The sequence below is a fragment of the Pantoea sp. ACRSB genome, assembly GCF_022346905.1.
Classification (GTDB): Bacteria; Pseudomonadota; Gammaproteobacteria; order Enterobacterales; family Enterobacteriaceae; genus Pantoea; species Pantoea piersonii.
In genome coordinates this window covers 111,449-168,141 of record NZ_JAKRNL010000004.1, presented here as the reverse complement: position 1 = coordinate 168,141, position 56,693 = coordinate 111,449, and the positions used below count along the sequence as shown (strand labels likewise).

Genomic DNA, 56,693 nt, shown 5'->3' with positions numbered 1-56,693 from the left:
CGCCGTGGCAGGACTCTCTTCGCCTGGCTTCAGAATCACACTGCAGCCGGCTGCCAGCGCGGCCGAAAGTTTGCGGGCTGGCGTAATGGCCGGGAAGTTCCAGGGCGTGAACGCGGCCACCGGGCCAATTGCCTGCCTTTTTACCAGCTGCTGTACGCCGGGACGGTTAGCAGGAACAACGCGACCATCTATGCGACGCGCCTCTTCAGCGAACCATTCAAAGTAATCCGCTGCACGCTGTACTTCATCACGGCTTTCGGCGAGCGGTTTGCCCTCTTCCAGCGTCATCAGCGTGGCAATATGCTCAGCCCGATCGCGCATCAGGCCAGCCGCCTTTTTCATGATGCGGGCACGCTCATCAGGCACCGTGTGACGCCAGACGTCAAAGCTGTCATGCGCGATAATCAGCGCCTGGTTCAAATCTTCGTTTGTCGCTAAAGGCAGGCGACCCAGGGTAGCGCCGCTGGCCGGATTGATAACGGCTGAGGTATCGCGGTCTTCCGCTGTCAGCCACTGGCCGTTGATGAAAAGATAAAGCGGATCATACTGTTGAGTTTGCATCGGGTTCTTCCTCTCAGGAGTTGTTGTTATTGCTTAACTGGTGAGGAGAAGCTTAAGGGGGAACCGGATTGCTGATAAGATAGCCGCCACCCACAACAGCTATGCAAAGAATGCACAGATGCAGTCAGAAAAGTTTGCTGAGTTTTTGGGCGTGTTTGTTGATGTCGCGCGGGAGAACAGCTTCTCCGGCGCAGCCCGCCGGCGCGGGCGAACGCCCTCGTCAGTGGGGCGACAGATTGATGCGCTGGAAGCCTACCTTGAAACGCCGCTGTTCCTGCGTTCTACCCGCCACCTGACCCTGACCGATGCCGGGGAGGCGCTGCTGGTTCGTGCGCGCCAGATCCTGGATTCACTGGACGATGCCCGCCAGGAACTGGCCTCTATGAAAGGGGACGTCACGGGTATCCTGCGCGTGGCCTGTTATCCGACCTTCGGCAAGCGTTACGTCTTGCCGGTAATGGGGCAGCTTGCCCGCCAGTATCCGGATCTGAACGTCGAGTTGGATCTGACCGAGCGGATAGCCGATCCGGTGGCGGAGCGCCTTGACGTTGTTATACGCATCGGTGAGATGCCAGACAGTACGCTTATTGGCACGCGCATAGCGGTACAGACGCGCGTGCTGTGCGCCAGCCCGGCCTATCTCGCCCGGGCCGGAACGCCGCAGGTACCTGCGGAGATCGCGGCTCACCGGCTGATCGACAAACTGCATGGTGCCGATCTGCTGTGCTGGCGAGACGTGTTAGGACATCCGGCGCGCTGCAGTCATGCCCAGCCGGTGTTCGGGTGCGATGACTTTGAAGCCATGCGGCAGGCGGCTGTTGAGGGGCTGGGTATTGCCTATCTTCCCGACTGGGTGGCCGGGCCCGACATACAGGGCGGCCTGCTGACTCAGGTCTGTCCCGAATGGTCAGATGAGCCGGTAGCCTGTACGGGGATTTATGCGCTTCGTGCCTTACGAAACCCACCTGCGCGAGTAAGCATTTTTATGGATTCATTGCGGGCGTATATCGGACAGCCATTTATCTGGTCAACACGATAAAAGGAAGCCATTACGCTTGTGCTGGTGATGGCTCAAACCAGAGTAGCGACACTTTTTAGGCTGCTGATACTCCTTATGCCTTTATCATTAATTACTGACATGACGCTATTGAACAGGTTGTAAAACACGCCTATCGGTGTGATAGTTAGCACGATCACAATACCAGCATTTATTGTTAACTTGTAAATAGTCACCTTGGTTATCATTATCACATCGGAAGCAAACATGCTTTCACCCATACAAACCAAGGATTAAGACCATGAAAACTATCAAAGCAATGTCTATCGCAGCCGTCGCAGCCCTTTCACTTATGTCAGCAGCCAGCTTCGCGCAGAGTATCTCTGCTACTTCCAGTACGCTGGATGGCGCAGAAGCTAAAATCGCCGCTCAGGCTCAGCAAGAGGGTGCTCAGTACAAAATCACTGAGGCCAACACCAATAACCGTGTGCACATGACTGCTGAACTGTACAAATAAGAGACGGTCGCAACAAAAGAACCAGAAGAGGTCGCCCAGTGGGCGGCCTTTTTTTATATCAGGAAGAGAAAAGCTGTAAAGAGAGTGTTAGCTATGAGCGAACATAGCTATATCTTGTCTAAAAACTAATTGAGCCTATAGAGCAACTGGGTGAACTCAGATGTAATAGAGTCAGAAACTTCTATGTTCAATCCGCTCATGGTGACACGCCGTTTGCCGGTAAAATCATGTCATACCTTACGGAACATCAATCCCACTCGCCATATGTTTCATTGTGCAACGATAAGACAAATGACTTTTGATTGAATGAACCTGAATGCCGGTAGTATTCATATCAAAGCATAAGGCTCTGAACGTCACTTCTGGCACAAAGCGGACGCTAAAATCCAGCATGATTTCTGCTGCATTTTTCACGTTGAGCTAAGAACCCGCCTCGACTGTCATATCAGATAAGCCTGCTTCCTGATGCCATTTAGTCAGCATTGTCATGCTGTGCTCACGGGTGATAGCTTTCAACATCGTCAGACGCGCGTCATCAAACTGAGCCCATTTAAGCTGCGTCAGCATGGTGTTTTGCATGGCGTATGTCATTGCGACCTGGCCGATAAGGGAAACTGTCCGCAGGCGGGTGATTTCTGCGCTGGCAGGCTGTTGGGTAATGCGTCCGATAAGTTGAAAACCGGCCTGGAAGATTTTGTTCCCGATTACCTCCTCCATTAATGTGAAAGCCTGTTCTGGCCCATCGCCCATCTGTAAGCGGGCATGAAATAGCTGCTTAGCGGGCGTGTTTTCGCTGCCGGTAATGCGGTCAAACATGGTGTCGATGAAGGTGCAAAAAAGCATCTTACACTCATCGACATTGAGATTTTCGGCGGTGTTTTCTATGCGCTCAAGAAGCGGCTGGAAGAAGACATAATTTTCATTAGCCAGTGAATCGGCACAGGCGAGGTAGAGTCCTTCTTTGTTATCAAAGTAATAGCGTAACGCAGGTGTGTTCACCCCTGCTGCCGTCGCAATTATCCGGGTTGTTGCCGTCTTAAATCCCAGTTCGCCAAAAATTTCGATTGCGGCATCAATTATACGCTGGCGCGTCTCTTCTCCACGGTGGTATCCGTTTTCTGTTGAATGCCTTAAGGGCTTTACTTTTTTTTCCGACACGCCGCGCCTCCTGTTAATTGAAAGCACATTATAAGCATGTTGATTAGTACGTAACAATGGACTTCACTTTTCAGGTAACCGTGACGGATACAGTGAAGATTGCATTTAAATCTTTCCAGATAGATCTACAGATAAATCTCATTTTCATTTTAATCTAACTGTCAATTCTGATTCAGATGCCGCTTTTTTGCATAACGTGCGCTACATAGCTCTTAATCATTCATTCGGAATAAAAAGAAACTATGATTAATAAGTCGATGCCAAAACAACTTTTGCTTAAAAAAAGGATAGCCTTATGAAGAAAACCAAGCTGGGGGTATTTATTCTAGTCACAGCCATTGCATCTGCCATGGTTGGCTGCTCATCAAATCAAGCTATCAGAACAACTGACGGGCGCACCATTGTGACAAACGGGAAACCGCAGATTGATAGCGATACTGGCCTTGTATCTTACAAAGATGCCCAGACAGGCCGGACAGAACAGATTAATCGCGACAAAATTACAAACATGAGTGAGCTGGATAATTAATAAGGGGCTATTTATGAAAAAAATGATTTTTTCTGCAGTTGCAACAGTGATTGTTCTTTCAGCTCTGACGGGTTGCACACGGACAAGTTATGCTATCCATACTCTTGATGGTCGCACTATTATTAGTGACGGTAAGCCTGAAGAATCCAATACAGGAATGCTGGGCTACACCGATGCCAATGGTGTCAAACAGCAAATCAATAAGCAAGAAGTTAAGGTCGTATCTGAAATCCCACACTAAATATCAAAAGCCGCTAATGCGGCTTTTAATTTTTCAGGTGATCCAGTACAAGATTAAGTCATTCTAACTTAAGCAGAATAAAACCCTGATTCCTGTAACCAGTAGTAATTACAGGAAAGCCTGTCTGGCGCGCCAGACGTTGCAGGATAGACCCTAACATCAGCGTGCCGCCAGCGCCGGAAAATTTATGGGTGAAGTAGTTAAACTATAGAGGCAAAGAGGCGTTAAAAAAAGAACGATCGGCGTAGACAGATAAATATGTTACGTCTGGCTTCTCACTCCCCTTCAATAATATCAAAATTCAGGATAATTTAATCACCCTTTCATTCATCATTTTAAATCCTGACACAACAAGAACAATATTTAGCCTATAGCATCCTGCATTTCTTTGTTAACCATCAGAGGAAACAGAGGTGATAGAATAAAAACTTCAAGCTTAGAACTGGCGTAATTCAACTTATTTATCCGGCATAATACTTACAGCAAGAAGCACGAGCGCAATTTTAATTAAAGCGGTTATGTTTGATGACTGCATGACCACCCATTAATACTGGATTAATCTTTACAACAAACGTTAACATTTTCATGAAATTGATTTATTAGTTCTTTAAGTAAGCTAATTTTATAATCACCTTTAAATGGCGGCGTAAATCAGCATTCTGAAGAAGAAATAAGGTGCTCCAGATTAAATAAATTTACTGCTTCATGATTGCTTTTAACATACAAAGGGAACTGCATATTTGACATGTTCCACTCCCTGGCATTCCGCCACTGAACCGGGGGTTTGCCAAAATACTTTTTAAACGTTCGTGTAAAAGTCTGCTGTGAATCCCACCTGTAGGAAATGGCTATCTCAACGGGTGACTGCACAGTAGTTTTCAAGGCAATGGCGGCCATGGTAAGCCTGCGTCTACGGATGTAAGTCCCTAAAGTCATCCCGCTATAAAGACGGAACTGACGCTGCAAATACCACATACTGTAACCCGATTTATCGGCAACAGCTTTTAAACTCAGGTCTTTGTCCAGATTATTTTCGATCCAGCGGATAAGATCGTAAAAAAATAACCAGTTTCTGTTTACCTGCATGTGGTCCTCTTTCTCATCAGGCTGGTTTAATTTCATTAAATAATGGCGAGGTGTGCAAACCGTATAAATTTCAAGTAGGCAACACTGCTTCATACTGCGCTTACTTAAAAGTATACCAAGTGGGATAAAACGCAAACTTTTTTAACCTACACTCTGATTTTTTGTTGTTTAATAATTTTAAAACAACAAGTTATGCAATAACGAAACACAGACAATGTAAGTGCGAGCAGCCCTTAGATCATTTCTATCCGGTCTGTTAATAACCAAATAAATAGCAGGACGCACCTGTAAAATAATGCATTTAAAAGCGATTTATATGGAACTGAGAGGCTCATACGACTGAAGCCAAAAAGAACGATTTACAGACCAGTAATAATATCTGACCTGAAAGCGCCATTCCGCATTTATGGCTATGTCATAACACAGGTTTAAACCGGGAGGGCAACACCCGGACATCGAGCATAGCCGCAGTGTTATCCTTCAAAGAGCGGCGACCCCTAAGCATTAGGCTTCCGATGATTAGGCTGTATCTAAAAGAGAGACTCAAAGAATCACTGGCCCTGAAGGCATATTCGGGGGAATTTCTGGTTATTTAAGCAGCAGGCATCATATTCTAAAGGGACTAAAGCATAGCAGAGGGGAAATTATTAACCCATTGATTTATAATCAATAATAATTTCTCTTTATGCCCTCTTCTTTATTCTCTGCGCAGAAAACCTTTGCCGCATTTGTTATTACCTCTTTCACCAGAGAAAACTTAGTCTGATTTCTTTTTCACCGGGAAATCAGAGATGAAAATGCTAGCGTTAACGCTGTGCCTGGCCGCTTTTGCCAGCCAGGCGGCGGATACCGAACTGATAGTTGGCGATCAAAAGGGCAATGCGCGCGCCGTTATGGAAGCGGCGGGTGAACTCAGTAATCTGCCCTATAAAGTGAAATGGTATGAATTTCCTAACGCCGCGCCGCTGCTGGAGTCGCTCAATGCCAGCCATCTGGATGCCGGTCTGGTGGGCGACGGCCCGCTGTCGTTTGCCGTGGCGTCGGGCGCAACACTTAAAGCCATACAGGCATCGCAATATCTGGGCAATGCCATCATCGTAAAAAAAGGCAGCACCATTAAAAGTGCTGCCGATCTGAAAGGTAAAAAGATCGCCACGGTGAAAGGCTCCTCTGGACAAAACCTGGTTTTTAACGCCCTGAACAATGCGCACTTGCCTGCCGACAGCGTGCAGTTTGTCTTTACCACGCCTGCCGAAGCGACGCTGGCGCTGGATAGCGGCGCGGTAGACGCGGTCGCCACATGGGAGCCGTATGTCTCCTTTGCTGTCGCCCAGTCCGGGGCGGTCATTGCGGTAGATGGCGATGCCTTCCCGGTGTCCAATTACCTCGTAGCAACCGATCGTGCCATCGCGGATAAACGTACAGCGCTACAGGATTTTCGGCAACGGCTGATCCGCGCGCGCGAATGGGGCGTAGCCCATCCGCAGGCCTATGCAGAGGGCATCGCGAAGCTGCTGCGCCTGCCAGATACGGTAGCGCTGAACAAGGTGAAGCGCGAAAACAACGCGCCGCTAAGCGATGTGGCGACGGTGCAGCAGCGCCAGCAGGCCGCTATCGATACCTTTGCCCAAAGTGGCCTGATCAAGCCCGGACTAAGAGCCGATGCGATGATCGACGCCAGCTTTTTTCGCCAGCCTTAAGGAGTGAAAATAATGATGAACATCGCGCTCTATCTTGACGCAGGCATCCATCAGGGCGGCTGGCGTCACCCGGAGGCCGTCTCCAGCGGCGGCACGAACTGGCCGCTGTTTCGCCGCATCGCCCAGCAGGCTGAAGCGGCAAAGCTCGATATGATTTTTGTCGCCGACAAGCTGGCAATTGATGATATCTACGGCGGCGACCTCAGCGCCACGGTGCGCAGCCGCCCGCAGGGCTGGTCGGAACCGCTGACGCTGCTTGCCGCGCTCGCGGCGGTGACTGATCGCATCGGCCTGGGCGGCACCGTTTCGTCTTCCTATTCGCTGCCCTACACTACCGCGCGACAGCTGGCGAATATCGACCACCTCAGCGGCGGACGTGCGGCATGGAACCTGGTCACTTCGGTCAGCGACGCCGAAGCGCGCAATTTTGGCCGTGACAGTCACTATTCCCACGCCGAGCGCTACGCGCGCGCCGCTGAGTTTATTACGCTGATGAAAAAGCTGTGGGACAGCTTTGACGATGACGCCATCGTGATCGACAAAGCCAACGCGCTATTCGCCCGGCCCGATGGCTTTCGCTATCTCAACCACCATGAAACCTTCTTTGATGTGCGCGGGCCGCTCAATATTCCGCGTCCGCCTCAGGGCTATCCGGTCGTGATCCAGGCTGGCGTATCCGAAGCGTTTATCGATCTGGCGGCGCAGCACGCCGAGGTTCTTTTCGTGGTGCAGCCGGATCGGCAGCGCGCGCAACGTTTTTACCAGACGCTGAAAAGCAAAGCGCAGCAGCATGGCCGTACGCCGGATCGACTGCGCATTCTGCCTGGCATCGTGCCGGTGCTGGCGGAAACGCGCGCCGCTGCGCAGGAAAAAGATCGCTATCTTAAGTCGCTGATTACCGCCGAATCGGCGCTGAGCTTTATGTCCGCCAGCATGAATCACGATCTGGCGCAGTATCCGCTGGATAAGCCAGCGCCCGATTTGCGCGACATTATTACCGGCAGCAAGGGACGCTTTCAGTATGTGATTGCGCAGGCGCTTGAGGAGAAGCTGACGCTGGGCGAGATGGCGGTTCGCTATGCAGAAAGCCTCTCTTTTCCTTCACCGGTCGGCACGCCGGATGATGTGGCGGCGATGATGATCGAGTGGTATCACAGCGGCGCGTGCGACGGTTTTGTCGTACTGCCGACCTATCTGGAAGCGAGCGGCAATCTGTTTCTTGAGGAAGTGGTGCCGCGTTTACAGCGCGCCGGGGTGTTCCGCACCACCTATCCAGAAGGCACGCTGCGCGATACCCTTGGGCTGGCGCGTCCGGAAAATGGGCTGAGGTGAGTTTTTAACAGAAGTGTAAATCGGCTACCGCCGCTGCTGCTGGCATGTTAAATAAGGCTTTTTTATCGGGAGTCAGGCATGACAGCATACTTACTGGTTTCACTGATGGCGCTGTGCGTCGCGCTGGGTTTCTTAATCGCAGGGGTTAAGCGCCAGCAGAAAAATCTGCTGACGCGCGCGGGCGTCTATGCCGTTGTGGCCGTGGCGGTGCTTATTTATGGCGTGGCGATGGGCTAGTTAAGCAGGCCGGCATAAATCTCAAAATTTTCTTCATCGAAGCAGACAATTTTTACCTCTTCCAGCATCGGGTTATCCATCAGCGCGTCGCGAATCGCCTCAAGGGCGATTTCGGCCGCTCTTTTCTTCGGAAAACGGTAGATGCCGGTGCTAATGCTGGGAAAGGCAATCGTCTTGATACCCTGCTGCTGCGCCAGCCTGAAACAGCTCTGGTAGGCGCGCTTCAGCAGTTCAGCCTCGTTCTGACTGCCTCCATTCCATACCGGACCAACAGTGTGAATGACGTAGCGCGCAGGCAGTTTTCCTGCGGTGGTGATCACCGCGTCGCCGGTATGGCAGCCGCCCTGACGGTTACGGATAACTTTACACTCCTCTACGATTTCCGGCCCGCCGGCGCGATGAATCGCGCCATCCACACCCCCGCCGCCGAGCAGCGAACTGTTCGCTGCGTTAACGATGGCGTCCGCGTTAATTTTGGTGATATCGCCAGCCACCAGCGTGATCTTCTCTTGCATCTTTCGCTCCTTGTTCTTTTCCTTAAGTCTAGTCGCGTCAGATAAAAGAAGATGTGAACAAACGCCAGCGTTACTGCGTCGGCAACGAGTAGCGCGACAGGGGCGCGACTTGATCGATAAGTTTGTTGTCCAACATATAGTGGGCAAAAGCCTGATAGCGCGCCTCATCGAACCTGCCGGCGTCGCTGGCGAAAAGCGGCAGCGTCGCCTGCCAGGCCTGGTGATTAAGCGGCGTATTCAGCTCTGGATAAGCCTTAATAAAAGCCTGCCAGACCGCTTCAGGATGCGCGCGCAAATAAGCTACGCCCTCGTTCAGCCCATGCAGAAACTTGCCGATACGCGGGTCGGTCGCCGCCGTACCGGCGTTCGCCAGTACGATCAGTTCGTCATAGGCGGGAACGCCATGCTCTTCCGGTTTAAACGTCAGGGTCTCTGCGCCCTGCTGCCTGAGTTCCAGCAGCTCATAATTGCGATAGATGGTCATCGCGCCGTCGATTTTATGGCTGAGCAGCGCCGAGGCGGCATCCATATTCAGGTTAATCAGCTTAACCTTGTCGATATCTAGGCCTGCCGATTTGAGCATGGTCTGTATAGCGACATCTTCAAATCCCGGAATGGCGTAACCAAGCGTTTTCCCCTCAAAATCCCTGAGCGTCTTGATATTGCTGCTTTTGAGAGTGGTAAGCGTATTAAGCGGCTGGCCGATTAGCGTGCCGACGCGGATCACCGGTACCCCTTTATCCACCAGCGTATAGAGCTGCGGCTGGTAGCTTACGGCGAGATCGGCTTTGCCTGCCGCCAGCAGCAGCGGCACTGAGGCGGAGTCCGCTGGCGCGATCATCTCCACATCCAGTCCCTGACGCGCAAAGGCGCCGCTCTCTTTGGCGGCGAAGATCGCCGCATGATTAGGATTAACGAACCAGTCGAGCAGCAGGCGTACCTTCTGCGCCGCCTGTGCGGGCGCGGCCGCAGCCATCAGCAGCGCAACCAGCATCAGCATTACTTTTTTCACAATTATTCCTTATGCAGAGTAAAGAAAACGACGGCGCAGCAGCGCGACGCCGCCCGATAACAGCAGCGCCAGCAGCATTAACAGCGCCAGCGCGGCAAAACTGAGCGGCGTATCCAGACGCGCGCTGGCATGCATCATCAGGTAGCCGAGCCCTTCGCTCGCGCCGACCCATTCGCCAATCACCACGCCGACCGGCGCGAGAATGGCTGCCATTTGCAGACCGGAAAAAAAGTGCGGCAGCGCCGCGGGCCAGCGCACATGCAGAAACTGTCGCAGCCGCGAGCGGTTCATCGTCTGCGCCAGCTCCAGCCAGCCGGGCGGCGTGCGGCAAAGGCCGTCAAACAGCGACAGGCAGAGCGGGAAAAAGATAATCAGCGCGGCGACCACCACTTTCGACGCGACGCCAAAGCCAAGCCACAGCACCAGCAACGGCGCCAGCGCGAAGACGGGAATGGTCTGGCTGGCGGCGACCAGCGGAAACAGCAGACGGCGCAGCAGCGGACTGGCGGACATCAGAATTGCCAGCGCCACGCCAGCGCCGCCGCCCAGCAGCAGCGCCAGCGCGATCTCTCCGAGCGTATAGAGCGCGTGATGCATTAGCAGCGCATGCTGCTGAAGCAGCGCCTGCCCCACCGACTGAGGCGAAGGCAGAAGAAAAGCGGGTACGCCGCTGTGGCGTGCCAGTTGCCATACGCCGCCGATCACCGCCAGCAGGTAGGCCAGGCTTAAAATACGATGTTTAATCATGACTGAGCTGTTGTAAAAGCTGGCTCTGCGCCTGCAATACCGCGCCATCCTGCGCAGCGCGCGGTACATCACCGTCGGGCGCGGGAAAGGCGCGACAGCGCAGCGGCGCGTCATCCAGCAGGTAGATATCATGCGCAAGGCGGCACGCCTCAAGCGGATCGTGCGTGACTAACAGCAGCGTTTTGTCGCGTAACACGCGGGCGGTCAGGCTTTGCAGCCGCAGCTTGGTCATGACGTCGAGCGTGGCGAACGGCTCATCCATCAGCACCACCGGGCGATCCTGATAGAGCGTGCGCGCCAGCGCGACGCGCTGCCGCATCCCGCCGGAGAGCGAGTCAGGCCGCGCGTCGCCCAGACCGGCCAGCTCAACCTGCGCCAGCAGCGCCTCAGCGCGCTTGCGGTCGGGACGCTGGCCATTGAGCCGCGCGGAGAGCGTCACGTTGTCGCGTACCGACAGCCAGGGATAAAGCTCGTCGCGCTGCCCCATCCAGGCGATGTGCTGCGACAGATCGCCCGCCAGCGAGCTGCTTATCTGTCCTTGCTGGGGCGTTAAAAGCCCTGCCGCCAGCCGCAGCAGGGTACTTTTGCCTGCGCCGCTGCGCCCCAGCAGCGCGCTGGTTTTTCCGCCGCGCAGCGCCAGGCTAAAACGTTCGCAGATCGGCTTGCTGTTCCAGCCAAACGTCACCTCTTCAAAAGCAATGTCGGGGCCATACAGCATCAGGCTCATCCCTGATTCGCCGCGATAATCGCCAGCGGCATGACGCCGCGCTGCGCCAGCAACGACGCCGCTTTCGCCGCGCGAATGCCGCTGGCGCACACCAGCACCACGCGCCGACCGGCGGGCGGCTGCCACGCATCGATCGCCTCCGGCAGCACTCGCTCAACCTGCGCCGCCACGCTGTGCGGCGCTTCCTCCCGGCTGCGCAGCTCGACGATACAGTCGTCCGCCTGCAACAGGTCGCGGTCGATAAAAGGAATGGCGGGCTGCGTCGGCTCCTCCGCGTCGTCAAAGCGAAAGGCGCGGAAATGCCACTGGCTAAAGTCGCAGTTCACCAGGCTGCCGAGCGGCGACGGCGTTAATCCCAGCAGCACGCTGAGCGCCATCTGCGCCTGCATCGCGCCCAGCGTCGCCACCGCAGGCCCCATTACGCCAGCGGTGTTGCAGTTAGCGGCAGACGAGGGCAGCTGTGGAAACAGAGCGCGATAGCCAGGCGCGCTGCCGCAAAAACCGCCGACATAACCCTGCCGACCCAGCACCGAGGCGCTGATCAGCGGGATATGTCGCGGCTGACAGGCGTCGGACAGGGTGTAGGTTACGGCGAAGCTGTCCGCCGCGTCGATCGCCAGGTCGATCCCCTCCAGCGCCTTGTCGACCGTACTGGCGCGCAGCGCCTGCTGTCGCGCCTCCGTTACGCAGTCGCGGTTGCGCTCGTTCAGCGCGCGCGCGGCGCACAGCGCTTTTGGCTGGCCGAGGTCGGCGGTGGTAAAGAGCGTCTGACGATGCAAATTGTGCAGTTCTACTGTGTCGTCGTCCCAGATGCGCAGATAGCCGACGCCCGCGCCCGCCAGCAGCGGCAGCAGCGTCGATCCCAGCCCGCCTGCGCCCACCACCAGCACGCGCGCGGCGCGGAGCCGCTGCTGCCCCGCTTCGCCGATTTCCGGCAGCATCTGCTGCCGCTGATAACGATTCATTCTCTTGCCCCGTTAGCTAAACTGCGCCAGGCCAAACACCGGCGTTGAGGCAGCGGCCATCTCGCGCCGCTCCATCAGTCCTGCCTGGTGCGCCGCATGTCCCGCGCGGATAGCGCCCGCAAAGGCGCCCGCCATCGCCACCGGATCCTGTGCTTTCGCGACGGCGGTGTTGAGCAGGATGGCGTCAAATCCCAGCTCCATCGCCTGTGCCGCCTGGCTCGGTGCGCCAATACCCGCGTCGATCACCAGCGGCACGTCTTTAAACCAGGCGCGGAAGCTGCGTAACCCCTCGATATTGCGCAGGCCCTGACCGGAACCGATAGGCGCCCCCCAGGGCATCAGCACCTCGCATCCCGCTTCCAGCAGCTTTTCGCCGACGATGAGATCTTCAGTGGTATAGGGAAAGACCTGAAAACCGTCCGCGCAGAGAATGCGCGCCGCCTCTACCAGCGCAAAGGGATCGGGTTGCAGCGTGTCGGCGTTGCCGATCACCTCCAGCTTTATCCAGGGTGTGTCGAAGAGTTCACGCGCCATATAAGCGGTTGTCACCGCCTCTTTGACGCTGTGGCAGCCAGCGGTGTTGGGCAGCACGCGGCGGTTGAGCTGGCTGAGCAGATCGCGAAACGCGCCGCCCTGACTCCCTTCTCGCCGCAGGCTGACGGTAATAATTTCGGCATCAGCGGCGCAGATCGCCTGCTGCAGAATATCGGGCGACGGATAGCCAGCGGTGCCGAGCAGAAAGCGCGAGCGGGGAACAAATCCGTAGAACATGGTTCAGCCTCCCTGCATCGGCGATAGCACTTCCAGCCGACATCCCGCTTCCAGCCGCTGGCTCTCATACTGCGAGCGCGGTAAAAACTGACCGTTAAAGGCGCTGGCAACGCAGGCGGCGTCAATTTTTCGCTCCTGAAGCAGCGCTGCGACATTCGCCGCCTCGGTTTCTACTAGCTGACCGTTGAGTTCAATTTGCATGATTCGACTCCTGACTAAGCAGTTGCATTAGCTGCTGCGCCATGGCGGGCGCAAGCAAAAAACCGTGGCGGTACATACCGTTAAGCGAGAAAACGCCGTCGCGGTAGCGCACTTCTGGCACATTATGGCGGTAGGCGGGACGTCGGCCCGTACCGCTCTCGACAATGCGCGCCTCCGCCAGCGCCGGGTGAATCGCCCAGGCGGCGCCGAGCAGCTCCATCATGGCGCGGACGCTGATCGGGCTGGCGTCGTCGCTCTCAACCATGGTCGCGCCGAGCATAAAATGCCCGTCGGCGCGCGGCACCAGATAGCAGGGAAAGCGCGGATGCAGCAGCCGGATCGGCCGGGAAAAATGGAGTTCTTCACATTGCAGGATCAGCATCTCGCCGCGCACCGCGCGCAGTTCCGGCTGGCGATCGGCGGCGTGAATGCCGCGACAGTCGATAAGGGTTCCGGCTGGTTTGCCGGCGTGAAAGGCGACGCCGCGCGCCTCAAGGCTGGCGCGCAGCTGGCGCAGCGCGTCGCGCGGATTAAGATGCGCTTCATCAGGGAAAAACAGGCCGCGCGCAAAGCGTCCCGCCAGCTCAGGCTCAAGCTGCGCGGGATCGGCCCACTGGTGCTGACGCGTCATGCGGGCGAAGCGCGTCAGCTCCGCCGTATCGCGCGGCGAGGCCACCACCAGCGTGCCCTGATGCGCAACACCATCGACCCGTTGCGACCACCACTCCGCGGCGCGCTGTCCCAGTTCGACAACCTGTTCAGGGGCGCTCTCCCCTTCGCAAAAAGGTGCCAGCATCCCGCCCGCCCAGTGCGACGCGGGCGTCTCGTCGCTGACGATCACCTCAACCGTTTCGCCCTGCTCAGTCAGCAGCGTGGCGACGCATAATCCGGCGACGCCGCTGCCGATCACAGACCAGCGGCTCATGGCGCACACCTGACAAAGAAAGCTGTTTGAAAAAGATAACGATTCACGCAGGCCTCGATGTTGACGACCCGTGATACGTGAAGGGAAAAAGCGTGAGCAAAGGGGTAAGCTCGCGCGGCAGGCATCTCAAAGGGGAAAGCATCAGTGAGATACGAGTCTTCCTACGCCAGTATCAACTGGGTCAGGTTCAAAGGGTCGCTAAACCGCGCGCTGCGCTATTAGCCTCTCAGTCTCTCTGGCGAGACTCCCCCGACGGCCATTAGTTGTAGGGCAACTGACTGTCCGGCGTCAAGTGCGATGTGTCAGTCAGTCGTTAAATCGGCGGTTTCACTGCGGGTAGTTAAGGCCAGCGAAGCGGCCCGACGCCGATGGCGTCGTTCACTCAGGACAGAGTAGATGCCGGCGAGCGCCACCATACTGGCACCGATCAGAGTGATATTTTCGGGCAAGGTATGCAGAAAGATCACGCCAATGATTACCGACCAGAGCAGCGAGCTGTAATCGAAAGGCGCCAGCAGCGAGGCGTCGGCGTAGCGCATGCTCAGCGTCAGCAAAATTTGCGTCAGGCCGCCGAAAAAGCCGCAGCCCAGCAGCAGAAGGAGCTGTTCGCCCTGTGGTAAACGCCAGCCGAACGGCAGCGTCAGCAGTGAGGTTGCGCCTGTCATTGCGGTAAACCAGAAGGCGATCGCGCCCGGCTTCTCCTTACCGCTCAGGTAGCGGATTTGAATCAGCGCGCCGGCCGTACAGATAGCCGAGAGCAGTGCCAGCAATGCGCCGACGGATGAGGCCAGGCTGGCTACGGTGAGAGGTGACGGGCCGCTTAACGAGAGGTGCCCAGAAAGCATGATCAGGATGCCGACAAAACCGGCCAGTACTGACAGCCAGCGGTTAAGACGCACTTTTTCGCGCAGCACCACGGCCGCGAGCAGTACGGTGAACAGCGGCGCAGCATAGTTAATGGCCGTGGCGTCGGTCAGCGTAATATACATCAGCGACAGATAGCTGAAGTACATGCTGCATGTACCCGCCAGGCCGCGGCCAATATGCCCTTTAACATTGCGGGTTTTAATCCCCTCCAGGATGCCGCCCTGATATTGCAGCCAGACCAGCAGCGGCATTATGCCCACCAGCGAGCGAAAAAAGATCACCTCGCCGACCGGCAACGCGCCCTCCAGACCTTTTACGCAGGCTAGCATCAGCGTGGAGCTGAGCGTCGCCATAATTTTAAGTGAAATTCCCGTCGACGCGCTCACGCCGCGCTCCTTATTCCGCCGTTTCAGAATGTGAGCGCTCAGGTTAACGCAGACGCGCTGCGCAGGCGGCGGGAAACCGCAGTAAATACAGCGTATTCTGCCTTTATGGGTCAGGTGTACAGCATAATTACGCGCCCCGCCTCTCTCTGTATCGATTGAGAATGAGCTGAAAGTTTATGTTCCATTTTGTTAACACAGAAAAATTTATTTCCCACTCCTGCCGCTTTACCTGACGTGCCATATAGCACACGGACCCCACACTAAAAACAGGTCAATGCTTACCTTTATTAAGACGCAGAGACAAAAAATGAAATATACTTAACACATTGTTTGGGATAGAGTTATTTTGGACGCATCGTTTTAAGCCGATGAAAAACTCAAGTAAAAAAAGGTTATATAAAAGTTTTATCATGTCGCCTGATAAATAGGCGGTTCGAAAAAATCTCTCCGCTCGAAGTTAAACATCAAAAGCCGTCTTATTATTAATAACCATCCCGCAAATGGTGGGTTTAATAACCGTCTGGTTAATTTGAATGTGACAAACTTCACATATGTGCCAGGCTTATTATCATCCGAAAACGATGTGCAAGGAGCTAAGCATGACTACCCAAAACGACAAAACACTCGTCCCGGTTGAATTTCCAAAACCGTCATTTCCGGAACAGAAACAACCTGTGCCCGGTCTCGCCAGCAAGATGGATCCGGTTCCGGATCATGGGGAAACCACCTATCGCGGCACCGGCCGTCTGACCGGACGCAAAGCGCTGATTACCGGCGGCGATTCCGGTATCGGCCGCGCTGTTGCTATCGCCTATGCCCGTGAAGGCGCAGACGTTGCGATTAACTATCTGCCAGAAGAAGAGTCGGACGCAGCTGAAGTTATCGAGCTGATTAAAGCCGAAGGCCGTAAAGCCATCGCTATTCCTGGCGATATCCGTGATGAAGCCTTTTGCCAGTCGCTGGTGAAGCAGGCTGTCGAGCAGCTGGGCGGACTCGATATCCTGGTAAATAACGCTGGCCGTCAGCAGTTCAACGAATCGATCCGTACCCTCTCTACCGAAGACTTCGACGCGACTTTTAAAACCAACGTCTACGCCATGTTCTGGATCACCAAAGCGGCGGTTGACCACCTGCCCCGCGGCGCATCCATTATCAATACCTCGTCGGTACAGGCCTATAAGCCAAGCGATATCTTGCTGGATTACGCGCAGACTAAAGCGGCCATCGTCGCCTTTACCAAAGCGCTGGCTCAGCAGCTGGGCGAGGAAGGCATTCGCGTAAATGCGGTCGCGCCGGGCCCTTACTGGACTCCGCTGCAGGTATGCGGCGGCCAGCCGCAGGAAAAAGTTAAAGAGTTCGGTGCCAGCGCGCCGCTGGGCCGTCCGGGCCAGCCGGTTGAAATCGCGCCGCTTTATGTCACGCTCGCCTCGGCCGAAAGCAGCTACACCTCTGGTCAGGTCTGGTGCTCGGACGGCGGTACCGGCACGCTGTAACACCCTCTGTTCCTCCCAACTGGTCGCCCTGTGCGGCCAGTTTTTCGTCTGTAGATAACGCGTTTCAGACAAGGATGCTTCTGATGAAAAACGGTGATTACGCCTCGCCTGTACGCGAGGAAGGATTTGCAGGTCTTGGCGACTACGCAGCAATTGGCGAAGGACGCTCTGTCGCGCTGATTGCCCCTGACGGTGCTATCGACTGGTGGTGCGCGCCGAATCTTGATTCGCCGCCGCTGTTCGATCGCCTGCTCGATCCAGAGATTGGTGGCTTTTTTGCGCTGACGCCTGTTCAGCCCTATCGCATGCAGCGACGCTACCGCGATGAAAGTAATGTGCTGGAAACCTGCTTTACCACTGATGAAGGCGAAGTCCGACTGACGGAATCCCTGAACAGCACCCTGGCGGGCCGTTTGCCCTGGAGCGAACTGGCGCGCCGCATAGAAGGCGTACGCGGCAGCATGACGCTCAGGCTGCATTTGCGCTTCGGCACCGTTGCCGAGACGCGTTCGCCGTGGATGGGCAATACCACCCAGGGCAATGTATTTCATATCGGCGACATCATGGCGATGCTGCGCACCAGCGACGACGTCAAGATTACCCATATGGATGACGAACAGGTGATTGCTGAGATTACCACGCAGCAGGATTCTCGCTCGCTGGTGGCGCTGCTGATTACCCAGCGCGAGCCGCTCGCGGTGCCAGACCTTGAGGCTATTGATACCCGTATCGAAACCAGCCATATCGCCTGGCAGGACTGGTGTAAGAGCCTGAGCTATGAGGGTGAATACAAGGTCCATGTTAAACGCTCGGCCCTGTCGCTGAAATTTCTCTGGTACTCCCCTACCGGCGCGCTGGCTGCGGCGGCCACCACTTCGCTGCCCGAAGGCATCGGCGGCGAGAAAAATTACGACTACCGTTATGCCTGGGTGCGGGACGCCTGCCTGATTATTAAATCTTTCGTCTATCTCGGCGCGCTGGAAGATTGTAAAGCGGCTTTCTCCTGGCTGTCGCAGACCATTATGCGCCACGGCGTCGAGATACGTACCTGCTATACGCTGGAGGGCGATATCGTGCCGCCGGAGCGCTATCCGGCGCTGCGTGGCTATAAAGATTCACTGCCGGTGCGCGTCGGTAATAACGCGCGCGACCAGCGTCAGCTGAGCATGTATGGCGATATGCTCGCCACGGCGCAGCTGTTTATCGAAGCGGGCCACGTACTGGACTTAGGCACGTCACGCCTGCTGGGCCAGTTAGCCAATCACTGCGCCGATCGCTGGCGGCTAAAAGATTCCGGTATCTGGGAGCTGCCTGAAGAACAGCACTATACCCATTCGAAAATGGCGTGCTGGCTGGCGCTGGATCGCGCGGTTGCCATGGCGAAAGAGCGCCATATCGAACCGACCTGGATGGAGCGCTGGGAGCGCGAGCGTGACCGCATCAGCGACTGGGTTGAGAAGCACTGCTGGTCGGAGAGCAAGCAGGCTTATCTGTTCTACGTTGGCAGCGAAGAGAGGCTGGACGCCTCGCTGGCGCTGGTGCATCACTACGGTAACGCGGTAAATCCGGCGCGTATGCGTTCGACCTATGCGGCGATTCAGCGCGAGCTGGGCCAGGGTCGCGCCATGCTCTATCGCTACAGCGGCGTGGAGAAGGAGGAAAGCACCTTTATCGCCTGCTCGTTCTGGCTGGCGGAAGCCTGGGCCTCTCTTGGCGAGATTACCAAAGCGCGCGCCTGCATGGATGAGATCCTGGAGACGCTGTGCGACAGCGGCAACGTAGAGATCTTTAACGAAATGTTTGACGTTCGCAGCAACGAATGGCGCGGGAATCTGCCGCAGGGTCTCAGTCACCTTGCTTTGATTTGCGCCGCGCAGGCACTGACCTGTCATCAACATAATCAAAAAACTCAAGGAGAACTATGATGGCGACAAGAGGCATTGAGCATATCGGTATCACCGTCAGCAATATTGAGCAGGCGGAAAACTTTTTTATTAAGGCGCTCGATGCGTCGATACTCTACCGCGTCGTCCCCTGGCAGAAGAGCGAACAGCGTATCGGCGGCGATAAAATGCGTCCGGTGAACGGCTTCCCGCCGCAGTTGAGCGTGGTTGGCCTGTCGATGCTGCGTCTGGGAAATGGCTGTAACGTAGAGCTGTTCCAGCTGGAGCCTGGCATCGCCGACGATCTGGCGAATATTGGCCAGCCGGGCGTGAATCACTTCTCCATCTATGTTGATGATATCAACGAGACGGCGGAAAAGCTGAAGGCGCATGGCGCGCGCTTTTATGACGGCCCGAATGACTGTTTCGCTCAGGAAGAAGGCCCAGGGAATCAGACATGGTTTTGCCTGACGCCGTTTGGCGTGCTGATTGAGCTTATTACCCTGCCCTCGGCGCTACAGTATGATAGCGAAGCGACTCAGCCGCGCTGGTTGCCTGCTGAATAAGCGTTTTGTCAGACCGCGCTTCGGCGCGGCTGTTTTATTGCCAGGAATAATCTCAATCACTCGCAGTGGCAATAAGTCCTCTTTTTATTTTTCTGCGACAACCTGTACAAAGTTATTATTCCGATACAGCTTTAACAATATTCTCTTTTATTTCCAGCGGTTTCTGCTCGCCTGAATAATTGATTTTCCTTTATCCGCCACAGCCAGCCCATTTACCGCATCGCTTGCGGAATATAACAAGGGTTCTAATCTTTAAAGTGTAAGACGCACGCAGCCTTCAGATCGGCTGTGTTATATTCAACTGATGAAGAGGACCCATTATGGCTCAACATCGAGGCGGATCAGGTAACTTTGCTGAAGATCGTGAAAGAGCGTCAGAAGCTGGCCGTAAAGGCGGACAGCACAGCGGCGGTAACTTCAAAAATGACCGTGAGAAAGCGTCCGAAGCGGGCAAAAAAGGCGGACAGAACAGCCGCCGTGGCTCATAACCCTCTTACCTTACTACAGGTTCCCTGAGGGAGAGTCATTGCATAGCGTTAATAAAACCGCTATCGACTGCGCCGGGTTGTAAAGCCTGGCGCATATTTTTTGTCTTTCTGTTTTCTGTTAATTCTGCCTGTTCGATACAGATTACGCGTCTCAGACGATTACTCTTCCGCTATAAAAACAATTCCCAGCTATATCAATATTTAAATACTTAACGTCCTCTGGCATTTGCCGCCTGCTAAATCTGCAAATGATAATGCTGTCGCTGGTTTATATCAGGGCCAGCACTATGGCTGGCCCTGCGCAAGTTAAAAGGTCGCGTTCACCCCGATATTCCAGCTGACTTGATGTGCGTCGCGGTTACCACCGATGGCCGACACGCCAGCAAAAGCATTTACCGTTTCGCCCAGCGGCACGTTGGCGCCTACGGCGGCGTCCAGCCAGTTACTGTCGCGCGCGCCAGTGGTGCGACTGAAAGCGGTGCGGGTCGATTTCAGGCCTGCGGTGACCGTCGAGTCGGTGTCGCCAAACTGATGGTTGTAGCTCACCTGCGCCCAGGGATTGACCGGCCACTGTTGCGTATCAACACGCCAGCCGATAGCGCCGATTTGCGAATGGCTGGTCTGGTCGCTGTAACGCATTGAAGTACTGGTGTTACCCTGCTCGCGGTAGCCGCCGACGCGACCATAATCGAGCGCGTAGCTGGCAACCGGGCCGGTAGTGATATGCGCGCTGAGCGGCAGATCCCATCCGGTTTGTACCCGCATGCCGAGCAGCTTGCCGCCGGTGTTGCCCTGCTCGGTACGGGTTGCCGGGCCAATCTTCACGTCGCGCTGAATGTCGTCAAAATCGAGATCGGCATAGTGAAGATCCGCATTGATCCACGCCTGATCGCCCAGCTCAAGCTGGCTGTAAAGCGCCACAATATTGCCGCGCAGCCGGTAATCGTAGCGTGAGGAAGGCTCCTGCCGCTGGTTGGTATTGGAGAAAAGCACGCCGGTCTGCCAGTTATCCGTCAGCTGATACCCCAGACCCAGCGTAAAGCTGGCGGTAGTAGCATCGCCGTTGTAGTAAGCGTCGCCCTTATAATCCACGTGCTGACCGGCATAGCCGCCAAATACGGCAAACTGACCTGCGCTGCTGTTCTGGTGCCGCTGCTGTTGCAGATGGCCGTCGAGCGTGTTTTGCATATCGCGCGCCATCATCTGCGGCGCCTGCGACAGGGCGGCAACCTGGAGGGGCGCATCCAGAATCGACTGGATGTAGTCCGCTATCATGACGTGTACCGCGGGGCTGGGATGGAGTCGGTCGGCAAACAAATAAGCCTGTTCGCTGGAGAAGCCAGCCGCAGTAGAAACACAGTCATCCGCAGCTGTGCCAACCGGACAGGCCATGCCGATAGTATTGGTCAGTCCATAACGGGTCGGATCGGCAATCACCTCATTAAATAGGCCGGCGATATCGACGCGCACGATATTGCCGTTGAGCGCCGCCAGCCCCTCCTCTTCCTGCTGATTGTAGCCAGCCGTCAGCGAAGAAACTTCCGTACTCAGTGCCTGCCAGGCGCGATAAAGCTGCTCTGCAAGGGCGTCGCGTATGGCGGGGACTGATGAAACCTGCGCCGCTGCCTGAGTGAACGCGTTTCGCACCGCCTGCTGGCGTGATGCAGCATCGGGCGTCGCGGCGCTGTCGAGCGACTGAAAGGCGGCGGCCGTTGCCGCGCTGGAGGCTGACCCGAGCACTCTCAGCACCGTTAAAATCATATAGGGCGTTTCGCCCAGCTGCGGCGTGGTCGGCACGATTACCGCGCCTGCGCCCGCGTCCAGCAGCGTTTTGACCTGCGCCGTCGATGCCGCCGCGCTGGTAGCCAGCGTATCGGCTGCGGTGAACGGGTTGGTGACGGCAACGGCGACATCGTTCGCACCCACCCAGTGAATATAAAGCCCATTGCTGTCGGCGCGTCCGCCGGTCGAATTCAGATAGCCCGTGAGCTGATCTTCAGTGTTTAGAGTGGGAGCGAGACGGTGCTGTGATGTCGCGCCGCCCTGCGCATAATTGCTGCCGCCCAGCGTCGAACGCTGTAAATCCAGACCCAGTTGCGAAGCCAGAATCTCGTCGTAGAGCTGATGCTGCCCGCCATCCCAGGTAAAGCGGCCAATATTGCCGCTGTCGCTGAGGCTGTCGCCAAACACGGTAAGACTGTCCCACGCCAGCGCTGGCAGCGGCGCCAGTAATGCGCCGAGGGCAGTGAGGGCAGCGAGAGAACGCGCGTCTTTAGGGATTTTCATTATCGACTCCGGAAATCGCCAGGCTTTACTCGCCCGGCCGCAGTGTTTAACGACAGATGCGCTCACTAAAAGGCGCGCAGCTAAAAAGCGCCGCACCAGTGATGCGAACGTAAATAAAGTGTTAACAGAACGATTAAAAAATTAGTCAGAGAAAGAAGCTATTGCCACTATTTCGTAAATATTTTGTCAGGCGGGAGTTTAGGCGGAGCGGTAGATAAGTTGCTGTTGTGCCAGCAATCCCCGCTGGCACCTTTTTCTCAGGCGGGCTGAATCTGGTAAATCCAGGCAGTAACCCACTCGCCATTGTCAGTGTTCACTGTAACAGGCACGCGGTCGTAACCTGCTTCAAATTCATCCAGCATTGGCCAGTGCTGCGACAGGTCAGCAGACTGAAAGAGATAGCCACGTACAGGCGATCCCTGCGCATCCAGCTGGATCGCCGGGAATCCCTGCGCCGCGCCCCACCCCGATTCATGCAGAACGCCCTTCACCGTTCCCGCCAGCCATTCGCCGCCTATGTTTTCCAGAATATGCGCGTTTGAACGGCCCGGACATAAAGTGCCATAAACAAACAGCTTTTCCATTTGCTCCTCCCTTTAAAAATCAAAAGCCTGACTTTACCGATGCCGCCAGGCGATGTCATTCTCTGCTGTCCGTATGCACCTGCATTATTTAATGCAGGGTTCGATACCTCTCTGTTGAGACTGCTGCGGGGCAAAGCGGAAAACAAAATCCAGCGCGCTCTGACTGGCCTGCTGACTACAGTGAACGTTTCTCTCTTTAGTGGGCATTGCTGATTACAGTGAATGTTTGCGGGTTTCTCTTTTACGACGCCGTACAGGCTTGCTGATTACAGTCAATCTTGCTCTCGCCTCTGTGATATGCGCTTTGTGAGCCTGATTGTTTATGCGTCGAACGATTCCCGTATGAAATATGATCAAATCAGCCAGAGGTGAAACATTCACTGTAATCAGCCAGAATGTATCAGTGCAGAGGGGTAAGAAAGGGATTAGCGCCAGGCTTACCTGGCGATTTCAGGCTGAAATGCTTGAAAATCAAGGGGCTTATCATTAAGCCCCTTTTTGCTGTTACCAGTGCGTTTTTTTCACGTCGATAACGAAGCGATACTTCACATCGCCTTTTAACATCCGGGCGAAAGCCGTTTCAATCTCTTCGCCTGCAATCATTTCAACATCGGCAGTGATATTGTGCTGACCGCAGAAATCGAGCATTTCCTGCGTTTCGCGGATACTGCCGATGGAAGTACCGCTAATGCTCAGGCGACGAAATACCATCGGCGTAACGTTTGGCGCGGGATGCGGCTGGTCGGGAATGCCCACCAGCACCAGCTGGCCATTGGTTTTCAGCGTCGCCAGGTAAGGATCGAGATCGTGCGGCGCGGCAACACAGTCGAGGATAATATCCAGCGAGGTCTGGCAGGCCGCCATCTGTTGCGCATCGCGAGAGACGACTACCCGGCTGGCACCCAGACGACGCGCGTCTTCGCCTTTTTCTGGTGAAGTGGTAAACAGCGTCACCTCCGCCCCCAGCGCGCTGGCCAGCTTAACCGCCATATGCCCCAGCCCGCCCAGACCAATAACGCCCACTTTATCGCCCGGCTTTACGTTGTAGTGACGCAGCGGCGACCAGACGGTTACGCCCGCGCACAGCAATGGCGCAACGGCTTTCAGATCGAGGTTCTGCGGGACAGAAACCACAAAATGCTGATCGGTAATCACATGCTGAGCGTAGCCGCCAAAGGTCGTGCCGCCGGTATATTTATCTGTTCCGTTATAGGTTGGCGTGAAGCCCGCCTCACAGTACTGCTCTTCCTGCTGCTGGCAAAAATGGCAGTGACCGCAGGAGTCCACCATTACGCCAACGCCGACAATATCGCCCGTATTAAACTTCGTTACCTTCGCGCCGGTGGCTTCAACGCGCCCGACAATTTCATGGCCCGGCACCAGTGGGTAACGACTGACGCCCCACTCATTGCGCGCCATATGCAGATCGGAATGGCAGACGCCGCAGTAAATGATGGCGATCTTAACGTCGTCCGGTTGCAGCTCGCGCAGCTCAACCTGGCTCGCCGCCAGCGGTTGCGTCGCCTGTTGTGCGACCAGTGCGTTAATTTTCATATGTTCCTCCTGATGGCTGCCTGAAGCGGCAAAGAAAGCGGCCCACTATAGACAGCAGAGAACCTTATTGGTAGTAGTTACCTTTTGGTTACCATCGGGATAAGTCGCTATGCCAGCCTGGATTGACGGAAAGCTGATGTTCTTTGCGGATTCGCCGCCGCGTCGGCTACTGGATCTGTTTGCCGTAAAGTGGAGCACCATGGTGCTTCATGCCCTCTATCACTGGCCAGCGCATCGCGCACGCACCGGTGAGCTGCAGCGTAGCCTGCAAGGCATTTCAAAAAAAATGCTGGTGCAGACGCTGCGAGAGCTGGAACAGCGCGGACTGGTGTCGCGCCACGTATTTGAGGTCGTGCCGCCTAAGGTTGAATATGCGCTGACGCCGCTGGGTAAAATCTTTGCCGAGCCGATCGAGCAGATGTATCAGTGGGGGCTGGAGAATCAGGCCGCGCTGGATGAGATGGAACAGCGTCTTCAACTGGCGAAACAGCAGGAGAGTTAACAGATGACCCCGGATGGCTACATCCGGGGCGGCAGTGGTTTAGCCGAACGGGAATTCACGCGCCAGTACGCGGGCGATAACGTTTAACGCGCCGTCGTCGTTGTTGCTCTCCGTTTTATAGCGCGCTACGGCGCGTACCGGCTCTACGGCGTTCGCCATGGCAAAGCTGAAGCAGGCCTGGCGCAGCATTTCAAGATCATTGGCGCTGTCGCCAATAGCGACCACTTCGCAATCGCTGATGCCCCATTTTTCCTGAAGCAAGGCGATGCCGTGTGCTTTATGACAGCCAGGGATAATCAGATCGATAAAGCCATAGCCGCTCGAGACCGGATGCATAATGTTTTCGATTTCGCCCAGCTGATTATGCAGTCGTTCCAGCAGCGCATCGACGCCTTCGTGTGCCAGGTTCAGAGAGAACTTAAAGATGGTGTCATCGATAGTGTAGAGATCGTCGCGTTTTTCCAGGCGGGCGTAGTGGTTAGACAACAGGCTGACAACCTCATCGGGGGCAGAAGAGTGGATATAAGCGCCATTACGTCCGCAGACGACAGTGCTGATATCGGGTTCTTTGGCAAGAATATCCAGCACCTGATGCACGCGAGACTGCGCCAGCTCTCCACAGAAAATCTCTTCATTGCTGTCCGAAACCCAGGCGCCGTTTTCCGCTACAAAAGCGATTTCGTCCTTGATTTCAGGAAAATAACGCTGCAGCTGGTAATACTGATTGCCGCTGGCGACCACGAAACGAATGCCTCTCTCTTTTAACAGCGCGTACTGCCGCAAAAATCGCTGAGCATTGTACTCCTTGTTATCGTCGAGAAAGGTGCCATCCATATCCACCGCGATCATCTTTACCGCCATTGTCATCTCCTTGCTGAGGCTGTTGTTTCAGTGATGCCCACTTAATAGCTAAAGCTTACCCCCAGTGTGGATTAATGAAAATTCGAATAACAAGAATGTTCAGGGCTTTCGGAGCTTTCCTGACAAAGTGTGTTCGCGATCACGCACCAGGGCGTTGCTTAAAGGCCACTGCTACGCCTAAACTTACGAACGAAGCACATTATATTTACAAATGAAAAACACTTACCCGCTCGCGGAGGCCATAATGACCCTACATACACAGGCTACGCCGTTGCCCAAAGATATCAGCGCAGCCATTCGCACCTTTAAACAGCAGGTTCGTCAGCAAATCGGCGATGTTGAAGGGCTTTTCGACCGGATTAGCCAGCGTATCGCCAGCGCAATTGCGGAAGCCAAAGCTGAGGAGCAGCGTTACGGCACCGCATGGCCGGTTATTACGCAGGAGGCTATCGCAAAAGGCGAAGTTTCAAATGAAACCCTGGCGCGGATAAAGCGACGCGGCTGCGTAGTCGTTAAGCAGCAATTTCCGCGCGAGCAGGCGCTGGCATGGGACAGATCGCTGCTGGACTACCTCGATCTAAATGATTTCGACGCGCAGTATCGCGGCCCAGGCGATAATTTCTTTGGCAGCCTGGAGGCGTCGCGCCCGGAGATTTTCCCGATCTACTGGTCGCAGGCGCAAATGCAGGCGCGTCAAAGCGACGCCACCGCGCAGGTTCAGTCTTTTCTCAACCGCCTGTGGCGTTTCTCCTCACAGGGTAACCAGTGGTTCGATCCTGACGTCAGCATTATCTATCCCGATCGTATCCGCCGTCGCCCGCCGGGCACAACCTCTAAAGGACTGGGCGCGCATACCGACTCCGGCGCGCTGGAGCGCTGGCTGCTGCCCGCTTATCAGCAGGTATTTGCCGCCATTTTTCATGGTGATATAGATGCCTACGATCCCTGGGATGCGGCGTGGCGCACTGAAGTGAACGAGTATGACGTGCCGGATATCACCAAATGCTCGGCGTTTCGCACGTTTCAGGGCTGGACAGCGCTGTCAGATATGCTTGCCGGACAGGGGCTGCTGCATGTAGTGCCGGTACCGGAAGCGATGGCTTATATTCTGCTGCGCCCGCTGCTCGACGACGTGCCCGACGACGAGCTGTGCGGCGTTGCGCCAGGTAAAGTCCTGCCCGTCAGTGAGAAATGGCATCCGCACCTGATCGACGGTCTCTGCTCAATCCCGCCGCTGGAGGCGGGCGACTCGGTGTGGTGGCACTGCGATGTGATCCACTCCGTCGCGCCGGTGGAAAATCAGCAAGGCTGGGGAAATGTCATGTACATTCCCGCCGCGCCAATGTGCGCGAAAAATCGCGCCTGCGCGCAGCAGGTGGCAGAGGCGCTGTCGCTGGGACGTTCGCCCGCCGATTTTCCGCCAGAGGATTATGAAACAGGCTGGCGCGATCGCTTTACCTTTGACGATCTGAACGACAACGGCCGCCGCGCACTCGGTTTAGCCTGAACATTGCCGCGCAGCGTCCCCTGCGCGGCCCCTCTCTGCTACACTGGCGCCACACTTTTCTGATAAACGGCACGCATGAACGCTCGTCATCAACAGATTATTCAGCTCGTTAATACGCGCGGCAGCGTTACGGTCAGCGAACTGGCCCAGCTGACCGGCGTCTCCGAAGTCACCATCCGGCAGGATCTAAACCTGCTGGAACGCGACTTTTTTCTGCGTCGCGTCCACGGTTCCGCAATGGCGCTGGACAGCGATAACGTAGGCATGCGTATGCATACGCATTATGAACTCAAACAGGCGCTCGCCAGCCATGCTGCAGGTCTGATTGAAAGCGGCGAGGCGGTTTTTATCGAGGGCGGCAGCAGTAACGCGCTGCTGGCGCGTCTGCTGGCCGATCGTGGCGACCTCACGGTGATTACCGTCAGCCATTTTATCGCTCATCTGCTGAAAGACGCGGCGTGCGAAGTCATTGTGCCAGGCGGGCTATTGCAGAAAAGCAGTCAGTCGATGGTTGGTCCGCTGACGCGCTACTTCATTCAGCAAATCCATTTCCATAAGGCCTTTATCGGCGTTGATGGCTGGCAGGCAGAAACCGGCTTTACCGGCCGCAACATGTTGCGCTGCGATGTAGTGGACGCGGTGCTGGCGAAGCGCGTGCCCACCTGGGCGCTGACCGACTCGTCGAAATTCGGCCAGATCCATCCTTATCCCCTCTCGTCGGGGTATCAGGTAGCGCAGGTCATTACCGATAGCGGGCTGAGCGCGGAATCGCTGACGCAGTTAGAGGAACAGGGCGTCGCGGTGACGCGTGTTGCCCTGCCCTGAGACTCAAATCTTCATATGATCGATCAGCGCCCGTAGCTTGGGCGCCAGATTTTTCCGGCTAGGGAAATAGAGATAGAATCCGGCGAACTCCGGCAGATACTCTGTCAGCAGCGGTATCAGTTCGCCGCGCGTGATATAGGGCCGGTATGTCTCTTCCAGACCGAAGGCGATGCCGCCGCCCGCGCAGGCAGTACGGATCATAATGCCCATATCATTGGTATTCAGCCGCGCATTGACCGCGACATCAAATTCTCTGCCCTCTTCCGCAAACTCCCAGCGATAAGGCGCGACGCCCGGCTCGCGTCGCCAGCCGATACAGCAGTGCTGCAACAGTTCGTGAGGATGGCGCGGCGTACCATAACGCGCCAGATAAGCGGGCGAGGCTACGGCTATCTGTCGCTGACGCAGAGAGACCGGCACCGCAATCATATCCTGGGCGATAATTTCTCCCAGCCTGACGCCAGCATCATAGCCCTGCGCCACGATATCGAACTCTTCATCGGTAACCGAAATATCCAGCTCAATATGCGGATAGCGGATGAGAAACGCCGCCAGCAGCTCGCCGTTAATAAAACGTTCGGCAATAGAAGAGACCGCCAGACGCAGCAGCCCGCGTGGCTCGCCCGCCAGCGCGCTGATATCTACCACCGCCTGATTAAGCTGCGATATGGCTGGCGCCGCCTCGGCATAGAGCCTTTCACCCGCTTCGGTGAGGCTAAGGCTGCGCGTGGTGCGGTGAATCAGCGAAATCTGTAGCCGATCTTCCAGGCGTCTTAAGGACTGGCTAATTGCCGGTCGGGTCACACCCAGCTTTTCTGCCGCCACGCGGAAGTTACGCGTTTGCGCCAGCGTGACGAAAACCTCCAGCGCGTTTTTATCCAGCATCATTGGTTAGCCTCTGTTACCAGCTACGTAAGGAATGGGTGGATTCTCTTTATAAAGCAGCAGGCATAAGATCGCCAGAGACTTAACGACAGGAGCGAAACCATGAGTAAGAAAGTGATTTTAATCACCGGCGCATCCAGTGGTATTGGCGCGGGTATCGCACGCGAGCTGGCGACGAGCGGCGCGATTTTGCTGCTGGGCGCGCGCCGCGTCGATCGTTTACAGGCGCTGGCGGCTGAACTTGAGCAGCAAGGCGCTGAAGTGGCGGTTGCCGCGCTTGATGTGACTTCGCGCGTCTCTGTGCAGCAATTTGCCGAGGTCGCGCTGCAAAAATGGGGGCAGATAGACGTGATGATCAATAACGCAGGCGTCATGCCGCTGTCGCCGCTGGCGTCCCTGAAGGTGGACGAGTGGGATCAGATGATTGACGTCAATATTAAAGGCGTACTGTATGGCATCGCCGCGGTGCTGCCACCGATGCTGGCGCGTGAAGCGGGCCATATCATTAATATCGCCTCTATTGGCGCGCTGAGCGTCTCCCCTACCGCAGCGGTTTACTGCGCCACCAAGTTTGCCGTACGGGCGATCTCAGACGGTTTGCGGCAGGAGAATACCCAACTGCGCGTGACCTGTATCCATCCTGGCGTGGTGGAAAGCGAGCTGGCCACGACCATTACTGACCCAGCCGCCGCAGCGCTGATGAACGATTACCGCGCTATCGCTTTACAGCCGGCCGCCATTGGTCGCGCAGTACGCTTCGCCATAGAGCAGCCTGATGATGTCGATGTCAGCGAAATTGTGATGCGCCCTACCCGCTCACCCTATTAACCCTGACGCAACCGCTAAATGGAGATAACAAAAAAGGCTGCCTTGCGGCAGCCTTTTCTGGCACATCCCTGTACGACCATCCATTATTTATAGAGTTCTGCGGTCATATAAACGCCGTCTTCGGCGCGCGCACTGGTAATTTTGTAGCCTGATGCGCCTTCAGCCTGCGCTTTCGCCGCGATATGAGCTTCTGCGCTGTCCAGCGTGCTGCCGTGTGCAGAAATGCTTTCTGCGGCGAAGCTGCCAAACGAAATCATAGAGAGTGCGGCGACGGTAGCAAGAGCGAGAGTTTTTACGTTTTTCATGGTCAAAATCCTTCTTTTGTTAGTGCGAGGCAACATGCCTTCGATGAAAGTTATAATAACCATTGTTACTATTATCATCCTAACAAAAAGTGCGATCTGGATCACATCCCACTTTCCCTGAGGGCATGTTGAACAGCACTCTGCGCATGAATTAGCGTGGTATCAAACAGCGGCACGCTGGCATCCTCGGCTGTAACCAGCATGGTTATTTCTGTGCAGCCAAGGATGATGCCTTCGGCACCCTTTGCAGCGAGGCCAGTCATTATCTCGCGAAAGCGCATCCGGGATTCAGGATTGATAATACCCAGACATAGCTCCTGATAAATTACCCGATGAATAAAGGCGCGATCTTCGCTGTCGGGCGTTATGACCTCCAGACCGTATGCATCTGTCAGCCGCCCCTGATAAAACGCCTCTTCCATGGTAAAGCGAGTGGCAATCAGACCGACCTTTTTTAGATGATGCTCCTGAATGCGCTCCGCCGTCGCGTCGGCAATATGCAGTAAAGGAACAGCGACCGCCTGCTGAATATGCGGCGCGACTTTATGCATGGTGTTAGTTGCCAGCACCAGTAATTCTGCGCCTGCACGCGCCAGAGCCTGTGCAGCCTGTGCCAGTTGATGTCCCGCTTCGTCCCAGCGCCCGGAGCTTTGCAGCTTCTCTATTTCATCGAAATCTACGCTGTAAAGCACAACGCGCGCCGAATGCAGACCGCCAAGCGCGCGTTTAACTTCTTCATTTAAAATCCGGTAGTAGAGGGCGGTCGATTCCCAGGACATGCCCCCGATTAAGCCTATCGTCTTCATGATTGCCTCCTTTGTCACTGTTCACAGTATGCCTGTTATCAGACCAGCTCAGCCTTTTTTATGTCAGGCCACAGCTTTAACGCAAAAAAAACAGCCACCGGAGTGACTGTTTTGAATGAGCTAAAGCGCTTGTTACGCCTGCTGCGGCCAGCGGGCCTGTGGAAACAGCGAGAGCCGCACGTTGAACAGGTACAGCAGGGGCGCGAAAAAGCTACTGTCGCGCTGCGCCAGCGCTTCCAGCGCCACCAGCAGGCTGTTCAACTCCTCAAGCAGCGCATGATGCGGCTGAGCCTGTAATAGTCTGATGCGGTTTTTAAGGAACAGGCGCAGCTCACCAAAAAACCTGTCGCTGCTGATGCCTTGTTCTGCCAGTAGCTGCTGATGGCGCACATAAAAGTCATAGCAGTTAGCGCCCAGCCAGGCTTCGGTAATCAAATTGCCGCCTGCCGCAAGCTCGGCATCATTATCGATACGCTTACGCGGCAGGATAATATTGACCTTATCCAGCGTCCGCGCCACAAACTGCTGGCGCATCAGCAGCGAGGCACTGTTGAGTTCAACGGCGGTGATGAACTGCAGCAACTCCTTTAACCCTTTGCGCAGCGCACGTTTGGCCGTCCAGGCGGGACGTTTATTGCGGATCACTGCTGTCACAATAACAGCTGCGGTGATCCCGGCGAGCGTCGAGAGTGAAGCATTCACTATAAGCAGCAGGTTAGGCTTAAAATGGTGGCTCATGCCAATCAGGCCTGGGATCTGCGTTGCCACGATTAAGCCAATCAAATTGGTTGAAGGGTTAGCAATCACCAGTCCAAGTGCCATTAGCCCAGGCGCCAGACAGAGTACCAGCGCTTCGAAAGAGGTCGCTTCCGGTATCAGTAACGTGGTGTAAAGCATGCTGGCACCAATCGCTACCACTACCCCCTTGAGAAAAATCTTCATTGGCGCAAGCGGACTGTCCATCGCGGCGAAGAAGGAGCAGAGAACGGCCGCCATCATCGGAGCGGTTGCCCCGTCTACCCAGCCGCTGCCAATCCAGAAAAGGCAGGTCAGAAAGGTGGCAAGAAAGGCCGTCAGACAGGAGAGCAGCAGCATGCCTTTATCGACGTGTTTATGGCTGCGCGCCATTTTGCCGGGTTTAGCGCTGGGGGTCAGATCGCTAACGCGCTCGCCTACCGTCTGGTAAGCCTCCGAGATGCGGACAAAATTCAGCAGCCGCTCCAGCAGACCGGTGAGCAGAATGCTCTCTTCAACAGGTAGCTCGCATTTTTCCCAGTCCGCTTTCAATTGCTGCTGCGCGGCAATCAATGATGCGTTAATCGCCAGCGTCTCACCGCTATGGTCTGTGCTGTTCAGCCATTGCAAAAAGTGCTGAAACGACTGCGCGACATATTCAGGAAAGCGGATATGCTGTTCCGCCAGCAAGCTGAGCCGGGCTTCGATAGCCGTAAGCGTAGGAATAAGGTAGGAGAGATGCTGATACTGAACGCTGACAAGCCTGATAAGGCGTCGCGCCGCTTCCCCTTCATAGACGCAGTGGGTAATCATCGTTTCAACGTTCAGCGGATAATTCGCCATCTGGATCAGGATATCTTCACGCTCCAGCGATTTCTCTCTGGGCATCACTGTAATCAGCTCGGCACAAAGTTTCCTGGCGTTCTGATACCAGATGCTAACGCTTTGCTCCAGCATGCTGCTCATCGAAACCGGCATAATCAGCCGATGCACCAGACTGCTACAGAGGATAGCAACACTGATTTCTTCAATACGCGATATAACCGTATAGGTGATCTCAGCCGGTGCCGTCACGTCAGGGAAACCCATAATCGCTGCGCTGTATCCCGCCAGCATGAATATGTAGCTTTTGGGCGTCCGATCGTGCAGTGACAGATAAAGACAGAGCGCGACCCACAGCGAGATGCAGAGGCTAAACAGCATTGGATCCTGTACCGTGGCCGGGTAGATGAGCAAGACAAAAAGCCCGCCCAGCAGCGTCCCCAGGAAACGAAAAATAGATTTGGAGATAGTCGCAGCGGAATAGAGCTGTGATGCGACATAGACCGTAGTCAGCGACCAGGCTGGCTTATCAAGGTTGAGTTCTAAAGCGATATAGAGCGCTAAAAACGCGGCCAGACAAGTTTTGCCAGAAAACAGGAGCGCGCTTTTTGAAAACCACTTCATACAGTGAATGAACCTCAGACAGGCATTTTTGGGCGGTATCCTGACAGAAGGCAATGAGGAATGCTCTTTGATTATTACTACAAATTATTAACGTGCTAACTAATCTTGAATCCGCTTTTCTCGCTTTACGAGGCCGCGATATTCACTTGCTGTCACTCCCTTATTTCTGTCTTTCCGACCTGTCTGACTACTATGCCCCTTAAGAATAAGCCAAAGTAATTCGTTATTTATTGGTTATATAAGCTCTTTGTTAAGGTGGGCTAAAAAGGAGACAGAGAAATGAAAATAAACAGATTAACGTCAGGCATACTATTTTTTGCGCTCGGCTCGCTGGCCGCCACGAGTCAGGCAGCACCTCAACAGGTGACTATCGGTTATCAGAAAGCGAATATTTTTGCACTGCTTAAATATCGCGGCACGCTGGAAACAGCGTTTAAAAAAGAGGGTATTAGCCTTCGCTGGGTTGAGTTTCCTGCCGGGCCTCAGATGCTGGAAGGGCTGAATGTTGGCAGTATTGATCTGGCCGCTACTGGCGATGCGCCGCCCGCCTTTGCTCAGGCGGCAAAAGCCGATCTCGTTTATCTGGGCCATTCACCCGCCAACCCCAAAACTGAAGCCATTGTGGTGCCTTCTGCTTCCACTATTCATAGCGTTAAAGATCTTAAGGGTAAACGCGTAGCCCTGAACAAAGGCTCGGACGTTAACTATCTGCTGATTGCCGCCCTCAAAGAAGCGGGGCTGACTTATAAAGATATTACGCCGGTTTACCTACCGCCTGCCGATGCACGCGCCGCTTTTCAAAAAGGCGCGGTAGATGCCTGGGTTATCTGGGATCCCTATCTGGCAGAGGTGGAAGCCAGCACCGGCGCTCGCCAGGTGCGTAATGCAGAGGGACTCGTTCCTCATTACACTTTTTATCTCGCCAGCCGCAAGTTTGCAGACAGCGAACCTGAAACGGCAAAAAAAGTGCTGGACGAACTTAGTACGCTGAGCGACTGGGCGAACCAGCATCAGGATGAAGCGGCGGCGATACTGGCGCAGTCTACTGGCCTGGACAAGGCCATCTGGCGAACTACGCTGACGCGTCTGCCCTACGGAGCGGAACGCATGACAGACAACGTTTTTTCAGAGCAGCAAAAGCTGGCAGACGCGTTTACACAAGCGAAGCTCTTGCCCGTTAAAGTTGAAGTACGCTCTGCAACATGGTCTGCCGATAAAAAATAATCCTTTGCCCTGTAACAAGGGCAATCTTTCATTCTAAACCAGCACTCCCTGGCGATTTCACCCTGAAATTCTTTTCAATTTCCTTTTAAATTCAATTAAATACATATGAAATCTCACTGGAGAGCCATATCAGGGTACGCAAGAAAATATCATGGAATGAGAGGGAACCAGACAGGGTACGCTTAAATCGATTTACTTTTTAGAGGTGAAATAGCTGGCGATTTCAGCCTGAAATTTTGGCAGAAAAAGCTTTAAAACAGGCAGTTAGCGCCGAAAAACTGATGGCGAAGAAACGAGGAAGGGAAAGGGGAGAGAGGAAATCCGGGCAGGGGCTTACCCGGATCGCAGGCTTACTGATCGCCAAGATATTTGCGCAAGGTATCAGCGATTACTTTGTCGAGCTCTTCCTGAAGTTCTTTAGACTGACGGTTAAATTCGTAGCTAAACATACGGCCCCGAATTTTTTTGCGGGCAAAACGGTCTTTATCCGCAAAGGTCCAGAGATTTTCCGAAACAGGTTTCTCTTTTGCAGGCGACGCAATAAGCGTCTGACTGCCATTGCGAACCAGTCGAAGGATATGGTTTTTGACCTCATCCGCCGCCAGTCCGTCACGCGCACAAATGCTATCCACATCCATTGAAACGGTTTCGATTAAACGCTCAATCGGCTGACCTGTCTCAGAGAGTTTATCAGCGGCCATAAGCAGCGCCTTATAATCGGGATAGGTCAGTTCCGAATGGTTGGGAAAAAGTGAAATCAGCTCTGCGGGCACGCTGGCCGCCTGCAAAGCTCGCGTCACTTTCGCCTGCGACAGGCCCTGACTTTCCGCAATCTCTTTTTGTGACAGGCCGCCATTTTTCAGCGACAGCAAACGCAGGCCAACCTCACGCAGGTTATGTTCGCGTGCGGTTTGAATATCCTGCGCCAGCTTACGCGCTTCTTCAGTGGTAATCGCCGTTTCAGAAACCAGAATATCCAGTCCGGTCTTACAGTAGAGCGCGGCAGCGCGGCGGCGTGAACCGTCCAGGATTTCAATACGTTCACCCCGCTTTACGCCGATAGCGGGAAAAAACTGCTGGAGTTTGATGGTGCGAATAATATCGCGCAACGAATCCGGCGTCAGGCCAGCCTGGTCGCGTCCGTTGGTTTCCAGCACTACAAAAGTTTTATCTTCAATGTCGCGGGCTTCAATCCGCTCAAGACGAAACACGGCGCGTTTGCCGGTAGAGAGAACGAAAGTTTGCGTCGGCGCGTCTGATGACACGTCAGTCTGGACAGGCGTCTGGCTAAAGGTTCTGCCGATAGTAATTCTTTTTGCACTCATAGCGACCTCAGTTCAGGCGAATAAATTCAATACGGTCAAAAACCGCTTTCGCAAAATCTTCAGCAGCGGAACGCGCATTCTTTAACGCTTCGCTACTGCCGACGTAGGTGGAAGGGTTTGCCGAGATAACGGTGTCAAAAGATTCGCCACAGCGCTCGAAACCATCAAGACGCGGCAGAGCGGCGTCCAGCATATCGCCGCCAAATATCTCTTTCGCCAGGCTATGGCAGAGCTTGTGGTCTGCTTTATTAGACAGCTTGGACATAAAGCCGATATTGCCCTGCAAACGACAGGGGGCGCCGGACTGCTCGATAATGTCGATCAGTTCAGGAAGACGCGTCAGATATTTAAGCGTGGAGTGGAAGTCAACCTGCGCCGGCGGAACGGGCGTCATGAGCAGATCGGATGCCGCAATAGCGTTTTTCAAAAAAGCATCCAGATGTGGGCCGCTGTCGATAAAGATAAAGTCATAATCTTTTTTCAGTTTAGCAATGACATTTTCATACAGCACCGCATGCACATTCTGACCAGCCAGATGCTCAGCACAAAGCTCATCCCAGCGCGAAGCGATAAACGCATCATCAATTGAAGCAGGCAGCACATCAACGCCAGGAATAATCGATGGCACGATAAACTCTTTTATCAGCTCTTCGCGACTTACATTTTGCAGCATCGCCTGCGCGGCTGTGGCTTCGACAATCCCTACTGAACGTTCATGATTAAGGAACATGGTCGCCGAGGACTGCGGATCCAGGTCAATAACCAGAATACGTAGATCTTCATAAAGCAGATGAGGGTGCGCCCGCAGCGCATGAGCGAGAGAAACGGTGGAAACCGTTTTGGAAACGCCGCCCTTAAGGTTGCCGACAAAAATCGTATAGGCTTCCGGATGGCGATCACGGTATTTAGGAACACCGCGGTGGTGATAGATATCGATGATATTTTCTATCGACATCGCGTATTTGGTTGAGCTGCCTGCGGCGCGTTTGTCGAACTGATAGCCGCTTTCTTCCATCTCATTAACAGCATAATCGACGCTGGCACGCGTCAGCTTGGGCAGCTTCGCCAGCGCAGCTTTGGCATAAACCTGGTAAAACGTATTCTCATGCAGCTCTTCTTTTTGCGCCTGAATCTGTTCGGTCAGGCTCAGCAGCATTCTCTCAGACCGTTGTGCGACCTTCAGCACCTGCTTTTCGTCGTTAGCCATACTTGCTCCACACATGTAGGATTTGTGACTTTATACATAAATCCTGCATAACGGGCAAGAAAATATCTTACATTACGAAATAGATGTTTAGTCCAAAATGGACCGCATGATAATGAGTTGCTGCAAATATTCACTGTAATCAGCAATAGCAAAAGGAAGAGCCGGGGCAGGGCAGTAAAAAGGATTCACTGTAGTCAGCAATTCATTCACTGTAATCAGTAAGCAAGACGCTATTAGCCAATATGTCGATGGAACCCGACATAACATTTTCTCTGGATTCAGGCTATACGTTCACTGTAATCAGTAAAAAGTCTCTCAAAACATTCACTGTAATCAGTAACGGAGAGTCCGTGACAAACAACGAGGCATAACATTCACTGTAATCAGTAGCAGGCTCTCTGTAAGAACAAAACGTTCACTGTATTCAGCAGAAGATTCACTGTAATCAGCATTGCCCGCTAATGTTCACTGTAATCAGTAAGCCCACAGGGTTTTAAAACGGCAGGGAAGCTGCTCAGATGGCTGCACGCGGCAAACATTCACTGTAATCAGCAAAGCAGAAGATATTTACTGCGAAGAGAGAGAGAACATTCACTGTATTCTGTAGTTCAGCCTCACCGTCGCTATGCCGGTACGCGAGTCCGCAGCTCCCTGCAGGGCGTTAGACAGTGAGGTTGAGAGGGCGGGAAAGAGACGCCAATGATTCACTATAGAGAGTAAAAAGGGGGGTAAACGGTAGCGCGTTAACGATGGCCCACCATTCACTGTAATCAGTACGGGCAGATAACGATCATCAGAAAGCCATCAAACGTTAACAGAACGCCGTCAGGATTCACTGCATTCAGTAAACAGGCTAAATGTGCAGCACATTTGGGCTGAAATAGCTGGAACGTTCACTGTAATCAGTGGCTGCAACGAACCCTGTCACGTTTTACAGGACTTGCGACTCAAACATTCACTGTAATCAGCAAGATGAAGTTCAGCCTTAGCCACTTCCCGAAAAACTCATTTTAATTCAACAGGTTAAACGGTGATATTACCAGCCATCAGTGAAAGAGCCATAAAATGCCAGCCTTAACAGATTCACTGTAATCAGCAAAACCACAGCGTAGAGCTGCGGCGCATCATATTCACTGTAATCAGTGTAGACCGCATTTATAAGAACGCAAGAAAGAGGCCAAGAATGTAAGCAAGCGCTAACTATCTTATAAGTGCATGTATTATATAGAACAAAACACGGGAAACCAGGCTGAGAGAATTGCTGTCGGGTTGATGCTGTACTGATTACAGTGAATGTTGCTCATTACAGTGAATGGTGCCTGCTGCTGATTACAGTGAACATAATCAGGAAGAGGCCACTGTCACGTTTTGGCTAAAAAGTGACAGTGCCACCTACCGCCCACTGATTACAGTGGGCGTTGCTTATGACTCATCGAAATCGATCTCGTCGAGAGCGTCGATACTCTCCAGCGTACTGATTCCATCCAGTTTTGGCGTGCGGCTGTGGATGATAAAAAAGACTGAGCGACCGCGTTTTACCTCGGAATAGTCGAGATAGCCGATCTCCTTCAGCTGTTCCATCGCGCGGCGTACTACGTGGTTCTGCGTCGTGGTTTTAGAACCAAGATTCAGGCGCATACGCAGGCGCGCCAGCGAAATAGGGGCTGGGTTGGTTGGCAGGCTTTCAAGAAAGGTATAGAGCGCCTGCGCAGATTCTTTGCGCTTCAGCCGTGATATAGCCCTGAGCTGCAGCAGAACTTTGTGGTCGAAATTGTAGAGCTCAAACAGCTTGGGATCGGCCTGAATGCGGACCACATCCTTTTCCCGGTCATAGTAGGCCGACTGCACGAGGTGCGTATGGTAAGCCTTACCGTTGCCTTCGAAAGATAGCGTGTTGGTAGCAATTCGGCGCAGAGAAGCATCCAGCCTTTTACGCAACGCCGCTGACGAGTTGGCAGAAGGAATGCCGCACATCTTGACGAAATCAATAAAGGGCAGGGTTACGGTATCGCCTTTGGTGGGATAACGGGAGAAGGACTGAATAATGCCTGCCCAGGTCTTGAAATCGTTATCCATATCCAGCCTTGCGCCTGTAATGGTAATCTTTTCGTAGCCTTCGGCTTTCACTAATGACAGATTCTTCAGCTCTTTTGTCGCGTCAGTAGAGGCCATTGCGCCTGACTTACCGCGCGCCGTTGATTTCAGTGTCGGGACAAACAGTCCCAGACGCATCAATGCGACGGGCTGAACAGTATTATTCTTGTTTGGATGAAGCTGAATAACTTCACCGCTGTTTTTGGTCACCGACAGAAAAGGTTCAAGTAACGCTTTGTTTTCACTCTCTTTATCTGCCATAGCATGAGATCTTCATTCTGTAGATGAAAGGGATCGTATTCTGATTACAGTGAACACTATCACTGTTTATAGTGAACATTCTACAGTGTGTAGTGAATAAAGTACTGATTACAGTGAACTCTTTACTGATTATAGTGAACGGGATCACCTTCTCAGCCCTTGCGGGGTGCGGCCTGCGACGATCGGGGATCTCTTAGGATCTCTTTTAGATCTCTTTATGATCGTTTATTAGGATCTTCTCTCTGTATATGTGGATAACCGATCTTCAGATCAGCGCTCGATCTGCACAGGCTGAAATCGGCATAGCGGTTATGTTCAGAATATGAAAAGAAGTTGCTCACTATTATTCATTTTTCATCATCACCTTAGAGGCGTAGTTTAAATCCCATAGTCCAAACGCATTCTGAGAGGCACCCATGACCGATTACGCTGTTTCAAAAAACCCTGCCAACGGTGAAATTCTGGCTCGCTATCCTATGCAGTCTCTGGCTGAGCTGGACAGCACGCTTGCTGCCAGCACTGCTGCCTTTAAGCAGTGGCGCAATACAGATATCGCATCGCGCGTTAAGGTACTGCGTCAGCTGGCGGAACAGCTGCGTCAGCGCGAACCTGAGCTGTCGCGCATGATCACCCTTGAAATGGGCAAGCCTGTTGCTCAGGCACGCGCCGAGATCCTTAAATGCGCAAACCTCAGTGACTGGTATGCAGAACATGGCCCCGCGATGCTGGAAGATCAGCCGACGCAGGTGCCAGATGCCTGGCAGCGCTTTAAGCCTGTCGGTACCATCCTGGCCGTTATGCCGTGGAATTTCCCGTTCTGGCAGGTACTGCGCGGCGCTGTGGGTATGCTACTCGCCGGGAACACCTATGTGCTGAAGCATGCCCCGAATGTGATGGGATGCGCAACGCTGATGGCGGAGCTGTTCAGCGCAACGGATCTGCCGAAAGGCGCTTTCGCTTCAGTCAATATCGATAACGATGGCGTCTCGGCTGCTATCAAAGATCCTCGCATTGCCGCTGTCGCCGTTACCGGCAGCGTACGCGCTGGCTCCGCTATTGCCGCACAGGCTGGCGCTGCCCTGAAAAAAACCGTTCTGGAACTGGGCGGCGCGGATCCTTTTATCGTGCTTGCCGATGCCGATCTTGATGAAGCAGTAAAATCAGCCGTCACGGGCCGCTTCCAGAACACCGGACAGGTGTGTATGGCCGCCAAACGCTTTATCATTGAAGCCGCTATTGCAGATGAGTTTGAAGCACGCTTCAGCGCTGCGGTACAGGCGTTAACCATGGGCGATCCGCTGGATGAGAAAAATTATCTCGGCCCTATGGCGCGTTTCGATCTGCGCGATGAGCTGCATAGCCAGGTTGAACGATCTCTGCGCGAAGGGGCGCGTCTGGTACTGGGCGGCGAGAAGATCGCAGGGGAAGGCAACTACTACGCGCCCACTATCCTGTCAGACGTCACAACAGACATGACGGCGTTTCGTGAAGAGCTGTTTGGACCGGTAGCGGCGATCGCTATCGCCCGTGATGCCGATCATGCGCTGGCTATCGCCAACGACAGTGAATTTGGTCTCAGCGCTACGGTCTGGACAGGAAACAGCGCTACAGCGGATCGTCTGGCCGATCAGATCGAGACCGGTGCCGTGTTTATTAACGGCAACGGCGCATCGGATCCTCGTGTCACCATTGGCGGGGTCAAAAAGAGCGGCTACGGTCGTGAATTGTCCCACTTTGGCGTACATGAGTTCTGCAACATTCAGACCGTCTGGAAAAACCGCCGCTAAGGCTCACTGCGCAGCGGGAAGGTAAGCGGGGGCCAGGCCCTCGCTTTTACCGATAAAAGGCGTCATAAGGCGCTGAGGCGCGAAATCAGCCAGCATTTGAGAGCGATTGCCCGTTATTATCTCGTTCGCCACCAGTTCGCCTAACAGCGGCGCCAGCGTCATGCCGCTGTGGCAAGCCATCAGATAAACCCGCTGGTGGTGAGTCGCATAGCCTACAGCAGGCAGTCCATCCGCAGGACGCGAACGCTGTCCTACCTCGATCTTCGCAATACGCGCGCCTTCGGTCTGGATAAACATCCGGCGCAGACGGCGCAAAAATTCCTGACCAATTAATCCGTCTGTGCTTGCCGGACGGGCCGGATCCGCATAGTCATCCAGATCCAGTGCTTGCAGGATCAGCCTGCCTCCACCGTCTGGCCTGACGTTAAGCTCAGGTGAAATGATATTGCTGTTGATCTGGATCGGCAAAGGATCGGTATAGGCGAGGAAACTACAGGCCATTTTGTCTGGCCGGTTAGCATCCGTCATTGCCAGATCGAGACCCAGCTGCCTCAACAGCTCCGCTGACCAGCGACCAGTAGCTAAAATCACGCGATCGCCCGTCCACCGCTCACCGTTCGACAGCTCAAGCGCTGCGCCGTCAGGCTGCTCTGAAAGCGTCACCACCTCTGTCTGACTGATAACGGTGCCGCCGAGGCGGCGCACCTGGGCGAGCAGCCAGCCAATAAGCAGACTGGGATAGAGCAGGCATTCTGAAGGAAAAAACCAGCCCTGCTGAATACGCGAATCGAGCCGCAGCTCAGGAAAATGCGCCAACAGCGCTTCACGCGTCACCCTTTGCCAGGGATAACCCAGCGCCGTAAGTGAAGCCAGCCTCTTTTCCAGCTGCGCCTTGATGACAGGTTCAGCCGCCCATTCCCAGGTGCCGGTTTCCAGCAGCCAGGGCGCGGGCGCGCTGGATATCTGTTGCAGGCGCTTATGCGCCTCAATACCGGCTGCATTAAGATGGTGATAACTTTCCGGGCTTTTACCGTTGGCGTTAACCCATGCAAAGCTGATCTGACTGGTGCCTGCGCCAGGCGCGCTTTTATCGAACAGCGTCACCTGCGCGCCCTGCAAAGCCAGCATTCGCGCCACAGACAAGCCCAGTACACCTGCGCCGATAACGGCAATACGCTGCGTCATTAGGGTATGCCTCTGATGAGTTGATAACGCGTTATAGCAAACAGAGCAGAGGGCGACTAATCACTTTTCGTTCTGACCTTGTGGGCTGACGCAGCGTTTCAGGTCATTACCCGGTGACTTCCTCAAACCATGATGGGAGAGGGTCAGGTAGAGTTAGCCACCCGCCGGGGCCGCGCGCCATCTCCTGCGCCGTCAGTAGCGCATCATCCAGCGCCGAGCGCACCTGCTGTTCATCCATATCGATACCGATGAATACCAGCTCCTGACGCGCGTCGCCGACACCTTCCTGCCACTGGCTGGCGATAAACTCAAGAGAGTCGGCATCTTCCGGCCAGTGCTCGCGAGGAACGCTTGCCCACCAGCGCCCCGCGTAGCCGTGGCGCGCCACGGCGCCAGCCTGCGACCACATCCCAGCATAATCCGGACGCGTTGCCAGCCAGAAGTAGCCTTTCGAGCGCACTACGCCCGTCAGCTGGTGGTTTACCACTTCCCAGAAACGCTGCGGATGAAAAGGACGGCGCGCGCGATAAACGAAACTGCGAATGCCATACTCTTCCGTCTCTGGACTGTGTTCGCCGCGTAGCTCCTTCAGCCAGCCCGGCGACTGCGCGGCCTGGTCGAAATCGAACAGACCGGTATTCAGCACCTGATCCAGCGGCACCTGGCCGAAACGGGCGGTCAGGATGCGCGCGCGTGGATTAAGTGAGCGCAGCGTGGCAAAGAGTGTTTGACGATCTTCCTCACTGATAAGATCAGTTTTATTCACCACCAGCACATCGCAAAACTCAATTTGATCAACCAGCAAATCCACCACCGAACGGGCATCCTGCTCGCCCAGCGATTCGCCACGCTGGTTCAGAGAGTCGACAGAGTGGTAATCGCGCAGAAAATTAAAACCATCTACCACGGTCACCATGGTATCGAGACGCGCGATGCTGGAAAGCGATGCGCCATCTTCATCTTCAAAAGTAAAGGTTTCCGCGACGGGCAGCGGCTCGGCGATGCCGGTCGATTCGATTACCAGATGATCGAAGCGGCCCGCCTCCGCCAGTTTTTTCACTTCAAGCAGCAGATCTTCGCGCAGCGTACAGCAGATGCAGCCGTTGCTCATTTCAACCAGTTTTTCATCGGTACGCGACAGCGATGCGCCGCCGTTGCGAACCAGCGCGGCGTCGATATTCACTTCTGACATATCATTCACGATAACCGCGATGCGACGCCCTTCGCGATTATTCAGAATATGGTTAAGCAGCGTCGTTTTTCCGGCTCCCAGAAAACCTGAGAGCACGCAAACTGGCAGACGCCGATCGGCCTGTGAAGTGAGGGAGAAGGGAGTAGACATAGTAACCTCTGTTAAATCATTATTGATATGTTATAACATAACAATAAAAGGTTTTTGTTCGCAATGTCTCTTTTCAGTTGGACTACGAGTCGTGCTGGTTTTGGACTGACAGGAGGATTGGTTGCGCTTCATCAGGTGAAGAGAGGTGAGCTTCGGAGAGGGTATGGCTCCCTGGTTCACTCAGTGCCAAAAGCGTTCCTTCGCAATATTTGCATCCTGCAGCCTGTTGAACGGCGGCTTTGGGTCAATGCCAGTCGTCAACAGGTAGAGTGAGTGTCAGCTTGCAACTACACATCGGCAAGCATCGATCGGCACACTGACAGTACCGGTCATCCTCCGTTCTTCAACACGTTGAACAATGAGGAGCCTGAATCACAGAACCGTGTGCCTACCGAACGACCTGTTTACTTACCTGCTGCCATTGGCATCTGCTGCGCAGATTTGAGATGCTGCTCAACGACCGGCATGTGCGCATCGGCCACGGCCTTCACATCCGGATCCTTGATCATTTTGGCGTCACTTTGCAGCTTCGACAGCACCATTTTGTGGTCCATAGTGCCGGCGTTTTTCATATACATCTTGTCAAATGCGGCGCCGCTCTGCTTTTCAAGTTTTGCGGCCATGGTCTTGTGTTTGGCATCTGGCTCAGTCGGCAGTGTTACGCCCTTTTGCTGGGCGACCGTCTGTACTTTGGTCAAGGCACCGCCGTGGTCGTCGACCATCTGCTGAGCGTATGCTTTGACTTCGCTGCTTTGGGCCTTGCTCAGCGCGATTTTGGCGGCGGCGACTTCATTGATATCAGCCTGCGCCATATCCTTTAACGCTTTTTCGTCGCCGGCGCTGAGGCTGGTGCTCGATTTGGTCTGGCCTGCGGCGCTGGTCTGCGTGGCGCTCGCTGGCGTCTGGGCTTGCACGCCGACAGTGCTGAACATCGCTGCTACTGCTGTTACGGCTAGCAGTCCTTTCAAGGTTTTACTCTTTTGCATTTTGTTCTCCTGCGGGTCATAGGTAAGGCTGTTATCAGGCAATTCACCCTGTTCAACCTTGTATGTAAATTACAACTGCAATGGTCAGTATAGTTGCAACGGTTTGATCCAGCAGGTTAAGTAATCATTCTCAGCAGAGGAGGGCAGGAGAGGACAGAGCAAAAAGCGAAAATGGTACTGCGTGGCGTTTAAGAAAAGGCCGGACAGGATGCTTCAGCTTTTATAGAAGGGATGCTGTATAACCCCGGTGCGGTTATAGTGATCTGCCTGCTGTTGCTGATGCTGGAAAAGCGCAGCGAACAATAAGCTGAGTGGAATTTATCAGTTCGCCTCGTGAATCTGGCCGATGGGGATTAATCGTTCAACTATTCGTCTCTGAGGATCTCAACATGACCACCTTTCATCAACTGACTGCCACCAGTCTGCGTGGCCAGCCCATCTCTATGGCCGACTATGCTGGCAAGCTGGTTATCGTGGTTAATACCGCCAGCCATTGTGGATTCACGCCACAATACGCAGGTCTTGAATCGCTCTACAAGAAGTACGCCGCCCAGGGGCTGGTGGTGCTTGGTTTTCCCTGCAACCAGTTTGGTAAACAGGAACCCGGCGGCGCTGACGAAATCGCGCAGACTTGTCACATCAACTACGGTGTGAGTTTCCCGATGTTCGAGAAAGTGGAGGTCAACGGCACCGCAACGCACCCGGTGTTTCGCTACCTGAAAAACGAATTGCCCGGCGTGCTGGGCGAGCGGATCAAATGGAACTTTACTAAGTTCCTGATCGGACGTGACGGCAAACCGCTCAGGCGTTTTGCACCCATTACCACTCCAGAGAAAATGGAAGCTGCCATCCGTACTGCACTTGAAGCCTGAGCGCTTCTGTAACCATTTCTGTTTAAAGCTATTCCAACAAGGTGTTTATATTTGCGTGAGCGTAACGTCCGCTGCTCACTCAAAGCGAACTGGGCTTTATTCACCTTAATTTCGTTATGATTCTTCTGTCAGGCTTGATTATCATCGCATCCAGCATACATATCGACTGGTCATTTTTCCGGGAACAAGACAGGATCGTCACAGGATGTATTTCATTAGTGATTCGCACATGGATGAAGAAATCCTTATCCAGTCTTTCGCAGAACGCTTGCAACCCTGGCATAAAGGCAGCGAATACTGGCTATGTCTGGTTATGACTTTAAAAGACACATGTTTATCTCAATAGAAGCAAACCAACGCCGCAGCAAAGGCATCAACAGCAGTGATGTCAGCGCTGTTGCTCTCAACATCCGCCATAAGCTCTGGCATCAACCGCCATTTACTGTTAATTATCATGTCCTGGAAATGCGCAGGTACAAAGAGACCACTGACTTAAGGTTGAAGCAATAATGAACACACATGGAAGCAAACCACCTACAATAAATGACGTGGCGGAAGTGGCTGGAGTGAGCAGTATTACCGTATCGCGCGTTTTCACTTCACCTGAAAAGGTCAAGGCTGAGACGCGTGAAAGGATCATAAAAGTTGCAGATGAGATGGGTTATATACCTAATGTATTTGCGCAAAATATTAAAACCGTCCAGAGCCCTATTATTGGTATTATTGCTGATGATACCTTTAATCAGAGTTACTCTTATGTCATTCAGGAACTCTGCAAATTATCTGAAACCCGTGGCTATTCAGTGATGATATTCACTACTCAGGGCGAACGCGCATCAGAAGCAAAAGCTATCAACACGCTGGTCGGTTATAAAGCAGCAGGGATCGTGCTGTCGGTGATCAGTGACAGCGCTGATTATGACACCAGTCATCTTAAAGTTTTAAAGGGTTCGCATACTCGCCTCATTCAGTTTGACCGTCAGTTTGATGAGCAACTGCCCGCAGTGTATGTCAATGATCGACGTGCGGGGGAGCTAATTGCCTCCGTTGTGAATGACAAGGCATATAAAAAAGTACTGGTTATTGGCGGGCCTAAAGACTCACGCATTACCCAGAAGCGTTTGTCGAGCATTTGTGAAAATCTCGCAGATGATATTGAGATTACCCGTCTTTATGCTGATTACCGTTACGATCATGCTAAAGAAATTATTACGTCACACTTTTCTTCCAACGAAATTGATTATGACGCCATTATTGGTATTAACGGTGCTATCTCACTTGCTGCTAAAAATGTGGCCACGCGATGGATGTTAAAGGGGGTCGAGTTTCTCTCAATCGATGAAATTCCCAATGCAGAAGATTATGGTTTTTACTTTTGCTGTGTGGTTCATGATTATAAGCAATGGGCTACCATCGTTGCAGAGAATTTGATCGCCGCAATTGAAGACAGGCCCTGGCAGGAGCGCACTATGATTAATGGATTTCTTAAGAATAATCAATAATTCCAGTTACTGAAGGCAGGCATTGCACTCATAACCCTTTCTGGGTCAGGTTTATAACGTTTACGCAGCCAGTATCTGTTTCTACAAAAAAGCAAGAGCCTGGCTACATCAGGAAATCTGGATGCCCGCGCCTACAGGTATTACTCGCCCCCACGTCTGCCATTCCTCATAAGCTTTTAGGGGGCTTTACGCCTGAAGGATTCCCATTTTTGTAAATGTTAACGATAACATTTTAACTCAGGGGATTTATGGTCTCATTGAGGAGGGAGGGTGTTATTCTTCAGAGTGATTCATAATCATATGATTTTAAGTGCTTTATTTGATTTGATGTTAACTGCATCACAAAGACGGATGGCTATGTGGAAATGTTTACGAAAACATTTTATGGTTTTCGCATCCTTTTGTCGCTTGTGGGTTATGCCAAAATGCAAATCAAAAAGCTGGTTAATTACGGTCCTGAAGACTACCGACTCGAAACAGGTGATATGCCAACACCAGGCCATAACGAGTTGCTGGTAAAAATAGGTGCGTGCGGTATCTGTGCCTCAGATTTTCACTGTTTTCACGGAGCTCCGATGTTCTGGGGGAATGGAACCTTCCCTCGTTATGTCAAAACACCGGTGGTGGCCGGTCACGAATTTTTCGGTACGGTATACGCTGCTGGCCCCGGCGCGCTGGAGCACTTTGGCGTTGAGTTAAATGACCGTGTAATAGCAGAGCAAATTGTTCCTTGTGACAAGTGTCGCTTCTGCCGCAACGGCCAGTACTGGATGTGCGAAAAACATGACATTTATGGATTTCAGGCTGAAGACGCCGATGGAGGCATGACGGATTTTATGCTCTTCAAACCCACCAGCCGCGTGCACAAAATTCCTGATTCATTGACCCTGGAAGAATGCGCGTTGATAGAACCATTTTCGTGTGCGGTACATGCGGTAAATCGCGCTGATATTCAGTTCAATGACGTGGTGGTACTGGCTGGTGCAGGCACCCTCGGTCTGGGTATGATCCAGGCGATTAAGCTCAAGACACCCAAAAAGCTAATTGTTATTGATGCGATGCCGTTTCGTCTGGCGCTGGCGCAAACCCTTGGGGCAGACATTGTTATCAATCCGCTGGAAGAGGACGCGGTGGCTGTGGTGAAGTCCCTGACGGACGGCTACGGCTGCGATGTTTACATTGAGGCCACTGGCAATCCTGTGGGTGTGACCCAGGGATTGCAAATGATCCGCAAATTAGGCCGGTTTGTTGAGTTCAGCGTCTTCAGCCGGGAAACGTCTGTGGACTGGTCGATTATTGGCGATCGAAAAGAGCTAGACATCCGCGGCGCCCATCTCAGCCCCGGGACTTATGAAACCGTTATCGATTTATTCCACCGAAAGCTGATGACCGCTGAAGGTATTGTGACCCACCGTTTCCCTCTTGAAGAATGGCAGCATGCTTTTGCAGCCTTTGGCTCGAAAGAAGCCATCAAGATCCTTCTAATCCCCGAACAACAGGCTGGGTAAGTTTATGACTATTTTTGCCGTAAAACATAGCGCGCTGCTGCGTCAGGCGGAACATGTTATTGCGCGTGATGACGTGCACTCGCTCATACACAAGTTAACCGATAAGTTGATTCATATTGAAGATACTACCGGCGAGTTCGCCCTTCACCTGGACGATGGTCGCATTATTGACGCCAAAGGGTGGGCTGCGGGATGGGAATGGACGCATGGAATCGGACTGTATGCTATTTATCACTATTACAGGCAGACGGGTGATAAAAAGATGCTGTCGGTTATAGACCACTGGTTCAGCGAGCAGCTCCAGCGGGGCCTGCCAACCAAGAACGTCAATACTGTCTGTCCATTACTGACGCTGGCATATCGTTACGAAGAGGCTAAAAATCCTGCCTGGAGACCACTACTGGAGCGCTGGGGTGAGTGGGTAATGTATGAGATGCCGCGAACCGAGCAGGGTGGGTTACAGCATGTGGTGATCCATAAGGAAAATCATCAGCAACTCTGGGATGATACCTTAATGATGACGGTCATGCCGCTGGCAAAAATAGGGTTACTGCTGGGGCGGCGAGAGTTCGTTGAAGAGGCTAAGTATCAATTCCTGCTCCATATACAGTACCTGATGGACAGGGAAACCGGGTTATGGTTTCACGGCTGGACCTTTGAAGGTAATCACAATTTCTCCCGAGCGCGTTGGGCTCGCGGAAACAGCTGGATTACCGTCGCTATCCCCGATTTTATTGAACTTCTTCAGCTTCCTGAACAGGATGCGACACGGCGTTATCTGTTGCAGGTATTAGAACATCAGGTCCGTACATTATCCAGGCTGCAGGATTCGAGCGGGCTCTGGCATACCCTGCTGGACGATGAGCAGTCCTATTTAGAGAGTTCTGCCACAGCCGGTTTTGCGTACGGCATTCTTAAGGCGGTGCGTAAGCGTTATATTGCGAGAGAATATGCTGTGGTTGGGCAAAAAGCTATCCTTGGCGTAGCGGCAAACATCAGTGAAGACGGCGAGCTAAAACAAGCCTCATTCGGTACTGAAATGGGCAGCGATCTGGAGTACTACCGTCAAATCCCGTTAACACCGATGCCTTATGGACAGGCGATGGCTATTCTGTGTCTGAGTGAATATTTGCATGATTATCTCTAGCGTTTCATCAATACGATGAATTGTCGTATCCCTTATAGCTACTGCCACATCTAAAAAAATGTGGCACGTTTCTTTATTCCCTCATGATTTCATTGACTCCGCTCTGCTCATTAAGTCGGGTGCAAAGAATGTCACCACTATTAATTGCTTCGGGATTACCTTAAACGCGCTCCTCCTTCATTATTTTTCCCTGCTCGATAACTCACTGGGTATGTGGAATTATTATCTTGGATCCGATCCCTATTGTTAACGTAAACATTTAGTGAGATTAAAATCAAAGTATGAGATAAATCACATCCTATGTAATTTAGGTCAGACCAATTGGGTTTTTATTAAGCAATTGTTATAAAAGGAGATTAAAAGAAAAAATCTTCACAGCTCACAAAATTATATTTGTTTTCTTAAATGTTTACGAAATCATTTTATTGTCTTGGTATGCCGGATACATGCTTCATGCAGATTTCAAAATGAGCACTTGTCAGATTGATTACTGATGTACAGAAGCAGGGCAACGAAGCTGAATACTTCCTTTAGCGGGCGCATCGGCTTTGACGGGACACCAGGGAGCTTTGAAAGAAATAATCAGCACTGGCTCAAGCTGGCTCAGGATCGGACAGGGGGCAAAGCCCCGGGAAACTCATCTGATGCTGTTTCATTCTCATAACGAAAATGGTTCTGTTCAGAGGTGAATGTGAATTATAAAACGCCTGGATTTAAACATTATCTTGCATACGGGTCTGGAGATTTTCTGGGCGCTGGCACGGCCGTGCTGACAGCAGCATGGCTGCTTTATTTCTACACCACTTTTTGCGGCCTTACCCCTGTGGAAGCCACATTGATATTTGCAACGGCCCGTGTGCTGGATGCTTTTATCAGCCCGTTGATGGGGTATCTCAGCGATAATTTCGGCAACAACTGGTTTGGTAAGCGGTTTGGTCGTCGTAAGTTTTTTATCCTGCTGGGCATTCCTTGCATTTTTAGTTATGCCCTAATGTGGGTGAGCGGGATGGATTTTTGGTACTACCTGCTGACTTATTTACTGTTCGATATCGTTTATTCAATGATTCTGGTGCCATATGAAACTCTGGTACCCGAGATGACTGATGACTTTACGCATAAATCCAAATTCTCCGGTGCCCGGATCGCGATGGGGCAGCTGTCGGCCATCCTCGCTTCGTTTTTACCCAGCATTCTTTTGACCTGGCTGGGTAAAGACAATGCCGTTTCCTTCTTTTACGCCGGAATGATTTTATCTGTGATCTGCTGCGTCGTCCTGATACTGGTGTACAGCTTTACCTGGGAGCGCCCTGCTGAACTTAAGTCTGAGAGTGAATTACGGGCCGAGAGAGAAAAGCAGAATCTGACGCTCGCGCAAAGCATGCGTCGTTTAATGACGGAGCTCGCTTCAACCTTACGTATAAAAATTTTTCGTCAACATCTGGGGCTGTATCTTGGTAGCTACATTGCACAGGACGTTTTTAATGCCGTGTTTACCTACTTTGTCGTGTTTGTACTGATGCAGGGGGCCGGCAGAGCCTCTGATCTGATGGGTGTGATGGCCATCTTCCAGTTTATTGCCGTTGTATTAATGGTGCCGGTTTGTATCAAATTTGGCCCGGCGCCGTCATACCGTCTGGTAGTGGTACTGTTTGCACTGGCCTCCCTATCCTTTGCGGGCGTTTACTATGTTGGCATGGCCGATAATTATGCTTTATTGCTTTTTATTGCCGCCGTGGCTGGCATCGGCAGAGGCGGTATTAATTATATCCCCTGGAACACTTATACTTATATCGCTGATGTTGATGAGGCTATTACGGCACAGAGGCGAGAAGGTATATTTGCCGGCGTGATGACTATGACACGCAAGGCATCACAGGCCGGAGCCGTTATGTTTGTCGGCATCATTCTTCAGTTATCCGGTTTTGTTTCAGGTAAATCGACACAGGATCCTCAGGTCGGACATACTATCCTGCTTATTCTCAGCGTAGGTACAATCAGCATTCTTTGCATCGGTTTTATCATCTCGCTGAACTTTCGTCTGAACCGTCAAACACATCAGATCCTTCAGCAGGAAATCAACAGAATGAGAGCAGCGGATCGCATTTTACCCGAGACAGTTTCATGTGACACCCGCACAACCGTTGAGCAGTTGACCGGCCTAAAGTATGAAAACTTATGGGGTAACAATAATATTGGTTATAACAACCGTCACCGTTCTCCACCTGCCAGACAGGACCTTATTGAGATGGAGTCAGAGGCGGTTAAACAGCAAAAATTGGCGGATAAATATTAGCCCTCAGACAGCACACTGCAGCAATCGGCACCAGATTAGAGGTAAGGCCCGTTTTATATCGGAGGCGGACGCTGCTGTGCTCATGCTATGTTTATCCCTAAAAAAGCTCGCAGTTTTTTATTAAGCTTTCACAAAAGAGCGAGGCTGTGGTGATATAAGGATTCACCCATTCCCAGGGCGAAATAATACTTAACCTCCTGCCGACCATCATGCTGCGCGCGCGTTTGAAGTTGCTGCGCGACACACAACCTTTACCGCCACCGCTGAGGATCTGTCAAAGCGCCGCCAGGCCTCAGTTAAAAAATTTTGAGTAAATCTGGAGACTGCCACTTTTTCAGCGTGGTAAAACGCTAAGCCGGAAGCCCGCCTGAGCAGCACTTGCGCATAAATTTTTCAGCAAACCCGATACCACTCTTTCTGACTGGAGAGTACTGTTTAGCATCGGCAGATATTCGGAAGCCGGAGTGCTCCTTTGCCCCGCTGGGTCAGGGGATGGCGGTGAAGCGTTGCCGTTTCAAAAGGTACTGGCGTGTCCGGTGGCTGTCACCGGCATATGATGACGGGATAAGCGAATCAGGAGTAATCACTATGTCCGACCATCCGACAATAGCGCTGATCGGTCCAGGCGCGATTGGTACAACCATCGCTGCGGTTCTGCATGAAGTTGGCCGTACGCCGCTGCTTTGCGGGCGTACCGCGCATCCACAGTTGCTTTTACGTCACGAGCAGGGCGACATTGCTGTGCCTGGCCCGGTATTAAGCGATCCGCAGGTGATTGAGCATGCCGTCGATCTCGTTTTTGTTGCGGTGAAAACCACCCAAAATGCCGACAGCGCCAGTTGGCTAAACGCTTTATGCGATGAAAACACCCTGGTGTGTGCGCTACAAAACGGCGTCGAACAGAAAGAGCAGCTTAAACCCTGGGTCAATGGCGCAACCGTGTTGCCTTCGGTGGTCTGGTTTCCAGCTCAGCGCGAGCCAGATGCCTCGGTCTGGCTACGCGCTCAACCGCATCTGACGCTGCCAGATGTTCCGCAGGCGAAACGGGTCGCCGATGCGCTGAGCGGCACGCGTTGCGCAGTTGAGCTGTCAGCGGATTTTCTCTCCGTTGCATGGCGCAAGCTGCTGCAAAATGCTGTCGCGGGTCTGATGGTGCTTGCGAATCGCCGCGCCGGTATGTTCTCCCGTGAAGATATTAGCGAGCTGGCGCTGGCATACCTGCGCGAATGCCTTGCCGTTGCCCGTGCCGAGGGCGCAGTGCTGAACGATAGCGTTGCGCAGGAGATCGTTGATAATTTCCGGCGTTCACCCGCGGATTTAGGCACCTCTATTCTCGCGGATCGTCAGGCCAATCGCCCGATGGAGTGGGAGATTCGCAACGGCGTGATACAGCGCTATGGTCACGCTCACGGCATTCCCGTTCCCATCAGCGATGTGGTTGTGCCCCTGCTGGCAGCGGGCAGTGAAGGGCCAGGGTAATGCTTTGTACGTCCGGCTTTTGATCTGGGGTTAATCGCCCCTTTTCATCAAAGGCAACGTAATAATTTGATAAGAAAAATATAAACTGATGTCATATTAAGCGAAACGCAGCGGCGCTACCTTGCTCAGATACACTAACCCGCAAGTAAAGCGAGGCCGGACATTGTGTTATTACTGCCATTTAATCTGACGTCACGCAGGTTCGCTTTTTTATTACCCGCATACTTTGCTGGATCTACACTTGTTGCCGTTGCCGCTCCCTCTGATGAAAACCAGCAGTTTAAGGGATTAATCAGGGAGCCGCTGATGCTGCGCGTCACACTGGCAAACGGTCAGCCTGCTTTACTGGATGCTTTCGTCACCCGGCCCGTCGGGGCAAAACGGTGGCCTGTCGCGCTTCTTACTAATGGCACAACGGGCACCGCTGAATTTGATCGCTGGGTGATGAATCCCAACCGCGAGTCGGGAACAGCGCTTGCGTTCGCGCGTCACGGCTATGCAGCAGTAGTGGTACTGAGAGAAGGATATGGATATTCCAGTGGTGGCGCTGAATATACAGGCGGAACATGTGCTCATCCCCAGCACGATCTGGCCGGGAAGCGGGATGCAATGGATTTGCTCGGCGCGCTTAAGGCTATCAGGCACCAGGCATGGGCATCCCGGCACGAAGCGATCCTTGCAGGTATGTCAGCAGGCGGATTTGGCGTACTGGCCGCAGGAGCCAGAAATCCACCAGGCGTTCAGGCCATCATTAATTTTGACGGTGGGCGGGGAGGCGTTGAAGGAAAAGCGTTGTGTGACGCACCCGGTCTGATGAAAGCCTTCGCGGCATATGGCGCAACGTCGCGCCTTCCCACCCTCTGGCTCTACTCGCAAAATGATAAATTGTTTTCGCCGCAAACAGGCAACTCTTTTTATAACACCTATACGTCAGCAGGAGGCATAGCCAGCTTTGTAATGATGCCGCCTTATGGCGAAAATGGTCACGTATTTATGGATTCAGCGCCGGAGAGTTTCTGGTGGCAACAGGTTGCAGATTTTCTTAGCAAACACGATTTACCTTACAAACAAAAAATAGCTGTCAGCGTGAAAAATATGAAAGTACCCAATGCACTAAATAACGCGGCGGGGATAGCGGCATTCAGCAAGTATGAATCCGCTCAGCTTTACGAAAAGGCGTTTGCCATCGATCCAAAAGGTGACTGGGGCGTATCGTATTGGGCGCGCACAAGAAATGAAGCGGCGGCTGCTGCGCTCAAGAGCTGCCGAAAGCATGAACAGGACGCTAAAGATAAATGCGCCGTTTACGCTATAAACAATACGGTTATGTCCAGGTAAGCGCCTGCTTTATAAGAGCGTCAGCGAGATATCACCGCAGGTTAATCTGTTTGAGCGACGCTCATACTGGCCTGTAAGTCTGTTACAGATAAGGCTGTGTGATGGTAGCTAATAACTACATAATAGTAATGCTTTCTGCCTCCATAGAGCCTGGAGACCGCTCTGCCAGACTTAACACCCGCTGACATAGAAGCGGTCATGAGCGGCTTCTGACCCCATACACCATAGAGCCTGCCGCTCGCTCGTCCCGTTCGCTTTTGCGAAAGAATTAATGCTGTTTAAAATCTGCTCTGCGGCAGGAACAGGGCCTGACACAATAAAAAGCCGAAGCGGTGAACAGAAGAAAGGTGCTTTTACTAAAAGTTACCAGATATTTTATGCCCCTGTAAGGCCAGTTTATTAGATGTTTCATATACTAAAGAGCGTTAATCACGTAATCATCAGATAGCCTGAAAAGAAAGGTTACTGAATTTTTGATTTGCCTGACAACTTATGGTTGTTGGCTGAATATAAGGGGAAATAATGCCTTTGTTATTTGGTGAGTTATCTGGCGTTCCATCATGGGTGCCTGCTGTATTGCTCGTCACTCTCTCACTCGCAGTGGGTTTTCTGACGCGATTTATTCTTCTCAGTTTCATCCGTTACTGGCAAAGTCATGACAGAAAGCTATTCAAATCACTTGAAAAGAACCTTCGTGGATCAATGTTTCTTTTCATTCCCTTACTGCTAATCAGGTTTGGGGTTAATTATGTCAACATCGAGCCGCAATCTCTTAGTTTTATTACGACGACAGTTAATATATTTATTATTTTATCATTCTGCTCAGTCCTGATCAGGTTAATTAATGTTGCTCAGGATATGCTTTTCATACGCTATGACATTAATATTTCGAATAATCTTCGTGCCCGCAAAATTCGCACTCAGATAATGTATGTTAAAAAGGTCGCGATTGTCGTACTCGTGACGCTCTGTCTTTCTCTGATTCTACTCAGCTTTCCTGGCGTTCGTAAATTTGGCACAACCATCCTGGCAGGTGCAGGGGTTGCAGGAATAATAATTGGCTTTGCTTTACAGAAGTCGCTTGTCAATTTGTTTGCCGGTATTCAGATAGCCTTCACGCAGCCGATAAAAATTGATGATGCTGTCGTGGTTGAAAAAGAGTGGGGCTGGATTGAGGAGATCAACCTGACGTATGTTGTGGTACGTCTCTGGGACCTACGCCGACTGGTGTTGCCTATTACTTACTTTACCGAAAATCCTTTCCAGAACTGGACGCGTAATAATGCACAAATTTTAGGCTCTGTTTTTCTTTACGTTGATTATTCCATGCCATTAGAGCCTCTCCGCAAGCATTTTGAAAAAATACTCAGCGAAACAAGACTCTGGGACAAAGAAACTCAGGTGCTTCAGGTTACCGATACTACGGAAAAAACCATGACTATAAGGTTATTGATGACAGCCCAGAATTCTCCCACCGCCTGGGATTTGCGCTGTTATGTCAGGGAAAAAATGATTGAGTTTATTCAGCAAAATTATCCTCAGGGCCTCCCTCATGTGAGGGCGACACTGACTGATCCCGATGCCTGATAGTGCGAGAATTCACTAATCTAAGCGGAACATACAGAGCCTGTGTGCATGCTTCACAAGCGCCAGGAGAGCTGTAGTTCCGCTCTACATTCAGCGCTGACCCTGTAAAATCCTGTACCAGATCAGTTATACCGGCCTGCCAGTGCGGCACTCAGGGAAAGACGAGGCGAAGGGCACATAGAGCTTGTTTGCCTTTTTACTGTTTATGGAACTTCTTTACTTACAACACGGCTGATGGACGGGCTGATGCCCGCGGTTGTGAGCCAAACGCCTTGCACATCATCATAAAACACACAGGTATGGATTAAGGTCAGCGGATGCTGCGCTAAGAAGAAAGCGGGTGCTTACCGGCGCTGGTTTCTGCTGTCTCGCGCGGGTGGATTACCGAACATCCGCGCATATTCACGGGTAAACTGCGTCAGGCTTTCGTAACCAACAGTGGCGGCAACATCAGCAACGTTCCCCTCTCTGAGAAAAAGCAGTTTACGCGCCGCATAGAGCCTCAGGTGCTTCTGATACTGAAGCGGA

The 56,693-nt window shown here is 53.1% G+C and carries 52 protein-coding genes and 1 riboswitch (2 of these 53 running past the window's edge); of the genes, 25 read left to right on the top strand and 27 right to left on the bottom strand.

Going from position 1 to position 56,693, the window contains the following annotated elements; genetic code table 11:
• Positions 1-561 carry the beginning of an NAD-dependent succinate-semialdehyde dehydrogenase gene (locus tag MHZ89_RS14010; RefSeq protein WP_311783494.1) on the bottom strand. The gene continues 879 nt to the left of window position 1, outside the view, so 561 of the gene's 1,440 nt are visible here — the first part of the coding sequence; it begins with the start codon at positions 559-561; its stop codon lies beyond the left edge, outside the window.
• A gap of 118 nt (positions 562-679) precedes the next feature.
• Here MHZ89_RS14010 and MHZ89_RS14005 point away from each other — a divergent pair, with 118 nt between their 5' ends.
• Both MHZ89_RS14005 and MHZ89_RS14000 read left to right on the top strand, forming a co-directional pair.
• Positions 680-1,600, top strand: a complete 921-nt coding sequence (locus MHZ89_RS14005) for a LysR family transcriptional regulator (protein WP_311783493.1) — start codon at positions 680-682, stop codon at positions 1,598-1,600.
• 259 nt (positions 1,601-1,859) lie between these two features.
• Entirely contained in the window at positions 1,860-2,075 is a 216-nt protein-coding gene (locus tag MHZ89_RS14000; protein WP_311783492.1) for a YdgH/BhsA/McbA-like domain containing protein, read from the top strand.
• 420 nt (positions 2,076-2,495) lie between these two features.
• Here the strand turns inward: MHZ89_RS14000 and MHZ89_RS13995 are convergent, their stop codons facing one another.
• Positions 2,496-3,233 carry a CerR family C-terminal domain-containing protein gene (locus tag MHZ89_RS13995; protein ID WP_311783491.1) on the bottom strand — a complete coding sequence of 246 codons (738 nt, stop codon included), beginning with the start codon at positions 3,231-3,233 and terminating at the stop codon, positions 2,496-2,498.
• Between the two features lie 295 nt (positions 3,234-3,528).
• Between MHZ89_RS13995 and MHZ89_RS13990 the strand changes: the two genes are divergently transcribed.
• A complete protein-coding gene (locus tag MHZ89_RS13990) occupies positions 3,529-3,762 on the top strand; it encodes a YgdI/YgdR family lipoprotein (RefSeq protein ID WP_311783490.1) in 234 nt (77 codons plus the stop codon).
• Positions 3,763-3,775: 13 nt separating this feature from the next.
• Entirely contained in the window at positions 3,776-4,003 is a 228-nt protein-coding gene (locus tag MHZ89_RS13985) for a YgdI/YgdR family lipoprotein (RefSeq protein ID WP_311783489.1), read from the top strand.
• A gap of 651 nt (positions 4,004-4,654) precedes the next feature.
• On the opposite strand, the gene MHZ89_RS13980 is transcribed toward MHZ89_RS13985, so the two are convergent.
• A complete protein-coding gene (locus MHZ89_RS13980) occupies positions 4,655-5,089 on the bottom strand; it encodes a helix-turn-helix domain-containing protein (protein ID WP_311783488.1) in 435 nt (144 codons plus the stop codon).
• A gap of 791 nt (positions 5,090-5,880) precedes the next feature.
• Here MHZ89_RS13980 and MHZ89_RS13975 point away from each other — a divergent pair.
• The 3 genes from MHZ89_RS13975 to MHZ89_RS13965 all read left to right on the top strand — a co-directional run bounded on the left by MHZ89_RS13975 (position 5,881) and on the right by MHZ89_RS13965 (position 8,358).
• Entirely contained in the window at positions 5,881-6,789 is a 909-nt protein-coding gene (locus MHZ89_RS13975; protein ID WP_311783487.1) for an ABC transporter substrate-binding protein, read from the top strand.
• Between the two features lie 12 nt (positions 6,790-6,801).
• On the top strand, positions 6,802-8,121 hold the full coding sequence (locus MHZ89_RS13970; RefSeq protein ID WP_311783486.1) for an NtaA/DmoA family FMN-dependent monooxygenase: 1,320 nt from the start codon (positions 6,802-6,804) through the stop codon (positions 8,119-8,121).
• A 78-nt stretch (positions 8,122-8,199) separates the two neighbouring features.
• Positions 8,200-8,358 carry a hypothetical protein gene (locus tag MHZ89_RS13965; protein ID WP_311783485.1) on the top strand — a complete coding sequence of 53 codons (159 nt, stop codon included), beginning with the start codon at positions 8,200-8,202 and terminating at the stop codon, positions 8,356-8,358.
• Here MHZ89_RS13965 and MHZ89_RS13960 read toward each other — a convergent pair.
• From MHZ89_RS13960 to MHZ89_RS13920, 9 genes are all read right to left on the bottom strand, one after another.
• Positions 8,355-8,873 (bottom strand): O-acetyl-ADP-ribose deacetylase, encoded by a 519-nt coding sequence (locus MHZ89_RS13960; protein WP_311783484.1) that lies wholly within the window; start codon positions 8,871-8,873, stop codon positions 8,355-8,357. The genes MHZ89_RS13965 and MHZ89_RS13960 overlap by 4 nt on opposite strands.
• Before the next feature lie 70 nt (positions 8,874-8,943).
• Positions 8,944-9,885: an ABC transporter substrate-binding protein gene (locus MHZ89_RS13955; protein WP_311783483.1), complete on the bottom strand. Its 942-nt coding sequence runs from the start codon at positions 9,883-9,885 to the stop codon at positions 8,944-8,946.
• A gap of 9 nt (positions 9,886-9,894) precedes the next feature.
• Positions 9,895-10,632: an ABC transporter permease gene (locus MHZ89_RS13950; RefSeq protein ID WP_311783482.1), complete on the bottom strand. Its 738-nt coding sequence runs from the start codon at positions 10,630-10,632 to the stop codon at positions 9,895-9,897.
• A complete protein-coding gene (locus MHZ89_RS13945; RefSeq protein WP_311783481.1) occupies positions 10,625-11,359 on the bottom strand; it encodes an ATP-binding cassette domain-containing protein in 735 nt (244 codons plus the stop codon). Before MHZ89_RS13945 ends, MHZ89_RS13950 begins: the two co-directional genes overlap by 8 nt.
• A complete protein-coding gene (locus MHZ89_RS13940) occupies positions 11,356-12,324 on the bottom strand; it encodes a HesA/MoeB/ThiF family protein (RefSeq protein ID WP_311783480.1) in 969 nt (322 codons plus the stop codon). Before MHZ89_RS13940 ends, MHZ89_RS13945 begins: the two co-directional genes overlap by 4 nt.
• A gap of 12 nt (positions 12,325-12,336) precedes the next feature.
• A complete protein-coding gene (locus MHZ89_RS13935) occupies positions 12,337-13,095 on the bottom strand; it encodes a thiazole synthase (protein ID WP_271153304.1) in 759 nt (252 codons plus the stop codon).
• 3 nt (positions 13,096-13,098) lie between these two features.
• The gene (gene thiS, locus MHZ89_RS13930; RefSeq protein ID WP_311783479.1) at positions 13,099-13,296 is read right to left on the bottom strand and encodes a sulfur carrier protein ThiS; all 198 of its coding nucleotides are present in this window, start codon (positions 13,294-13,296) and stop codon (positions 13,099-13,101) included.
• Complete coding sequence (locus MHZ89_RS13925; protein ID WP_311783478.1) at positions 13,286-14,221, bottom strand: FAD-dependent oxidoreductase; 936 nt, start codon at positions 14,219-14,221, stop codon at positions 13,286-13,288. The genes thiS and MHZ89_RS13925 overlap by 11 nt, the downstream gene beginning before the upstream one ends.
• A 141-nt stretch (positions 14,222-14,362) precedes the next feature.
• A riboswitch (TPP riboswitch) is annotated at positions 14,363-14,482 on the bottom strand.
• A gap of 41 nt (positions 14,483-14,523) precedes the next feature.
• Positions 14,524-15,474 carry a DMT family transporter gene (locus MHZ89_RS13920; protein WP_311783477.1) on the bottom strand — a complete coding sequence of 317 codons (951 nt, stop codon included), beginning with the start codon at positions 15,472-15,474 and terminating at the stop codon, positions 14,524-14,526.
• Between the two features lie 599 nt (positions 15,475-16,073).
• Here MHZ89_RS13920 and MHZ89_RS13915 point away from each other — a divergent pair.
• The 4 genes from MHZ89_RS13915 to MHZ89_RS13900 all read left to right on the top strand — a co-directional run bounded on the left by MHZ89_RS13915 (position 16,074) and on the right by MHZ89_RS13900 (position 19,904).
• Positions 16,074-16,967, top strand: coding sequence for an SDR family oxidoreductase (locus MHZ89_RS13915; protein WP_311783476.1), 894 nt, complete (start codon positions 16,074-16,076; stop codon positions 16,965-16,967).
• 83 nt (positions 16,968-17,050) lie between these two features.
• The gene (locus MHZ89_RS13910; RefSeq protein ID WP_311783475.1) at positions 17,051-18,892 is read left to right on the top strand and encodes a glycoside hydrolase family 15 protein; all 1,842 of its coding nucleotides are present in this window, start codon (positions 17,051-17,053) and stop codon (positions 18,890-18,892) included.
• Entirely contained in the window at positions 18,889-19,416 is a 528-nt protein-coding gene (locus tag MHZ89_RS13905) for a VOC family protein (RefSeq protein WP_311783474.1), read from the top strand. Before MHZ89_RS13910 ends, MHZ89_RS13905 begins: the two co-directional genes overlap by 4 nt.
• A gap of 320 nt (positions 19,417-19,736) precedes the next feature.
• The gene (locus tag MHZ89_RS13900; RefSeq protein WP_103796973.1) at positions 19,737-19,904 is read left to right on the top strand and encodes a general stress protein; all 168 of its coding nucleotides are present in this window, start codon (positions 19,737-19,739) and stop codon (positions 19,902-19,904) included.
• 306 nt (positions 19,905-20,210) lie between these two features.
• Here the strand turns inward: MHZ89_RS13900 and MHZ89_RS13895 are convergent, their stop codons facing one another.
• From MHZ89_RS13895 to MHZ89_RS13885, 3 genes are all read right to left on the bottom strand, one after another.
• Positions 20,211-22,190: an autotransporter domain-containing protein gene (locus tag MHZ89_RS13895; protein WP_311783473.1), complete on the bottom strand. Its 1,980-nt coding sequence runs from the start codon at positions 22,188-22,190 to the stop codon at positions 20,211-20,213.
• Positions 22,191-22,447: 257 nt separating this feature from the next.
• Complete coding sequence (locus tag MHZ89_RS13890) at positions 22,448-22,774, bottom strand: gamma-glutamylcyclotransferase family protein (RefSeq protein WP_311783472.1); 327 nt, start codon at positions 22,772-22,774, stop codon at positions 22,448-22,450.
• Positions 22,775-23,278: 504 nt separating this feature from the next.
• Positions 23,279-24,328 (bottom strand): NAD(P)-dependent alcohol dehydrogenase, encoded by a 1,050-nt coding sequence (locus MHZ89_RS13885; protein WP_311783471.1) that lies wholly within the window; start codon positions 24,326-24,328, stop codon positions 23,279-23,281.
• Between the two features lie 109 nt (positions 24,329-24,437).
• On the opposite strand from MHZ89_RS13885, the gene MHZ89_RS13880 reads away from it, so the two are divergent.
• Positions 24,438-24,830 carry a helix-turn-helix domain-containing protein gene (locus MHZ89_RS13880; protein ID WP_311783470.1) on the top strand — a complete coding sequence of 131 codons (393 nt, stop codon included), beginning with the start codon at positions 24,438-24,440 and terminating at the stop codon, positions 24,828-24,830.
• Between the two features lie 39 nt (positions 24,831-24,869).
• Here the strand turns inward: MHZ89_RS13880 and MHZ89_RS13875 are convergent, their stop codons facing one another.
• Positions 24,870-25,691 carry a Cof-type HAD-IIB family hydrolase gene (locus MHZ89_RS13875; protein WP_311783469.1) on the bottom strand — a complete coding sequence of 274 codons (822 nt, stop codon included), beginning with the start codon at positions 25,689-25,691 and terminating at the stop codon, positions 24,870-24,872.
• Positions 25,692-25,935: 244 nt separating this feature from the next.
• Here MHZ89_RS13875 and MHZ89_RS13870 point away from each other — a divergent pair, with 244 nt between their 5' ends.
• Complete coding sequence (locus tag MHZ89_RS13870; protein ID WP_311783468.1) at positions 25,936-27,198, top strand: DUF1479 domain-containing protein; 1,263 nt, start codon at positions 25,936-25,938, stop codon at positions 27,196-27,198.
• 75 nt (positions 27,199-27,273) lie between these two features.
• Complete coding sequence (locus MHZ89_RS13865) at positions 27,274-28,023, top strand: DNA-binding transcriptional regulator YciT (protein ID WP_311783467.1); 750 nt, start codon at positions 27,274-27,276, stop codon at positions 28,021-28,023.
• A gap of 3 nt (positions 28,024-28,026) precedes the next feature.
• Here the strand turns inward: MHZ89_RS13865 and MHZ89_RS13860 are convergent, their stop codons facing one another.
• Positions 28,027-28,911, bottom strand: a complete 885-nt coding sequence (locus tag MHZ89_RS13860; RefSeq protein WP_311783466.1) for a LysR family transcriptional regulator — start codon at positions 28,909-28,911, stop codon at positions 28,027-28,029.
• 99 nt (positions 28,912-29,010) lie between these two features.
• Here MHZ89_RS13860 and MHZ89_RS13855 point away from each other — a divergent pair, with 99 nt between their 5' ends.
• The gene (locus tag MHZ89_RS13855; protein ID WP_311783465.1) at positions 29,011-29,736 is read left to right on the top strand and encodes an SDR family oxidoreductase; all 726 of its coding nucleotides are present in this window, start codon (positions 29,011-29,013) and stop codon (positions 29,734-29,736) included.
• Between the two features lie 83 nt (positions 29,737-29,819).
• Here MHZ89_RS13855 and MHZ89_RS13850 read toward each other — a convergent pair whose 3' ends face one another.
• The 3 genes from MHZ89_RS13850 to MHZ89_RS13840 form a co-directional block, all read right to left on the bottom strand.
• On the bottom strand, positions 29,820-30,041 hold the full coding sequence (locus MHZ89_RS13850; RefSeq protein WP_126690584.1) for a YdgH/BhsA/McbA-like domain containing protein: 222 nt from the start codon (positions 30,039-30,041) through the stop codon (positions 29,820-29,822).
• A 101-nt stretch (positions 30,042-30,142) separates the two neighbouring features.
• Positions 30,143-30,847: an aspartate/glutamate racemase family protein gene (locus MHZ89_RS13845; protein WP_311783464.1), complete on the bottom strand. Its 705-nt coding sequence runs from the start codon at positions 30,845-30,847 to the stop codon at positions 30,143-30,145.
• Between the two features lie 132 nt (positions 30,848-30,979).
• On the bottom strand, positions 30,980-33,028 hold the full coding sequence (locus tag MHZ89_RS13840) for an FUSC family protein (RefSeq protein ID WP_311783463.1): 2,049 nt from the start codon (positions 33,026-33,028) through the stop codon (positions 30,980-30,982).
• Positions 33,029-33,307: 279 nt separating this feature from the next.
• Here MHZ89_RS13840 and MHZ89_RS13835 point away from each other — a divergent pair, with 279 nt between their 5' ends.
• On the top strand, positions 33,308-34,252 hold the full coding sequence (locus tag MHZ89_RS13835; protein ID WP_311783462.1) for a sulfonate ABC transporter substrate-binding protein: 945 nt from the start codon (positions 33,308-33,310) through the stop codon (positions 34,250-34,252).
• A 350-nt stretch (positions 34,253-34,602) separates the two neighbouring features.
• Here MHZ89_RS13835 and MHZ89_RS13830 read toward each other — a convergent pair whose 3' ends face one another.
• From MHZ89_RS13830 to MHZ89_RS13820, 3 genes are all read right to left on the bottom strand, one after another.
• Entirely contained in the window at positions 34,603-35,577 is a 975-nt protein-coding gene (locus MHZ89_RS13830) for a ParB family protein (protein WP_311783461.1), read from the bottom strand.
• Positions 35,578-35,584: 7 nt separating this feature from the next.
• The gene (locus tag MHZ89_RS13825) at positions 35,585-36,784 is read right to left on the bottom strand and encodes an AAA family ATPase (protein ID WP_311783460.1); all 1,200 of its coding nucleotides are present in this window, start codon (positions 36,782-36,784) and stop codon (positions 35,585-35,587) included.
• Positions 36,785-38,206: 1,422 nt separating this feature from the next.
• The gene (locus MHZ89_RS13820; RefSeq protein ID WP_311783459.1) at positions 38,207-39,139 is read right to left on the bottom strand and encodes a RepB family plasmid replication initiator protein; all 933 of its coding nucleotides are present in this window, start codon (positions 39,137-39,139) and stop codon (positions 38,207-38,209) included.
• 416 nt (positions 39,140-39,555) lie between these two features.
• On the opposite strand from MHZ89_RS13820, the gene MHZ89_RS13815 reads away from it, so the two are divergent.
• Positions 39,556-40,926, top strand: coding sequence for an aldehyde dehydrogenase family protein (locus tag MHZ89_RS13815; RefSeq protein ID WP_311783458.1), 1,371 nt, complete (start codon positions 39,556-39,558; stop codon positions 40,924-40,926).
• Positions 40,927-40,929: 3 nt separating this feature from the next.
• Here MHZ89_RS13815 and MHZ89_RS13810 read toward each other — a convergent pair whose 3' ends face one another.
• The 3 genes from MHZ89_RS13810 to MHZ89_RS13800 all read right to left on the bottom strand — a co-directional run bounded on the left by MHZ89_RS13810 (position 40,930) and on the right by MHZ89_RS13800 (position 44,439).
• Positions 40,930-42,111: an FAD-binding oxidoreductase gene (locus MHZ89_RS13810; protein ID WP_311783457.1), complete on the bottom strand. Its 1,182-nt coding sequence runs from the start codon at positions 42,109-42,111 to the stop codon at positions 40,930-40,932.
• 106 nt (positions 42,112-42,217) lie between these two features.
• Positions 42,218-43,453, bottom strand: coding sequence for a zinc metallochaperone GTPase ZigA (zigA, locus tag MHZ89_RS13805; RefSeq protein WP_311783456.1), 1,236 nt, complete (start codon positions 43,451-43,453; stop codon positions 42,218-42,220).
• Positions 43,454-43,857: 404 nt separating this feature from the next.
• Positions 43,858-44,439, bottom strand: a complete 582-nt coding sequence (locus MHZ89_RS13800; protein WP_311783455.1) for a DUF4142 domain-containing protein — start codon at positions 44,437-44,439, stop codon at positions 43,858-43,860.
• 389 nt (positions 44,440-44,828) lie between these two features.
• On the opposite strand from MHZ89_RS13800, the gene MHZ89_RS13795 reads away from it, so the two are divergent.
• The 8 genes from MHZ89_RS13795 (at position 44,829) to MHZ89_RS13760 (ending at position 56,165) form a co-directional block, all read left to right on the top strand.
• The gene (locus tag MHZ89_RS13795; protein ID WP_311783454.1) at positions 44,829-45,311 is read left to right on the top strand and encodes a glutathione peroxidase; all 483 of its coding nucleotides are present in this window, start codon (positions 44,829-44,831) and stop codon (positions 45,309-45,311) included.
• Positions 45,312-45,820: 509 nt separating this feature from the next.
• Complete coding sequence (locus tag MHZ89_RS13790) at positions 45,821-46,813, top strand: LacI family DNA-binding transcriptional regulator (RefSeq protein ID WP_311783453.1); 993 nt, start codon at positions 45,821-45,823, stop codon at positions 46,811-46,813.
• 425 nt (positions 46,814-47,238) lie between these two features.
• Positions 47,239-48,321 carry an alcohol dehydrogenase catalytic domain-containing protein gene (locus tag MHZ89_RS13785; protein ID WP_311783712.1) on the top strand — a complete coding sequence of 361 codons (1,083 nt, stop codon included), beginning with the start codon at positions 47,239-47,241 and terminating at the stop codon, positions 48,319-48,321.
• Positions 48,322-48,325: 4 nt separating this feature from the next.
• The gene (locus MHZ89_RS13780; RefSeq protein ID WP_311783452.1) at positions 48,326-49,468 is read left to right on the top strand and encodes a glycoside hydrolase family 88 protein; all 1,143 of its coding nucleotides are present in this window, start codon (positions 48,326-48,328) and stop codon (positions 49,466-49,468) included.
• A gap of 691 nt (positions 49,469-50,159) precedes the next feature.
• Positions 50,160-51,761 carry an MFS transporter gene (locus tag MHZ89_RS13775; protein WP_311783451.1) on the top strand — a complete coding sequence of 534 codons (1,602 nt, stop codon included), beginning with the start codon at positions 50,160-50,162 and terminating at the stop codon, positions 51,759-51,761.
• A gap of 588 nt (positions 51,762-52,349) precedes the next feature.
• Positions 52,350-53,240, top strand: coding sequence for an oxidoreductase (locus MHZ89_RS13770; RefSeq protein WP_311783450.1), 891 nt, complete (start codon positions 52,350-52,352; stop codon positions 53,238-53,240).
• A 174-nt stretch (positions 53,241-53,414) separates the two neighbouring features.
• Entirely contained in the window at positions 53,415-54,578 is a 1,164-nt protein-coding gene (locus tag MHZ89_RS13765; protein ID WP_311783711.1) for a CocE/NonD family hydrolase, read from the top strand.
• Positions 54,579-55,100: 522 nt separating this feature from the next.
• Positions 55,101-56,165, top strand: a complete 1,065-nt coding sequence (locus MHZ89_RS13760; protein ID WP_311783449.1) for a mechanosensitive ion channel domain-containing protein — start codon at positions 55,101-55,103, stop codon at positions 56,163-56,165.
• A gap of 344 nt (positions 56,166-56,509) precedes the next feature.
• Here MHZ89_RS13760 and MHZ89_RS13755 read toward each other — a convergent pair whose 3' ends face one another.
• On the bottom strand, positions 56,510-56,693 hold the 3' end of the coding sequence (locus tag MHZ89_RS13755; protein ID WP_311783448.1) for an AraC family transcriptional regulator. 689 nt of this gene lie beyond the right edge of the window; the window shows 184 of its 873 coding nt (coding positions 690-873); its start codon lies off the right edge, out of view — the gene reads right to left on this strand; its stop codon occupies positions 56,510-56,512.

What these genes read in the sequence shown, in the direction of transcription:
- MHZ89_RS13830 (WP_311783461.1), bottom strand. Translation starts at nt 35,577, where the DNA reads ATGAGTGCAAAAAGAATTACTATCGGCAGAACCTTTAGCCAGACGCCT.
- MHZ89_RS13910 (WP_311783475.1), top strand. Translation starts at nt 17,051, where the DNA reads ATGAAAAACGGTGATTACGCCTCGCCTGTACGCGAGGAAGGATTTGCA.
- MHZ89_RS13870 (WP_311783468.1), top strand. Translation starts at nt 25,936, where the DNA reads ATGACCCTACATACACAGGCTACGCCGTTGCCCAAAGATATCAGCGCA.
- MHZ89_RS13975 (WP_311783487.1), top strand. Translation starts at nt 5,881, where the DNA reads ATGAAAATGCTAGCGTTAACGCTGTGCCTGGCCGCTTTTGCCAGCCAG.
- MHZ89_RS13885 (WP_311783471.1), bottom strand. Translation starts at nt 24,328, where the DNA reads ATGAAAATTAACGCACTGGTCGCACAACAGGCGACGCAACCGCTGGCG.
- MHZ89_RS13985 (WP_311783489.1), top strand. Translation starts at nt 3,776, where the DNA reads ATGAAAAAAATGATTTTTTCTGCAGTTGCAACAGTGATTGTTCTTTCA.
- MHZ89_RS13945 (WP_311783481.1), bottom strand. Translation starts at nt 11,359, where the DNA reads ATGAGCCTGATGCTGTATGGCCCCGACATTGCTTTTGAAGAGGTGACG.
- MHZ89_RS13825 (WP_311783460.1), bottom strand. Translation starts at nt 36,784, where the DNA reads ATGGCTAACGACGAAAAGCAGGTGCTGAAGGTCGCACAACGGTCTGAG.
- MHZ89_RS13810 (WP_311783457.1), bottom strand. Translation starts at nt 42,111, where the DNA reads ATGACGCAGCGTATTGCCGTTATCGGCGCAGGTGTACTGGGCTTGTCT.
- MHZ89_RS13785 (WP_311783712.1), top strand. Translation starts at nt 47,239, where the DNA reads ATGCAAATCAAAAAGCTGGTTAATTACGGTCCTGAAGACTACCGACTC.
- MHZ89_RS13860 (WP_311783466.1), bottom strand. Translation starts at nt 28,911, where the DNA reads ATGATGCTGGATAAAAACGCGCTGGAGGTTTTCGTCACGCTGGCGCAA.
- MHZ89_RS13800 (WP_311783455.1), bottom strand. Translation starts at nt 44,439, where the DNA reads ATGCAAAAGAGTAAAACCTTGAAAGGACTGCTAGCCGTAACAGCAGTA.
- MHZ89_RS13865 (WP_311783467.1), top strand. Translation starts at nt 27,274, where the DNA reads ATGAACGCTCGTCATCAACAGATTATTCAGCTCGTTAATACGCGCGGC.
- MHZ89_RS13980 (WP_311783488.1), bottom strand. Translation starts at nt 5,089, where the DNA reads ATGCAGGTAAACAGAAACTGGTTATTTTTTTACGATCTTATCCGCTGG.
- MHZ89_RS13820 (WP_311783459.1), bottom strand. Translation starts at nt 39,139, where the DNA reads ATGGCAGATAAAGAGAGTGAAAACAAAGCGTTACTTGAACCTTTTCTG.
- MHZ89_RS13855 (WP_311783465.1), top strand. Translation starts at nt 29,011, where the DNA reads ATGAGTAAGAAAGTGATTTTAATCACCGGCGCATCCAGTGGTATTGGC.
- MHZ89_RS13760 (WP_311783449.1), top strand. Translation starts at nt 55,101, where the DNA reads ATGCCTTTGTTATTTGGTGAGTTATCTGGCGTTCCATCATGGGTGCCT.
- MHZ89_RS13780 (WP_311783452.1), top strand. Translation starts at nt 48,326, where the DNA reads ATGACTATTTTTGCCGTAAAACATAGCGCGCTGCTGCGTCAGGCGGAA.
- MHZ89_RS13965 (WP_311783485.1), top strand. Translation starts at nt 8,200, where the DNA reads ATGACAGCATACTTACTGGTTTCACTGATGGCGCTGTGCGTCGCGCTG.
- MHZ89_RS13990 (WP_311783490.1), top strand. Translation starts at nt 3,529, where the DNA reads ATGAAGAAAACCAAGCTGGGGGTATTTATTCTAGTCACAGCCATTGCA.
- MHZ89_RS13925 (WP_311783478.1), bottom strand. Translation starts at nt 14,221, where the DNA reads ATGAGCCGCTGGTCTGTGATCGGCAGCGGCGTCGCCGGATTATGCGTC.
- MHZ89_RS13790 (WP_311783453.1), top strand. Translation starts at nt 45,821, where the DNA reads ATGAACACACATGGAAGCAAACCACCTACAATAAATGACGTGGCGGAA.
- MHZ89_RS13795 (WP_311783454.1), top strand. Translation starts at nt 44,829, where the DNA reads ATGACCACCTTTCATCAACTGACTGCCACCAGTCTGCGTGGCCAGCCC.
- MHZ89_RS14000 (WP_311783492.1), top strand. Translation starts at nt 1,860, where the DNA reads ATGAAAACTATCAAAGCAATGTCTATCGCAGCCGTCGCAGCCCTTTCA.
- MHZ89_RS13840 (WP_311783463.1), bottom strand. Translation starts at nt 33,028, where the DNA reads ATGAAGTGGTTTTCAAAAAGCGCGCTCCTGTTTTCTGGCAAAACTTGT.
- MHZ89_RS13880 (WP_311783470.1), top strand. Translation starts at nt 24,438, where the DNA reads ATGCCAGCCTGGATTGACGGAAAGCTGATGTTCTTTGCGGATTCGCCG.
- MHZ89_RS13935 (WP_271153304.1), bottom strand. Translation starts at nt 13,095, where the DNA reads ATGTTCTACGGATTTGTTCCCCGCTCGCGCTTTCTGCTCGGCACCGCT.
- MHZ89_RS13940 (WP_311783480.1), bottom strand. Translation starts at nt 12,324, where the DNA reads ATGAATCGTTATCAGCGGCAGCAGATGCTGCCGGAAATCGGCGAAGCG.
- MHZ89_RS14005 (WP_311783493.1), top strand. Translation starts at nt 680, where the DNA reads ATGCAGTCAGAAAAGTTTGCTGAGTTTTTGGGCGTGTTTGTTGATGTC.
- MHZ89_RS13890 (WP_311783472.1), bottom strand. Translation starts at nt 22,774, where the DNA reads ATGGAAAAGCTGTTTGTTTATGGCACTTTATGTCCGGGCCGTTCAAAC.
- MHZ89_RS13850 (WP_126690584.1), bottom strand. Translation starts at nt 30,041, where the DNA reads ATGAAAAACGTAAAAACTCTCGCTCTTGCTACCGTCGCCGCACTCTCT.
- MHZ89_RS13970 (WP_311783486.1), top strand. Translation starts at nt 6,802, where the DNA reads ATGATGAACATCGCGCTCTATCTTGACGCAGGCATCCATCAGGGCGGC.
- thiS (WP_311783479.1), bottom strand. Translation starts at nt 13,296, where the DNA reads ATGCAAATTGAACTCAACGGTCAGCTAGTAGAAACCGAGGCGGCGAAT.
- MHZ89_RS13845 (WP_311783464.1), bottom strand. Translation starts at nt 30,847, where the DNA reads ATGAAGACGATAGGCTTAATCGGGGGCATGTCCTGGGAATCGACCGCC.
- MHZ89_RS13875 (WP_311783469.1), bottom strand. Translation starts at nt 25,691, where the DNA reads ATGGCGGTAAAGATGATCGCGGTGGATATGGATGGCACCTTTCTCGAC.
- MHZ89_RS13835 (WP_311783462.1), top strand. Translation starts at nt 33,308, where the DNA reads ATGAAAATAAACAGATTAACGTCAGGCATACTATTTTTTGCGCTCGGC.
- MHZ89_RS13950 (WP_311783482.1), bottom strand. Translation starts at nt 10,632, where the DNA reads ATGATTAAACATCGTATTTTAAGCCTGGCCTACCTGCTGGCGGTGATC.
- zigA (WP_311783456.1), bottom strand. Translation starts at nt 43,453, where the DNA reads ATGTCTACTCCCTTCTCCCTCACTTCACAGGCCGATCGGCGTCTGCCA.
- MHZ89_RS13815 (WP_311783458.1), top strand. Translation starts at nt 39,556, where the DNA reads ATGACCGATTACGCTGTTTCAAAAAACCCTGCCAACGGTGAAATTCTG.
- MHZ89_RS13915 (WP_311783476.1), top strand. Translation starts at nt 16,074, where the DNA reads ATGACTACCCAAAACGACAAAACACTCGTCCCGGTTGAATTTCCAAAA.
- MHZ89_RS13770 (WP_311783450.1), top strand. Translation starts at nt 52,350, where the DNA reads ATGTCCGACCATCCGACAATAGCGCTGATCGGTCCAGGCGCGATTGGT.
- MHZ89_RS13960 (WP_311783484.1), bottom strand. Translation starts at nt 8,873, where the DNA reads ATGCAAGAGAAGATCACGCTGGTGGCTGGCGATATCACCAAAATTAAC.
- MHZ89_RS13895 (WP_311783473.1), bottom strand. Translation starts at nt 22,190, where the DNA reads ATGAAAATCCCTAAAGACGCGCGTTCTCTCGCTGCCCTCACTGCCCTC.
- MHZ89_RS13905 (WP_311783474.1), top strand. Translation starts at nt 18,889, where the DNA reads ATGATGGCGACAAGAGGCATTGAGCATATCGGTATCACCGTCAGCAAT.
- MHZ89_RS13900 (WP_103796973.1), top strand. Translation starts at nt 19,737, where the DNA reads ATGGCTCAACATCGAGGCGGATCAGGTAACTTTGCTGAAGATCGTGAA.